The sequence below is a fragment of the Flavobacterium sp. GSP27 genome, from assembly GCF_003970395.1.
GTDB lineage: Bacteria > Bacteroidota > Bacteroidia > Flavobacteriales > Flavobacteriaceae > Flavobacterium.
The window spans coordinates 387296-444966 of the sequence record NZ_RYDP01000001.1 but is presented as its reverse complement, the minus strand read 5'-3'; the positions used below and the strand labels follow the sequence as shown (position 1 = coordinate 444966).

39 protein-coding genes, 1 tRNA gene and 2 pseudogenes are annotated in these 57671 nt (G+C 36.4%); 27 read left to right on the top strand and 15 right to left on the bottom strand.

From position 1 onward, the window contains the following. The first annotated feature begins 98 nt into the window (after positions 1 to 98). Complete coding sequence (locus EKM05_RS01990) at positions 99 to 488, top strand: SPOR domain-containing protein (RefSeq protein ID WP_126458404.1); 390 nt, start codon at positions 99 to 101, stop codon at positions 486 to 488. A gap of 547 nt (positions 489 to 1035) precedes the next feature. On the opposite strand, the gene infB is transcribed toward EKM05_RS01990, so the two are convergent. The 3 genes from infB to rimP form a co-directional block, all read right to left on the bottom strand. Then, positions 1036 to 3933: a translation initiation factor IF-2 gene (gene infB, locus EKM05_RS01985; RefSeq protein WP_126553148.1), complete on the bottom strand. Its 2898-nt coding sequence runs from the start codon at positions 3931 to 3933 to the stop codon at positions 1036 to 1038. 112 nt (positions 3934 to 4045) lie between these two features. Then, positions 4046 to 5299, bottom strand: coding sequence for a transcription termination factor NusA (gene nusA, locus EKM05_RS01980; RefSeq protein ID WP_126453830.1), 1254 nt, complete (start codon positions 5297 to 5299; stop codon positions 4046 to 4048). Positions 5300 to 5312: 13 nt separating this feature from the next. After that, positions 5313 to 5777 (bottom strand): ribosome assembly cofactor RimP, encoded by a 465-nt coding sequence (rimP, locus tag EKM05_RS01975; protein WP_126459084.1) that lies wholly within the window; start codon positions 5775 to 5777, stop codon positions 5313 to 5315. Between the two features lie 176 nt (positions 5778 to 5953). Between rimP and EKM05_RS01970 the strand changes: the two genes are divergently transcribed. Further along, positions 5954 to 6778 carry a universal stress protein gene (locus EKM05_RS01970; protein WP_126553146.1) on the top strand — a complete coding sequence of 275 codons (825 nt, stop codon included), beginning with the start codon at positions 5954 to 5956 and terminating at the stop codon, positions 6776 to 6778. Positions 6779 to 6898: 120 nt separating this feature from the next. Here EKM05_RS01970 and EKM05_RS01965 read toward each other — a convergent pair. Further along, a tRNA-Gln gene (locus EKM05_RS01965) sits at positions 6899 to 6969 on the bottom strand. A gap of 237 nt (positions 6970 to 7206) precedes the next feature. Here EKM05_RS01965 and EKM05_RS01960 point away from each other — a divergent pair. Together EKM05_RS01960 and EKM05_RS01955 are read left to right on the top strand one after the other, a co-directional pair. Next, a complete protein-coding gene (locus EKM05_RS01960; RefSeq protein ID WP_126553144.1) occupies positions 7207 to 10488 on the top strand; it encodes a DUF2723 domain-containing protein in 3282 nt (1093 codons plus the stop codon). Positions 10489 to 10560: 72 nt separating this feature from the next. Further along, the gene (locus EKM05_RS01955) at positions 10561 to 11196 is read left to right on the top strand and encodes a polysaccharide deacetylase family protein (RefSeq protein WP_126459077.1); all 636 of its coding nucleotides are present in this window, start codon (positions 10561 to 10563) and stop codon (positions 11194 to 11196) included. Between the two features lie 5 nt (positions 11197 to 11201). Here EKM05_RS01955 and EKM05_RS01950 read toward each other — a convergent pair whose 3' ends face one another. Further along, a complete protein-coding gene (locus EKM05_RS01950; RefSeq protein WP_126458398.1) occupies positions 11202 to 11498 on the bottom strand; it encodes a co-chaperone YbbN in 297 nt (98 codons plus the stop codon). Between the two features lie 64 nt (positions 11499 to 11562). Next, positions 11563 to 12807 (bottom strand): metallophosphoesterase, encoded by a 1245-nt coding sequence (locus tag EKM05_RS01945; RefSeq protein ID WP_126458395.1) that lies wholly within the window; start codon positions 12805 to 12807, stop codon positions 11563 to 11565. Between the two features lie 328 nt (positions 12808 to 13135). Here EKM05_RS01945 and polA point away from each other — a divergent pair, with 328 nt between their 5' ends. The 3 genes from polA to EKM05_RS01930 all read left to right on the top strand — a co-directional run bounded on the left by polA (position 13136) and on the right by EKM05_RS01930 (position 17636). Further along, complete coding sequence (gene polA / locus EKM05_RS01940; RefSeq protein ID WP_126553142.1) at positions 13136 to 15976, top strand: DNA polymerase I; 2841 nt, start codon at positions 13136 to 13138, stop codon at positions 15974 to 15976. Between the two features lie 305 nt (positions 15977 to 16281). Beyond that, entirely contained in the window at positions 16282 to 17190 is a 909-nt protein-coding gene (locus EKM05_RS01935) for a pseudouridine synthase (RefSeq protein ID WP_126458390.1), read from the top strand. A 65-nt stretch (positions 17191 to 17255) separates the two neighbouring features. Further along, the gene (locus EKM05_RS01930) at positions 17256 to 17636 is read left to right on the top strand and encodes a nuclear transport factor 2 family protein (protein WP_231507426.1); all 381 of its coding nucleotides are present in this window, start codon (positions 17256 to 17258) and stop codon (positions 17634 to 17636) included. A 78-nt stretch (positions 17637 to 17714) separates the two neighbouring features. Here EKM05_RS01930 and EKM05_RS01925 read toward each other — a convergent pair whose 3' ends face one another. Further along, entirely contained in the window at positions 17715 to 19862 is a 2148-nt protein-coding gene (locus EKM05_RS01925) for a M3 family metallopeptidase (protein ID WP_126553140.1), read from the bottom strand. Positions 19863 to 20041: 179 nt separating this feature from the next. Between EKM05_RS01925 and EKM05_RS01920 the strand changes: the two genes are divergently transcribed. Then, a complete protein-coding gene (locus EKM05_RS01920; protein WP_126553138.1) occupies positions 20042 to 21808 on the top strand; it encodes a DUF885 family protein in 1767 nt (588 codons plus the stop codon). 1 nt (position 21809) lies between these two features. Next, complete coding sequence (locus EKM05_RS01915; RefSeq protein WP_126458382.1) at positions 21810 to 22499, top strand: hypothetical protein; 690 nt, start codon at positions 21810 to 21812, stop codon at positions 22497 to 22499. A 175-nt stretch (positions 22500 to 22674) separates the two neighbouring features. Here the strand turns inward: EKM05_RS01915 and EKM05_RS14550 are convergent, their stop codons facing one another. The 4 genes from EKM05_RS14550 to cobA all read right to left on the bottom strand — a co-directional run bounded on the left by EKM05_RS14550 (position 22675) and on the right by cobA (position 25187). Then, a complete protein-coding gene (locus tag EKM05_RS14550) occupies positions 22675 to 23028 on the bottom strand; it encodes a hypothetical protein (protein WP_233590862.1) in 354 nt (117 codons plus the stop codon). Then, complete coding sequence (locus EKM05_RS14545) at positions 23009 to 23269, bottom strand: hypothetical protein (RefSeq protein ID WP_233579254.1); 261 nt, start codon at positions 23267 to 23269, stop codon at positions 23009 to 23011. Before EKM05_RS14545 ends, EKM05_RS14550 begins: the two co-directional genes overlap by 20 nt. Beyond that, positions 23256 to 24170: a bifunctional molybdenum cofactor biosynthesis protein MoaC/MoaB gene (moaCB, locus tag EKM05_RS01905; RefSeq protein WP_126458380.1), complete on the bottom strand. Its 915-nt coding sequence runs from the start codon at positions 24168 to 24170 to the stop codon at positions 23256 to 23258. Before moaCB ends, EKM05_RS14545 begins: the two co-directional genes overlap by 14 nt. 189 nt (positions 24171 to 24359) lie before the next feature. Further along, positions 24360 to 25187: a uroporphyrinogen-III C-methyltransferase gene (gene cobA / locus EKM05_RS01900; RefSeq protein ID WP_126553136.1), complete on the bottom strand. Its 828-nt coding sequence runs from the start codon at positions 25185 to 25187 to the stop codon at positions 24360 to 24362. 1013 nt (positions 25188 to 26200) lie between these two features. Here cobA and EKM05_RS01895 point away from each other — a divergent pair. From EKM05_RS01895 to acs, 12 genes and pseudogenes are all read left to right on the top strand, one after another. Then, complete coding sequence (locus EKM05_RS01895; RefSeq protein ID WP_126553134.1) at positions 26201 to 27439, top strand: hypothetical protein; 1239 nt, start codon at positions 26201 to 26203, stop codon at positions 27437 to 27439. Between the two features lie 23 nt (positions 27440 to 27462). Next, positions 27463 to 27639, top strand: a pseudogene (locus EKM05_RS01890) (DUF4212 domain-containing protein); the annotation flags it as partial. Then, complete coding sequence (locus EKM05_RS14475; RefSeq protein ID WP_199749573.1) at positions 27623 to 27817, top strand: hypothetical protein; 195 nt, start codon at positions 27623 to 27625, stop codon at positions 27815 to 27817. The pseudogene EKM05_RS01890 and the gene EKM05_RS14475, both read left to right, overlap by 17 nt. Beyond that, a pseudogene (locus EKM05_RS14470) lies at positions 27775 to 27978 on the top strand (hypothetical protein); the annotation flags it as partial. The gene EKM05_RS14475 and the pseudogene EKM05_RS14470, both read left to right, overlap by 43 nt. 255 nt (positions 27979 to 28233) lie before the next feature. Continuing rightward, complete coding sequence (locus tag EKM05_RS01880; protein WP_126453860.1) at positions 28234 to 28653, top strand: helix-turn-helix domain-containing protein; 420 nt, start codon at positions 28234 to 28236, stop codon at positions 28651 to 28653. Between the two features lie 102 nt (positions 28654 to 28755). Next, positions 28756 to 30135 (top strand): porin, encoded by a 1380-nt coding sequence (locus EKM05_RS01875; RefSeq protein ID WP_126553132.1) that lies wholly within the window; start codon positions 28756 to 28758, stop codon positions 30133 to 30135. 22 nt (positions 30136 to 30157) lie between these two features. After that, positions 30158 to 31693, top strand: coding sequence for an MFS transporter (locus EKM05_RS01870; RefSeq protein WP_126458370.1), 1536 nt, complete (start codon positions 30158 to 30160; stop codon positions 31691 to 31693). An 11-nt stretch (positions 31694 to 31704) separates the two neighbouring features. Continuing rightward, the gene (locus EKM05_RS01865; protein WP_126453866.1) at positions 31705 to 31932 is read left to right on the top strand and encodes a DUF6814 family protein; all 228 of its coding nucleotides are present in this window, start codon (positions 31705 to 31707) and stop codon (positions 31930 to 31932) included. 249 nt (positions 31933 to 32181) lie between these two features. Beyond that, a complete protein-coding gene (locus EKM05_RS01855; RefSeq protein WP_126553130.1) occupies positions 32182 to 34887 on the top strand; it encodes an ATP-binding protein in 2706 nt (901 codons plus the stop codon). A gap of 2 nt (positions 34888 to 34889) precedes the next feature. After that, the gene (locus tag EKM05_RS01850; RefSeq protein ID WP_126453872.1) at positions 34890 to 35252 is read left to right on the top strand and encodes a response regulator transcription factor; all 363 of its coding nucleotides are present in this window, start codon (positions 34890 to 34892) and stop codon (positions 35250 to 35252) included. Between the two features lie 17 nt (positions 35253 to 35269). Next, complete coding sequence (locus EKM05_RS01845; RefSeq protein ID WP_126553128.1) at positions 35270 to 37168, top strand: AMP-binding protein; 1899 nt, start codon at positions 35270 to 35272, stop codon at positions 37166 to 37168. A gap of 15 nt (positions 37169 to 37183) precedes the next feature. Next, a complete protein-coding gene (gene acs, locus EKM05_RS01840) occupies positions 37184 to 39091 on the top strand; it encodes an acetate--CoA ligase (RefSeq protein ID WP_126458363.1) in 1908 nt (635 codons plus the stop codon). 106 nt (positions 39092 to 39197) lie between these two features. On the opposite strand, the gene EKM05_RS01835 is transcribed toward acs, so the two are convergent. From EKM05_RS01835 to EKM05_RS01820, 4 genes are all read right to left on the bottom strand, one after another. Then, entirely contained in the window at positions 39198 to 42059 is a 2862-nt protein-coding gene (locus EKM05_RS01835) for an alpha-amylase family glycosyl hydrolase (RefSeq protein ID WP_126553126.1), read from the bottom strand. A gap of 75 nt (positions 42060 to 42134) precedes the next feature. After that, positions 42135 to 43247, bottom strand: coding sequence for a SusE domain-containing protein (locus tag EKM05_RS01830; protein ID WP_126458358.1), 1113 nt, complete (start codon positions 43245 to 43247; stop codon positions 42135 to 42137). A gap of 24 nt (positions 43248 to 43271) precedes the next feature. Further along, complete coding sequence (locus tag EKM05_RS01825; RefSeq protein ID WP_126458356.1) at positions 43272 to 44870, bottom strand: RagB/SusD family nutrient uptake outer membrane protein; 1599 nt, start codon at positions 44868 to 44870, stop codon at positions 43272 to 43274. A 17-nt stretch (positions 44871 to 44887) separates the two neighbouring features. Further along, positions 44888 to 47827, bottom strand: a complete 2940-nt coding sequence (locus EKM05_RS01820) for a TonB-dependent receptor (protein ID WP_126553124.1) — start codon at positions 47825 to 47827, stop codon at positions 44888 to 44890. Between the two features lie 233 nt (positions 47828 to 48060). Between EKM05_RS01820 and EKM05_RS01815 the strand changes: the two genes are divergently transcribed. The 6 genes from EKM05_RS01815 to EKM05_RS01790 all read left to right on the top strand — a co-directional run bounded on the left by EKM05_RS01815 (position 48061) and on the right by EKM05_RS01790 (position 57641). Further along, positions 48061 to 49083, top strand: coding sequence for a LacI family DNA-binding transcriptional regulator (locus tag EKM05_RS01815; protein ID WP_126515124.1), 1023 nt, complete (start codon positions 48061 to 48063; stop codon positions 49081 to 49083). Between the two features lie 246 nt (positions 49084 to 49329). Then, positions 49330 to 50691 (top strand): MFS transporter, encoded by a 1362-nt coding sequence (locus tag EKM05_RS01810; protein ID WP_126515125.1) that lies wholly within the window; start codon positions 49330 to 49332, stop codon positions 50689 to 50691. A gap of 3 nt (positions 50692 to 50694) precedes the next feature. After that, complete coding sequence (gene pgmB, locus EKM05_RS01805; protein ID WP_126458345.1) at positions 50695 to 51351, top strand: beta-phosphoglucomutase; 657 nt, start codon at positions 50695 to 50697, stop codon at positions 51349 to 51351. A gap of 93 nt (positions 51352 to 51444) precedes the next feature. Continuing rightward, positions 51445 to 53751 carry a glycoside hydrolase family 65 protein gene (locus EKM05_RS01800; RefSeq protein WP_126553122.1) on the top strand — a complete coding sequence of 769 codons (2307 nt, stop codon included), beginning with the start codon at positions 51445 to 51447 and terminating at the stop codon, positions 53749 to 53751. A 212-nt stretch (positions 53752 to 53963) separates the two neighbouring features. Continuing rightward, positions 53964 to 55841, top strand: a complete 1878-nt coding sequence (locus tag EKM05_RS01795; protein ID WP_126553120.1) for a glycoside hydrolase family 13 protein — start codon at positions 53964 to 53966, stop codon at positions 55839 to 55841. A 114-nt stretch (positions 55842 to 55955) separates the two neighbouring features. Beyond that, positions 55956 to 57641, top strand: coding sequence for an alpha-amylase family glycosyl hydrolase (locus EKM05_RS01790; RefSeq protein WP_126458338.1), 1686 nt, complete (start codon positions 55956 to 55958; stop codon positions 57639 to 57641). The last annotated feature ends 30 nt before the right edge of the window (positions 57642 to 57671 follow it).

Below are 57671 nucleotides of genomic sequence, written 5' to 3'. Positions count from 1 at the left end.
TTAAAATAGTCTTAATTTCAATTTATATCTATTCTAAATAATATTCTGAGTTTAGTATGATTTATTAAATAGTACTTTTACACAAAAACAATCACATTATGAGAATTTTAGCCTCCAAAAAAGCTTTTTTTATCACTATTGCATTTTGTATATCTTATATACATGCAATTGCACAAGACAAAAACTTAACCGTTAATCAAGACCCTAAATTTGAACAATTACTAAATGAAAAGAGAAAAACAAATATTTCTAATGCTATAAATGACCAATATAAAATTCAAATATTTAGTGGCGAAAGTGAAAAAGCAAGAAACACTCTTAATCAATTTAGACAACAATTTCGAGATATTGACGGCACCATTATTTTTTTTACTCCAAACTACAAAGTTTGGGTTGGGAATTTCAAAACACGAATTGAAGCAGAACGAAATCTAATAGAGATCAAAAAAAGCTATTCCAATGTACATTTGATAAAGCCTAACAAATAAAACAGCATCAGTAATCATGCATCTCCTATTTTAAAAAAACCACTTCAAAAGTGGTTTTTTTGTTTTTATAATTGGATTAAAAAAAACCAAAGACAATTGAAAAATAGCAAAATTATCCTCTAATAAACTTAAAAAATATTCAAATTATATAAAATCAAGCTCTCTATTATTTGAAATAAGCAAAAAACTTTAAATCAGGATGACATAAACGAATAAGCTCAGTTCAACAAAAAACACTCTAATTAAGCTTCGTAGAGAAGGATGGCATTTAAAAAACCCAAACCACTATTTTGCACAGTTATAAAAAATTGTTCCTAAAAAAAGCGCTGAAAGCCTAAATCACAAACTACTCATTGTACAACACAAACTCCTATCCCACTCTCGATTAAATAAAAAAAAGTTGTCACTTTTCCTTAACAAATAAAAATCAGTGTTAAAACAAAAAACTTTTATTCAGCCATTAAAAAAGCTTTTCAAGACTAAACCTGTCTTTGTTTAAAACAAAAAAATCCCGACTAGTCGGGATTTTAATTAAAACAATATAATTCTATTTCAATTTCTTCTTAATTGCTACCTCATGGTAAGATTCAATAACATCTCTTTCTTCAATGTCATTATATCCCTTGATCTGAATTCCACAATCATAGCCTTTAGCAACCTCTTTAACATCATCTTTGAAACGTTTCAATGCTATCAGTTCACCTGTATGCACCACCACACCATCTCTAATGATTCTCATTTTAGCGCTTCTGGAAATTTTACCGTCCATTACCATACAACCCGCAATAGAACCTACTTTAGAGATTTTGAATATCTCTCTAATCTCCGCTGTACCCAGAATTTCTTCTTTCATTTCTGGAGCTAACATCCCTTCCATGGCATCTTTCAAGTCATCAATTGCAGCATAAATAATAGAATAGTAACGGATATCAATTTCTTCTTTATCTGCTAATTGTCTTGCGTTTCCAGCAGGACGAACATTAAATCCGATGATGATTGCATCCGATGCCGAAGCCAACATTACGTCAGTTTCTGTAATTGCACCAACCCCTTTATGAATAATATTAATTTGAATTTCTTCGGTAGATAATTTAGAGAACGAATCAGACAATGCTTCAACAGAACCATCCACATCTCCCTTAAGGATAATATTTAATTCTTTAAATTGACCCAATGCTATTCTACGTCCAATTTCATCCAATGTAATGTGTCGTTGTGTACGTACAGACTGCTCACGCATCAATTGAGAACGTTTTGAAGCAATTTGTTTGGCTTCTTTTTCATCTTCAAAAATATTGAACTTATCCCCTGCAGTGGCTGCTCCATCAAGACCCAGAACAGAAACCGGAGTTGAAGGTCCCGCAACTGTAACTATATTCCCTCTTTCATCATGCATGGCTTTTATCTTACCATGATGCTTCCCTGCTAACATATAATCACCAACTCGTAACGTTCCATGCTGTACTAATATGGTAGAAACATATCCTTTTCCTTTATCAAGAAATGCCTCAACCACTGTACCTTGAGCCGCTTTATTTGGATTTGATTTTAAATCTAAAAGTTCCGCTTCTAACAATACCTTCTCTAATAATTCTTTGACACCTGTACCAACTTTTGCAGAGATATCATGAGATTGAATTTTCCCACCCCAATCTTCTACTAGTAAATTCATACCCGCTAATCTTTCTTTTACTTTTTCAGGATTGGCATTAGGCTTGTCAATTTTATTAATGGCAAATATAATAGGAACGCCTGCTGCTTGAGCATGACTGATCGCTTCTTTCGTTTGTGGCATGATGTCATCATCCGCAGCAATCACAATAATTGCAATATCCGTAACTTGAGCACCACGCGCACGCATCGCTGTAAAAGCTTCGTGACCCGGTGTATCTAAGAATGCAATTTTTTGTCCGTTATCCAAAGTTACTCCGTAGGCACCAATATGTTGTGTAATTCCTCCAGACTCCCCTGCGATTACGTTTTCTTTACGAACGTAATCCAGTAACGATGTTTTACCGTGATCTACGTGACCCATTACCGTAACAATAGGCGCTCTGAATACTAAATCTTCTTCTCTATCTGCAACAACCTGAATTGCTTCTTCAATATCTACCGTGATAAATTCAACTTCATAACCAAACTCATCCGCAACGATTGTCAATGTTTCCGCATCAAGACGCTGATTCATGGTAACCATGATTCCAAGCGACATACAAGTTCCAATAACTTTTGTAATTGGCACATCCATCATGATGGCAATTTCACCAACGGTAACAAACTCAGTAACCTTAATCGTTTTGCTTCCTTCGTCTATGGCTCTTTGCTCGTCATCTGATTTTTGACGGTGCGTATCTCTTTTATCTCTTCTATATTTAGCTGCTTTAGATTTACCTCCTTTTCCTTGAAGTTTTTCTAAAGTCTCTCTAATTTGGTTTTTTACCTCTTCTTCCGTAGGCTCTACTTTAGCAACAATAGCAGGTCTGTTTCCTCTTACGAAACCAGGTCTTGCACTTCTGTTAGCATTAAATCCGCCACCACCAACATTTGGCGTAATCTTGTTAGGATTTGGCGCTCCCGGAACTCCTGGAACTGCAGGCGGCCTAGGAACTCCTGGTTTAGGAGCAATCCTTTTACGCTTGTTTTTATTTGCATTAGCCGCAGCCGATCCTGGAGCACCCGGTTTATTAGGAGTGATTTTAGGTTCTTCTTTTTTCTTTTTTGGTTTGTTGAATTGTGACAAATCAATGATCTGCCCTGTCAAAGTAGTTCCTGATAATTTTTGATATTGCGTTGTGATGGTTTCATCAACAGGCACGTCATCAGTTTTAGCAATTTCCGTTTTCACTACCTCTTTTGGTTCAGCAGGGACTGCTTTTACAGTCTCTTTTTTTACCTCTTTAATTCCAACAACCGGTTTTATCTCTTTTTTATCTGAAACAGGTTTTTCTTCTAAAGGTTTTTCTGGCGACAGTTTTTCTGTTGAAGCTTCTTTTTGAATTGCTTTCACCTCAGCTACTTTAGCAACTGGAGTCTCCACTTTTTCAACCGCTTTCACAGGAGTGACGACGGAAGGTTTTTTAGGATTAAGATCAATCTTACCTACCTGAACAGGACCCGCTATAACTGCTCTCGCTTTTATAACTTCTTGCTGTTTCAGACGCTCTTCCTCAATCTTACGTTTGTCTTCGATTTCTTTCTCTCGTTCTAAACGCAAAGCCTCTTTTTCTTTTCTTTTTTCTTCCCCAACTTCTTTCGAAGCTTCTTTATTCCCTTTGTCACCTGCAAACTGACCGCACAAGACATTGTATACATCATCAGAAATTTTTGTGTTTGGGTTTGCTTCAATAGCTATCCCTTTATCTTTTAGATAATCCACAGCTCTTTCCAAAGAAATATTCAATTCCCTTAAAACTTTGTTTATTCTAATAATTCTCTCTTCAGACATAAAACCTTTTTATTATTACCTTTTTTGTTATTCCTCACTTTACTCCCGACTCGATACCTACCGAGCAAGAATTAATTGTAAAATGGCATGTTTATCGTTGAAGACTCAATGACTAACTGTCAAATTCTTCTTTCAATATTCTCATTACATCCAGAATCGTTTCCTCTTCCAGGTCTGTTCTTCGTACTAAATCTTCTACATCTTGTTTTAAGATACTTTTTGCAGTATCCAATCCAATTTTTGCAAATTCTTCAATAACCCAGTCTTCAATTTCATCTGAAAACTCTGTTAATTCAACATCATCATCATCAGCGGTAGCACCAGCAACATCACCTTCACGAATAACGTCTAATTCATAGCCCGTTAATAAGCCCGCTAATTTGATATTGTGTCCCCCACGACCAATCGCTTTTGAAACTTCTTCAAGCTTCAAGAAAACCTCTGCTCTTTTAGTCTCTTCATTGATCTTGATCGAAGATACTTTTGCAGGGCTTAATGCTCTTGTGATAAACAATTGAATGTTGCTTGTATAATTGATAACATCTATATTCTCATTACCTAATTCACGCACGATTCCATGAATACGAGACCCTTTCATACCTACACAAGCCCCCACAGGATCTATTCTGTCGTCATAAGAATCAACAGCTACTTTTGCTTTTTCGCCGGGTATCCTAACCACTTTCTTTACCATGATTAAACCATCAAATACTTCCGGAATTTCTTGCTCAAACAATTTTTCCAAGAACTTCTCCGAAGTTCTAGACATAATAATTTGAGGTTTATTTCCCTTCAACTCAACGCTTTCAATTATCCCTCTGACATTATCTCCCTTGCGGAAAAAATCAGAAGGTATTTGTTTTTCTTTTGGCAAAATAATTTCATTGCCTTCATCATCAACTAAAATCACAACTCTTGGACGCACATGGTGCACTTCAGCGGTGTAAATATCTCCTATTAAATCTTTAAACTGCTTGTAAAGATTGGTGTTATCGTGTTCATGAATTTTAGAAATCAAATTCTGACGCAAAGCTAAAATTGCTCTTCTTCCTAAATCAATTAATTTAACTTCTTCAGAAACCTCTTCTCCAATTTCAAAATCAGGCTCTATTTTTCTAGCTTCAGTCAATGTAATTTCAAGGTGATCAAAATCCAAGTCTTCATCCGCAACAATTACTCTTCTTTGCCAAATCTCCATATCTCCTTTATCAGGATTTATAATGATATCGAAATTATCATCTGAACCGTATTTTTTTTTCAATGCATTTCTAAATACATCTTCTAAAATTGCCATAAGCGTTACACGATCAATAAGTTTATCATCTTTAAACTCTGAGAATGAATCGATCAATGCTAAATTTTCCATGCGAATTCTTTAATTAAAATGTTACTGTAACAATTGCTTCTTTAATGTCTCCATAAGGTAGTTTAAGTTCTTTTTGAACGGTCTCCTTCCCTTTACCAATCTTTTTTGGCTCTCTTGCTTCCCATGACAAAATTACAAAATCATCATTAGCTTCCACTAATTCCGCTTCAATTATTTCTGCTCCAGTCTTCACAATCAATGTACGCCCTATATTTTTCTTGTATTGTCTGATCAATTTCAATGGAGATCCTACTCCTACCGAAGCCACTTCTAAAGAAAAATCCTGCTCCTCACGGTCCAGGTTATTGTCTAGTGAACGGCTCACATCAATACAATCCTGAAGCGCTACTCCATTATCTCCATCCAAGGTCACAATAACCTTAAAAGCATCCGTGATAATCAGGTCTATCAAAAAAATTGACGGCTTCTCTAACAGGCCTTCTGCCAATAACGTGTTTACTTTCTCTTTAAATGTCATATGCTTATAAAAAGAGGGGACATTTAGTCCCCTCATTATCTAGATTTTAATAAATAACGGTGCAAATATAGTGTTTTTTTTTATAAACCAAAATAATCGATTGCTCTAAAATAATTTCTTATCTTTAATGAACAATTCAAAACAACAGTTTTACCATAATTTAACACGCTGTAATTATGAAACGTATTTTAGTCCCAACCGATTTTTCTGATCATGCCGGAAACGCTCTAAAAGTGGCTGCTGTAATTGCAAGAAAAAACAAGTGTGAAATATTCCTATTGCATTTGTTAGAACTCCCAAACCACATGAATGACTCTGTTACTGGAGCAGACATTACTCCGGCGCTTATGTTGTTCATCAAAAAAGTTAACGAAAACCTTCAAAAAATAAAAGAACAGCCCTATTTGAAAGGAATTCCGGTACATGTCTCTGTACAATTTGAAAAAGCTTTTAGCGGTATTTTATCCTTTAACAAAAAGAATAAAATTGATTTAATCGTTATGGGCTCTCATGGCACTTCAGGCATTGAAGAAATCATTATTGGCTCTAATACTGAAAAAGTGGTCCGACTCTCCGAAATTCCAGTTTTAGTTATAAAAAAAGATGTAGGTAAATTAAAATTTAAAAATTTCGTCTTTGCCTCTGATTTTTCAAAAGAAGCTAAAAAGCCTTTTAAAAAAATGATGGAGTTCGCGAAGATCTTTGATGCCAATTTGTTTTTAGTCATGATTTGCACTCCCAATAGTTTTAAGACCACTCTTGCTGCCGAAAAGGTGATGGGTGCTTTTATGGCTGATTTTGACCTTCCAAATTACTCCTCACACCTCTTCAATGATGCGAACATTGAAAGTGGAATAATCAATTTTTCAAAAACAATAGATGCTGATTTAATTGGACTTTGCACCCATGGCAGAACTGGGCTAGCACATTTCTTTAACGGAAGCATCAGTGAAGACTTAGTAAATCATACCACCAGACCTGTTATCACTTTTAGAATTTAACTCCTTTTGGCTTTGCAAATAACAACTGACCAACTTCATTCTCATATCCCGGAAACCCCAACAAACTCTACTCAGAATTTAGTATATAAAAAAACCTCTCAGAAATTGAGAGGTTTTTTGTTGGTCTACAAGGACTCGAACCTTGAACGACTGCACCAAAAACAGTTGTGTTACCATTACACCATAGACCAGCATTGCTGCTAAGCGAGTGCAAATTTAAAATAAAATTTAGTTTGCACAAATTTTTTTTGCCTTTTTATTAAAAAAAAATAACAAAAAATAAAATCAGCTGCAAAATATCTCAAAAGAGCTTTACAATCAATTGATTATTGAATTTCATTACTTTTCCAGAAAATAGTGTTAATGCTACTAGGGTTAAATAAAAAAACATTTTCTTTGTAACTTACATTTAAACTAAATTTTAGTACATGGACAAAGGAACATTCAACTTCAATAAATGGAACACAATTATTGGTTGGTTAACATTTGGAATCGCATTATTAACTTACACTTTAACTGTTGAGCCTACCATGAGTTTTTGGGATTGTGGCGAATACATTTCCACCGCAGCAAAACTTCAAGTTGGCCACCCTCCGGGAGCTCCTTTATACCAGATGATTGGCGCTTTTTTCGCCATGTTTGCATCAGATGATCAACACATTGCCTTAATGGTAAATATGATGTCCGTATTCTCGAGTGCCTTTACTATTTTATTCCTTTTTTGGTCTTCGTCCATTCTTCTAAAAAAATTGATTTCCCGATTTTCAGAGACTAACAGAAACAATGAAATCGTTATACTAGGAAGTTCATTTGTTGGTGCTTTAGCCTTCACTTTTTCAGATAGCTTTTGGTACAATGCTGTCGAGGCTGAGGTTTACGCCATGGCATCCTTGTTTATTGCCCTATTGTTTTGGCTGGGTTTACGCTGGGAGCAAGACATGAATACTCCAAGAGGAAATAAGTGGTTATTGATTATTTCTCTTGTTGTAGGACTTTCCTTTGGGGTTCACTTTATGGCATTACTAACAATTCCCGCAATAGGTTTTCTTTATTTTTTTAAAAACTATAAGGTAGTAACAGTTAAAAGTTTCCTTATTGCAAATGTTGTAGTAATTGCTATTTTGTTGTTTATTTTCAAATTGCTACTTCCTATGACCATGGGATTCTTTGGTAAAATAGAAGTTTTTATGGTCAATAGTTTAGGACTGCCGTTTGACTCGGGCACTGTGTTTGTTACAATAGCTTTGATTGCTTTCTTTTACTTTGGATTGAAATACACCAAACAAAAAGGCTTTGTGTTCTACAACACCATAATTCTTTGCATCCTTTTTATTTTAATTGGTTTCTCGACATGGATGATGCTACCCATTCGAGCAAATGCAAATACTGTAATCAATGAAAACAAACCGTCTGATGCCCGCGAAGTTTTAGCCTATTACAATAGAGAACAATATGGCGTAAATGCATTGTTCTATGGTCCACAATACACAGAGAATTTTGCCGGATTAGATGCCAATAATCCTTATTTAGACAAAGCACCCAATTATGAAAGAGATTATAAAACAGGGAAATATGTTATTGTCAATAATTATAAAAATGCTTCCCAAAATTCAGATGACAATCACAAAACCATTCTCCCAAGAATGTGGAGCGATGGACATATTGAAAATTACATGAATTTTACCAATCCGCCTCAATTCAAATTAAATCCTAATTATCCTTACGAGGATGATTTAGCAAAATACGGTATTGATGCCAGTCAACTTAGTGAAGAAGATTACAATAAAGCGATTGCACAACTCAAAAATGAAACTCAAAAAATAATTTCTGAATTCAGACAAGCCTACGCGCAAAAACAAATTGACAACGAAGGATATGTCACCTTCCTAAAAAGTTATGGCGACTATTTGATTGTTGAAAAACCAACAACTGCGGACAATCTAGGTTTTATGGTAGAGTATCAATTTGGATACATGTATTGGAGGTACTTGATGTGGAATTTTGTTGGCCGTCAAAATGATGTTCAGGGACGATACGATTATCTGGATGGCAACTGGCTCAGTGGTATAAAATTCATTGATGAATTGCATTTAGGAAGTCAGGACAACTTACCATCGGATGTATTGAACAATAAAGGTCGGAATGTATATTTCTTTTTGCCTTTTATTCTGGGCCTTATTGGACTTATGTATCATGCCAATAAGGATTTAAAAAGCTTTTATGTTTTGCTTGCCTTGTTTCTTTTTACGGGAATAGCCCTGAAAATTTATTTGAACGAAAGGCCTTTTGAACCTCGAGAAAGGGATTATGCATTGGTAGGCTCCTTTTATGTATTTGCCATCTGGATAGGCTTTGGTGTTTACGCCTTGTATGAAAGTGTCAAAAAACATCTCGCTCCAAAAATAGCTGGCCCTCTCCTTATCGCATTAAGTTTAGTAGCGGCACCAGTGCTTATGGCGTCACAAAACTGGGATGACCACGACCGTTCCGGCAAATATACCGCGTTGTCTATGGCAAAAGCATATCTTACTTCGTGTGACCCTAATGCCATCTTATTCACCATTGGAGACAATGACACTTTCCCGCTTTGGTACGCACAGGAAATTGAAAAAATAAGAACCGATGTCAAAATTGTAAACACCAGTTTATTCATGACGGACTGGTATATCGATCAAATGAAAACCAAAACATACGAATCAGACCCGGTACCGGTTTCGTTTACACACGAGGAGTATGTGGGAGACAAATTAGACTATGTGGCTCATATTCCAAAAATTGAAAGTCGCTGGGATATAAAAGATTTTATCGATTTTATTAAAAATCCTAAATCAACGGTAGGAATGCAAAACGGACAAACCATCCATTTTTATCCAACCAATAAGATTCGGATTCCCGTTGACAAAAAAACGATCATACAAAACAAAGTAGTATCCCCTAAATACAATGACTCTATAGTGCCTTATATTGACATAGACATCAAAGGGAGTGCGTTGTACAAAAACAGATTGATGATGCTTGACATTGTTGCTAATAACAACTGGAAAAGACCAATTTATTTTAGCGGTGGTGCTTATGATAGCGAAGACTACATCTGGATGAAAGAATACCTTCAACTCGAAGGTATGGTATACAAACTAGTTCCAATAAAAACCCCAATGTCCAAAGATGGAAGTCTACTTGAAATGGGACAAATAGACACTGACAGAATGTATGCAAAGGTCATGAAATGGGATTGGGGAAATAGTGATAGTCCTTCTATTTATCATGATCCAGAAACCAGAAAAAATAGCATTACCTACCGAAACAATCTGTCAAGATTGATGAATCAGTTAATCCTGGAAGGACAGAAAGAAAAAGCCAAAAAAATCATTGATTTAGCTATGGCAAAAATGCCTTTGGACAGCTTTGGCTATTATTCATTAGTAGAACCTTTTGCGGGGGGCTATTATAAAACTGGCGAAAAAATAAAAGCCGAACAATTATTGGACCGATTAGTCTTTAAGTACCAAGAAAACCTCAACTATTATGGCAATCTTAAATCTTCTGAACAAAGCAGTATTGCAATTCCAATCATAACTGATATTGAGCGCTACAGAAGCCTCTTGCAAGTCATGAAAGAAAATGGCGATCTCGCATTTTACAATAAGAACAAAATTGTCTTCAATACGTACATCAAAATGTTTGAACGTTTTGGACGCGACAAAGAGTAATATTAGAGAGCCATTAAAAAAATAGCGACATTTTTTAATGTCGCTATTTTTTTTAATTTTAAAATGAAAAAAATGAAATTGTACTGGACAAAGACCCATTCGATTATAAAAAAAATATTCTCTAATTATAGTTGGGATGTCTCCAATACAGGAAATACTGTATACCTTACCTTTGATGACGGCCCCATTCCAGAAGTTACAGAATGGGTTTTGGTGGAATTAAAAAAATACGGAATCAAAGCCACTTTTTTCTGTATTGGAAATAATATCGAAAAAAATTCTGAAATATTCAAAAAGGTGATTCGGGAAGGCCACACCATAGGAAACCACACTTTCAACCACTTAAATGGCTGGCAAACAACTACTGAGACGTACATCAAAAACACGAAACAAGCTCAAGAAGCGATTGAAAACCACACCCATCCAGACGCTAAACTTTTTCGCCCTCCGTATGGAAAAATAAAAAAATCGCAATCAAAAAAACTACAAAAACTAGGGTACAAAATAATTATGTGGGATGTCCTGAGTGCTGATTTTGATGCCACAATATCTAAAGAAAAATGCCTGAATAATGTGTTGTCAAATGTAAGACCGGGGAGTATTATTGTTTTTCACGACAGTATAAAAGCGTTCAAGAACCTACAATACGTGTTGCCAAAAACACTAGCTTATTTAAAAGAAAATAATTTTAAGTGCAACCCTTTATAAAAATATTACAATTGTTCCTGAACGAGACTAATTATCGTATTGGCGTCAAGTTCTCCGGACTGTCTCCAGATCATCTGACCTTGTTTATAGATCATCAACGTAGGCAACCCTTTGATCCGCAAAGCATCCGCTAATTCTTGATTTTTATCAACGTCAATCTTAATGACTTTCGCTTTATCGCCAAGAGCCGCCGCTACATCTCTGATCACAGGATGCATTAAAACGGAGGATTCATTCCACTCCGTATAAAAGTCAATTAATACCGGAATTTTAGTATTTATAAGTTCTCCAAATTTTGACATAAAACCAAAAATTTAATTTTTAAAATTCACTAAACAGAGATGTTAATTTTACAAATGTAGCATTTTAAACGAATTCTGCTACATTAGTGCCTTTTTTTAGTTCGATGACCGTTATTTCCGGCATGATTCCTACTCTGCCAGGAAAGGCATGAAAACCAAATCCCCTATTGACATAAACGTATCTTCCCAGGTTTTCATATAAGCCGGCCCATTGTTTGTATACGTATTGCGCCAAACTCCATTTGAAATAACCGGGAATTTCGATTCCAAATTGCATTCCGTGTGTGTGCCCGGAAAGCGTAAGGTGGTAGTGTTTATCATCGTGCTGCACCACGTGCTCCCAATGGGAAGGGTCATGGCTCATCAAAATCTTGAAATCTTCTTTCTTTAACTGCCCCGAAGCCTTATTCAAATCTCCGGCCTGCTTGAAATTATGTCCCCAGTTTTCGACACCTACTAATGCTATTTTGGCATCTCCTTTCTCGATAAACGTATGCTCATTCAGCAATAAATCAAACCCAATTTCTCCGTATAAATTTTTTATTGCCTTAAAATTATCTGCTTTTGCGGCTTCACTTGGCCAGGTTACATATTCTCCGTAATCATGATTCCCCAAAACGGAATATTTGCCATATTCATGTTTCTTAATTCGGTTGAATGTTTCTATCCAAGGATGCATCTCTTTGGCGTGCGTATTGACAATATCTCCAGTAAACAGAATCATATCTGAATTTTGCTCATTTACCAAGTCAATCGCATAATTAATTTTTTCCGGGTCATCAAAGCTTCCACTATGAACATCGGATATTTGAGTAATTTTAAAACCATCAAAAGCATCCGGTAAATCCGGAAAAAAAATACGCTGCCTGATCACTTTGTAATTGTATTTCCCAATCGTGACTCCATATATCAAGGATAAAAACGGAACCGCCGCTAACCCTAATCCTATTTGACTGATAAACTTTCTTCTGGAATTAAGGAAATCAGTACTCTTGTCATAATCCACGAAAAAATTTAAGGCTCCAGCACCTACTCTAAAAATGTCTTCCCCTATTAAAATTAAGGCTAAAATTAATTTTGGAACATAAACAATAAGCAACAATCCCATACTAAACATGAATTGCTGGGTTTGTCCTACGCTACGGTCAAATTGCATTAAAGAATACACGATATATATTAAAACTAATAGGCTTATACCCTGAATTGAAAACAATATTAGTTTTGATTTTATCAAAGTTTTTAAGATCTGAAAAGTATACAGCTCAATAATAAGTAGAATTGAACACAAGAATACGACACGGAAAATCATTTTTAATCAAATTTTACACAAAATAACAAATTAAGAAAATAGTATGCGTTTTTATTAATCTAAATTTAACTAAAATTACATTAAATCAACTTGAAACAGCTTAGCTGAAATAGAAAACTTAATTTTAAATAAAAAGCAAAACCGTTATCGTACAAATTATTCGTACTTTATTTAATAAACAAGTTTAACAAATATAAAATCGCTGCACCTAAGCCCCTGTTTCTCCTATTTTATTTTAAAAAACATAGTGAAATTGATTTGAAGAAATATTTCATGCCTTTATCTGACAAGTTTTGTACTTTTGAAAACTTTACAAAAATCACAATTCATGTCACAACAAAAACGCCTGTTTCTTCTTGATGCCTATGCCCTAATCTTCAGAGGCTATTATGCTTTTATAAAAAATCCACGGATCAATTCTAAAGGAATGGATACATCCGCCATTATGGGTTTTATGAATTCATTGATGGATGTTATAAAAAGAGAAAAACCAGATCATTTAGCCGTTGCTTTTGACAATGGTGGCAGCCAGTTGAGAAATGACATCTTCCCGGAATACAAAGCCCATCGTGATGCTACTCCGGAAGCCATAAAAATTGCTATTCCTTATATCCAAGATTTACTGAAAGCCATGCATATTCCTATAATAGAAGTCAAAGGCTATGAGGCTGATGACCTAATTGGGACCATTGCCAAACAAGCCGAAAAACAAAATTATAAAGTTTTTATGGTCACCCCGGATAAGGATTTTGCACAACTTGTTTCTGAAAACATATTTATGTACAAACCTGCCCGAATGGGGAATGGAATAGAGATCTGGGGAATTCCTGAGGTTTTGGCAAAATTTGAAATTGAACGTCCGGATCAGGTAATCGATTTCCTTGGAATGATGGGTGATGCAGCGGATAATATTCCAGGACTTCCCGGGGTAGGCGAAGTCACTGCAAAGAAGTTTCTAAAAGAATTTGGAACCATGGAAAATCTTTTAGCTAATACGGATAAGCTGAAAGGAAAAATGAAAGAGAACATTGAGGCGAACAAGGAAAAAGGATTATTATCTAAAACCTTAGCCACAATTTTACTGGATTGTCCCGTTATTTTTGATGAAACGGACTATGAATTATCCACTCCTGATGTCGAAAAAACAGACGCACTGTTCAACGAGTTAGAATTCCGCCGAATGGCAGAGCAGTTTGACGCTATATTCAAAAAAGGAGCGACTGCGACTACCAATAACCCGGTTGATGAAACTAAATTATATAAAAAAACACAACCTAAAACTGAAGAACAATTTGATCTTTTTGGAAGTGCCATTCAGGAAGACTCATCAGAAGAAACACGCCATCAATATTATAGTTCACTAGCAAACACAGAACATTCGTATCAGATAATCCAAGGGGATTTAGGGCTGAAATTGCTGTTGCAAAATTTACAAAAACAAGCTTCAGTATGTTTTGACACCGAAACAACTGGTCTAGATGCTTTGCATGCCGAATTAGTGGGGATTTCGTTTTCTTTCGAAAAAGGAAAAGGATTCTATGTTCCTTTTCCGGAAAATCAAGAGGAAGCACAAGTTTTAATCGAGAAATTTATTCCTTTTTTCGAAAATGAAAACATCGAGAAAATTGGTCAGAATTTAAAATACGATTTAAAGATACTCTCTAATTACAAGGTTACCGTAAAAGGAAAACTATTCGATACCATGATTGCACATTATCTAATCAATCCGGATATGCGTCATAATATGGATATTTTGGCAGAAACATATTTAAAATATTCCCCGCAATCTATTGAAACTTTAATTGGGAAAAAAGGAAAAAACCAGAAATCAATGCGCGACGTTGAACTGGAAGAAATCAAAGAATATGCGGTTGAAGACGCTGATGTAACTTTGCAACTCAAGGAAATATTCACTTTAGAATTAGACAAAACCGGCACCAAAAAACTTTTTGAGGAAATCGAAATTCCATTGGTACCTGTTTTGGCCGCTATGGAAAAAGAAGGAATCCGCGTAGATGTCGATTTCTTGAAATCCCTGTCGAAAACCTTGGATGATGATATAAAGATATTGGAAGCAAATATTTATGAAACTGCCGGTGAAAAATTCAATCTCGCTTCCCCAAAACAACTGGGCGATGTATTATTTGACAAATTGAAAATTGGAGGAGCCAAACAAAAGAAAACCAAAACCGGTCAATACGCAACCGGAGAGGAAATCTTAAGCTATTTAGCCGCTGAAAACCCAATTGTAAAAGACATTCTGGATTGGCGACAATTGATAAAGCTACAAAACACGTATGTTGATGCTTTACCCAACCAAGTTGACAAAATCACGAACCGCATACACACCGATTATATGCAAACCGTTGCGGCAACAGGACGATTGAGTTCGAATAATCCCAACTTACAAAACATCCCGATTCGAACCGAACGTGGCCGACAAATCCGGAAAGCATTTGTGGCACGAGATGAAAATTACACATTGGTTTCTGCAGATTATTCCCAAATAGAATTGCGGGTAATTGCTGCATTAAGCGGTGAAGAAAACATGATCAAAGCCTTTCAGAATCACGAAGACATTCACAAATCTACTGCTTCAAAAGTCTTTAATGTTCCGCTGGAAGAAGTGACTCGCGAGCAACGAAGTCATGCCAAAACGGTCAATTTCGGAATTATATATGGTGTTTCGGCTTTTGGATTGAGCAATCAAACTAACTTATCTCGTAAAGAGAGTGCTGATTTGATTGAAGCGTATTACCAAACCTATCCAAGATTAAAGTCTTATATTCAGGAACAAATAGATTTTGCAAGAGAGAACGGCTATGTGCAAACCATCCTGGGCCGTCGTCGTTATTTGAAAGATATCAATTCACAAAACGCCATTGTTCGTGGTGGAGCAGAACGAAATGCGGTAAACGCACCAATTCAAGGCAGTGCTGCTGATATCATCAAAATTGCAATGATTAATATTCACGGAAAACTAACCTCTGAAAATTGGAAAAGTAAAATGTTGCTACAGGTTCATGATGAGCTTGTGTTTGATGTGCATAATGATGAACTCGAAAAAATCAAACCGATGATAAAATATGAAATGGAACATGCGTTTAAACTTGATGTACCTTTGGATGTAGATTTAGGAATGGGGAAAGATTGGCTGGAAGCGCATTAATAACTGCTTGAAATATCCCAGAAAGATTGCATCTAAATAGTACAATTAGCGCTTTATTGCGGCAGTATTTCACTATTTCATTCCTGATAAAACGAACAAAAACAACTTATGAAAATAGCAAGATGACTAGATTTTTTTTGTTTTAAAAAGAAAAGGGGGAACAGTAGAAATCGAGAGCCAGCTCTAAAAAGCGAATTTAATTTTTTTTTAATTCGCTTATTAACAAGCCAGTTACCTTTTTTATAATTGCCATCTATTGATTCTCAATTATATAAATACTATCTTTGCGCAAATTAAGGAATATTATGAATAATAAGCAAGGCAACAATAAAGGAAGTGGTGCTAGAACAAATAGTTCAAGACCAAGTTCTAACAAGCCAAAACCTGCGATGCAAAAACGGGCACAAGGGCCAAAAAAAGTTAAAATAAATACTAAAGTTGTAGCTGTCGATACGGATAAAGTAGAAAAAAAACCAAATCAAGCTCCTAAAAGACCAAAGGTAAAAGACGAAATCCGTTTGAATAAATACATCGCCAATTCTGGGGCATGCTCGCGTCGTGATGCGGATATTTACATTCAATCCGGAACTGTAAAAGTAAATGGAATTCCCGTTATCGAAATGGGATATATGGTAAAACCGGGAGACGTAGTAAATTTTGACGGTGCCACTTTGACACCGGAGAAAAAAGTATACATCTTATTGAACAAACCAAAAAACTTTACTACTGCGATGGACGAAGGTCAGGAATATCGTAATGTACTGGAACTGGTAAAAGGCTCTACAACAGCAAAAATTGGCGCTATTGGGAGAATGGACAAGAATACAACTGGTTTACTATTGTTTACGAATGATACGGATATGATTCGTAAATTTACGTTACCAAGTCAAAAATCATCTAAAATTTACCAAGTTTCATTAGATAAAAACTTGAAATTTGAGGATTTAGAAAAAATAAACAAAGGACTGACTCTTGACGGACACCGTGTTTTTGTGGAAGATGTAAGCTACATTGACGGAGAAGCGAAAAGTGAAATTGGATTACAGTTGAGATCCGCTAACGTGAAAGTGGTTCGTAATATTTTTGAACATTTCAGTTATGATGTGTTGCGTATTGACAGAGTTGCTTTTGCTGGTTTGACTAAAAAGAATTTACCAAGAGGAAACTGGAGATTGCTTACTGAACAAGAAATTATCAATTTGAAGAACGTTTAATATTTCTTTGGAATTATAAAATTAAATCCCTTTTGCGTAGCAAAACGGGATTTTTTTAATTAAAAATGCAAATTAAAATTAGTATGATGCCAGAAAAATTACAATCTATAGCTTTTAAATGGTTTGAAACTTTCAACAATAAAGAATTAGAAAAACTATTGTCTTTGTATGATGACGATGCTGTGCATTTTAGTCCAAAACTAAAAATATTCAAACCCGAAAGCAACGGTTTTGTCACCGGCAAAGAAGCCTTGCGAGAATGGTGGAAAGATACTTTTGAACGTTTGCCGAGTTTGAATTACAATGTAAAATCGCTTACCGCAAATGGTGACCGCGTTTTTATGGAATACATACGAACGGTAGCCGGTGAAGAAGATTTACTGGTAGCAGAAGTATTAGATATCAGAGAAGGTAAAATAATTGCTTCCAGAGTGTATCACGGATAAGCCTTTTTTGAAGGACAATAAAAAACCCTACAACACATTATTTGTATTGTAGGGTTTTTGCTTTAGAACAAAATTATTTTATCCTTTTATCTTTTTAAATACTTCTTCTTTTTTGTCCAAACCACGTTTTCTCAACAGCGGTTCAATACTTGGCTCCGCACCGCGGAAACGTTTGTACAAAACCATCGGATCTTCTGTCCCTCCTTTTTCCAAAACATTCTCACGGAATAATTTGGCTTTTTCAGGATTGAACAAAGTAGTTGTTTTGAACGCTTCAAAAGCATCCGTATCTAAAACTCCTGACCATATATAACTGTAATATCCAGAAGAATATCCTCCAGAGAATATATGACTGAAATACGTACTTCGGTATCTTGGAATAATAGATGCAATCAAACCAATTTTTGTCATTGCTGCTTTTTCGAAAGCGTTTGCATCAACGGTAATGTCTTTGGTTTGAGAATGGTATTCTAAATCCAATAAAGAAGCTGCTAGATATTCTGTTGTAGTAAAACCTTGGTCAAAAGTCCCTGCTTTTTTTAATTTATTCACCAATGTTTCTGGAATCACTTCCCCAGTTTTATAATGCTTTGCATACATTTTTAAAACCTCTGGTTCAGCTGCCCAATTCTCCATAATTTGAGAAGGAAGTTCTACAAAATCTCTTGGAACACTTGTTCCTGCTAAACTTTTATAGGTCACATTAGACAGCATTCCGTGTAAAGAATGTCCAAACTCGTGAAAGAAAGTCGTAACCTCATCAAATGTCAAAAGTGCTGGGGCATTCGCTGATGGTTTAGTAAAATTACAAACAATAGAAACTACTGGAGCCACGCGTTTTCCGTCAACCGTTTTTTGAGTTCTGTACGAGGTCATCCATGCACCGCCTCGTTTGGATTCACGCGGATGAAAGTCCATGTATAAAACACCCAAATGGGTTCCGTCTTTCTCAGTCACTTCCCAAACGGTAACATCTTCATGGTATTTTGGAACATCCGTCAATACTTTAAACTGAAGCCCGTATAGCTTTTCGGTTACTTGAAAAACGCCTTTTCTAACATTTTCTAAACTGAAATACGGCTTTAATTCTTCTTCGTCTAAATCAAAACGTTCTTTTCTGATTTTCTCCGTGTAATACCTCCAGTCATACGGCTGTACGGCACCTTTAATTCCTTCTTTAGCCATCATTTTCTGAATATCGGCAGCTTCCGTTTTAGCAATTTCCAAAGCTGGTTTCCACAAATCATTCAATAGCTTATTCACATTTTCGGGAGTTTTAGCCATTGATTCTTCCAAGACATAATTGGAATGTGATTTATACCCTAATAATCGTGCTTTTTGCCCACGAAGATTTGCTAATGCTATTGCATTCTTTTTATTGTCAAATTCATTATCTTGATTACCTCTAGTCTGGTAGGCATTCCAAATTTGCTTGCGCAATTCTCGATTAGAATTGTATTGCAGAAATGGCATCACACTGGAATTAGAAAGGGTAAAAACCCATTTTCCTTCTTTGCCTTTTGCTTTGGCATCAACAGCTGCAGCATCAATTAATCCTTGTGGCAATCCGGACAAATCTTTTTTGGCATCAACAACCAACTCGTATGAATTAGTCTCCGCCAAAATATTCTGTCCATACTTTAAGCTGGTCAGCGAAAGATCTCCGTTTATTTTACGCAATATTTCCTTGTCAGCATTTGATAAATTGGCTCCACTACGAACGAAATCTTTGTACGCATTATCCAAAATTTTAGCCTGTTCTAAATTCAGTCCCAAAGTTTCTTTTTTGTCCCAAAGCGTTTTTACTTTTGCGAATAATTTCTCGTTCAGGTAAATATTATCTCTGTGCGCGGAAAGATTTGGTGCCATTTCTTTGGCAATATTCTGAATCTCTTTATTGGTATTCGCCGAATTCAGATTAGAAAAAACCGTATTCACATTCGATAATAATTCCCCTGCATTTTCCATGGCAAGAATAGTATTCTCAAAAGTAGCGGGTTGCGTATTATTTGCAACAGCATTAACCTCCGCTTGATGGGTACTAATTCCCTCTAAAATCGCGGGCTTAAAATGTTCGTTTTTAATTTTATCGAAAGGCGGCACATTAAACGGCGTGTCGTAAGCCTGAAAAAATGGATTCATACTAGTGTTCTCTTGTTTTTCTTGTGCTTCAATTGTTAGCATATTTCCGATAACTAACAAAATAAAAAAGGATTTTTTTCTCATTTAGGTGTGATTAATTAAAAAAGTAAATTTAGCAGAAATCTACTAAAAACAAACTGTACGATGGCGCGTTAACTAAATTTTATGACAAATAAAGATATTTTTACAAACGAAAAACTATTCTTACATTTGAATTTGAAAAAAAAACAATAAATTAGCTCAATCTATTACCAAATATAATTATGAAAAAAATAACCACTCTTTTACTTTCCGTAACCACTTCATTATTGCTACTTAATTGTAAATCGGAAGAAAAAAAACAAGACTTTAGCAGTCTGACAGAAAATTATTTTGACGACAAAAATGCTATGAATCCTCTGGATGCGACCCAAAGTGGTCAAAACCAATACAACGACCAACTGCAGTTTGAAATGACGGACAGTTTTAGAAAATCACAAGAAGCTTTCTTTGACAAATACCAAACTGCCTTAAAAGGATTTGCTATTGAAGACTTATCCGAAGAGGAAAAAAACAGTTACGAAATCATCAAATGGGAAGTTGAAATCGGGAAAGATTTATTAAAACAACCGACAAATTTGTTGCCGGTACATCAATTTTGGGGAACACATCTAACCATGGGACAATTTGCGGGAGGAACCGGTGCACAACCATTTAAGACAGAACAAGATTACACCAATTTCCTAAAAAGAATGGACAAATATGCTGTCTGGATCGATTCAGCAATGGTCTATATGAAAAAAGGAATGGCAAAAGGGGTTGTTTTACCAAAATCATTAACGGTAAAACTGATTCCACAATTTGCAGAAATGGCTACACCTAAAATCGAAGACAATTTGTTTTATTCTTCTATAATACTCCTGCCTACTACTTTTCCTGACAGAATCAAAAACGAGTTAACCGCAAAATATACCGCAACCATCAACAACAAATTGATTCCGCAATACAAGAAAATGGCCGATTTCCTGAATAAAGAATATCTTCCTGCTTCCAGAGCTACCAGCGGAATAGGAAGTTTGCCTTTTGGAAAAGAGCTATATGCCACGTATGTAAAACAATGGACCACTACTGATATGACTCCGGAACAAATTCACGAACTGGGATTAAAAGAAGTTGCACGATTAAACGCCGAAATGGAAAAGGTAAAAACGCAAGTAGGTTTCAAAGGCACTTTATTAGAATTCTTTGAAGTGGTTAGAAACAAAAAAGAATTAAAACCATTTACAAAACCAGAAGAGGTTATAGCCAATTTTCAAAGCATTTATACCCGTATCAAACCGAATGTAGATAAATTATTCGCACTCCAACCCAAGACGAAGTTTGAAATCAGAAGAACAGAAGCCTTTAGAGAAAAAACGGCCAGCGCCGAGTACAATCAAGGAACTGCTGATGGTTCGCGCCCAGGCATTTTCTATGTTCCGATACCTGATGTAGCGAATTATAATATGTACGGCGATGAAGATTTGTTTTTGCATGAAGCCGTTCCTGGACACCATTTCCAAATATCCTTGCAGCAGGAAAACGAAAATCTTCCTGACTTCAGAAAATTCAATTGGTTTGGCGCTTATGGTGAGGGTTGGGCTTTATACACGGAAAGCCTAGGAAAAGAACTGGGATTGTATCAAGATCCGTATCAATATTTTGGGATGCTGGGCAATGAAATGCACCGCGCAGTGCGATTAGTAGTTGACACTGGACTGCACTCCAAAGGCTGGACTAGAGCGCAAGCCATCCAATATTCATTAGCAAATGAGGCCGAAAGTGAAGCTAGTATTATTCCAGAAATAGAGCGGTATATGGCCATCCCTGGACAGGCTTTATCCTATAAAATTGGTCAGTTGAAGATTCTAGAATTACGTAAAAAAGCCGAAACAAAAATGGGTGCTAAATTCGATATTAAAAAATTCCATGAAAAAGTATTGGAATCCGGTGTAATGCCTTTAGCGATATTAGAAAATAAAATTAATGCTTGGATACCTAAATCTAACTAAAATGAAAAAAATAACCGTTAACGTCTTATTCCTGTTCTGCATTGTTTTAAATAGCTATTCTCAAGGATATCTTGATAAAATTGACCCATACTCAACTGGTGTATTATATCGAAGCACTGATTTAAACAATCCTGTTTTAGCAAAAACAGAAGGCACGCAGTACCTCAATAAAGACTTTCAATTAGCGGAAGTTTCTGATGTTCCAAAAAAATTAATGGTGCGATACAATGCCGTCACAGACACTCTAGAGATTCAAAGTGAGGGTGACCAATTCTTTTCGCTCACAAAAAAAGCTCCATATAATACCATCACTATGGTTTCTAACCAAAATAAATTAAAACTTTTAAATTACACAAATAAAGAAGGCGACGTTTATGGGTACCTATCTGAATTACATGGTACAAGCTATCTCGCCTTGTACCGAAGAGATAAAATTATACTCCAAAAAGCAACAGAGGCCAGAACAAGCTATCAGCAAGCTAAACCCGCAAAATTTGTTAAAACAAATGCAGAGTATTATCTAAGTTTAGAAAATAAAATAGCAAGACCAATGCCAAAGAACAAGAAAGAGCTTCAAGACTTGTTCCCAATGAAAAAAGAGAAAATTGCAGTTTACTTAAAAAAGAATACCTTTTCTTTGAAAGAGGAAAAGAGTATTATTGAAATTGCAAAATTTCTTTCTGCTTTATAGAAACTTCACTAAAAAACATAGAAATCCGGAGATATACCTGATGACTCGGATATGTGAGCGCAACGATAATGGACTTGCTAACTTTCCTCTCTAACCCCGGGGTAAAGCCTCGAGGAATTCAACTGATTGAAGAATTTGATTATGGGCACGAGCGGGACGCTCGCGCTCAATGTCATTAAGTTAAGGGGTTATTGTTTTTAATGGCAAAAGCAATCAAGTTTTCTATCGCTTCGCCATTTCTGAAAGGCGTCAGTAAATCTGTTTCGGAGTTAGAGAACAGACAGTATTTTAGTTGCCCATTGGCCGTAAGGCGAATTCTGTTGCAACTGTAACAAAAAGGATTGGCTATCGAACTGATAATTCCAAAACTTCCCAAATAGTTTCGTGTTTTGAATTCTCTGGCAGTGAAGTTTTTATCGTCTTCTAATTTCTCTACATCGGATTGCCGGAAATGATGTAACACCTGATCCAGAATGTCCTTTTGAGCAACCATTTTGCTCTTGTCCCACTCATTTCCTCCAAAAGGCATGAATTCTATAAACCGAATCGAAATCGGTCAATCTTATTTTGTCAACACCATTATTGACGAATATTTGGGCGATTGCTTGAATTTCGTCAGTCGTCATCAGGCTCGCTTTTGGAGGTACTACAATTCCATCGACCGGCATGCAATAGGTGCAACGCAAATTGTATTTCTCAATTAGAGAAATACGTAAATAGTGGTGTTTACATCCAAAATCATTCGATAAAACAGCCTTATTTGATATCATGATTATTGCCTTTCAAAATATGAAAAACATGCAGCACATGAGGAAATATCGCATCCATAGATTCCTTTGCGCCATTGGTTGAACCTGGCAAAGCCAATACCAACGAATTCCCTAAAGTTCCCGCGACTGTTCTGGAAAGCATGGAATACGGCATGCGTTGTTGCCCATAACTGCGTATGGCTTCCTCGATTCCCGGAATTCGGGTTTCTAATAAAGGTTCCAGTGCTTGCGGGGTAACATCTCTTGGCGAAAGCCCGGTTCCTCCTGTAAAAATGATTAATTGATTTTCTTTGGCAAAAGCTTTAGTCCGCTCCTGAATCACATCAATTTCATCCGGTATGATTTCGTAATGCGTCGTTTCTACGCCACTAATTTCCAATTTTTCAACGATTATTTTTCCGGAACGATCTTGTTTATCTCCCGCAAAAATAGAATCGGAACAAACGAAAACCGCCGCTTTAATTGCGGATGGAAATCTATTTTTGAAAGACGATTTTCCGCCTTCCTTACTAATTAATTTAATGGTTGAAATCTCGATATTTTTGTCAATTGGTTTCAGCATGTCATACATCGTAAGCGCCACAATCGAAGCGCCGTGCATCGCCTCTACCTCAACTCCGGTTTTGTAAACCGTTTTCACGTTGAAAATAATATCAATGCGTAATTCGTTAATTTCATATTCCACCGATGTAAATTCAATTGGAATCGGGTGGCAATCCGGAATGGATAAATGCGTGTTTTTCACGGCAAATAAACCAGCCGTTTTAGCCATTTCCAGTACGTTTCCTTTGGGAACCAGATTATTTATAACGGCGTCAATTGTGGCTTGAAGACTCACAATTACTGTGGCCTTTGCGGTTGCTGTACGAAGCGTACTTATTTTATGTGTGATATCAACCATTTTTTTTTTAATGTTTAAAGTTTCAGGTTAAATCTGATAACGACTAATTATAGAAACTACGAACTACTTTTTAATTATTTTTGTACTTTAAAATGTTTAAGACAATCATTAAAGACAATCGCTATCGACAACGGACTTTATGACTTTCGCCTTTAAGACCTTCGACTCGGTTACTTTATGATATTTATACTACAACCTATTTTTATTCCCCGTAAAAGTACTGTTTTCAACTATTTCTTTATCAGAAACAGGCATATCTTCTACTTTCTTCTCTTGAAAATAAGCCGTTAGTTTTGAAGCATTTCGCACTACTTCTCCAATGACAATAATTGCAGGTGACGAAAGTTGGTGTTCTTGAACCAATTTTACAATAGAATTGATGGTTCCCACCACTTTTTTCTCCGTGTCTTTTGTTCCGTTCTGAATGATGGCAACCGGTAAATCATCGGTTCTGTTGTTTTGATAAATCGAAATAATTTCGTCTAATTTATTCATTCCCATCAAAATAACCACCGTTGCCGCGGATTGCGATGCCAAAGCCACATCTTTAGATAATTTATGATTCGAAGTAGTTCCGGTGATTACCCAAAAACTTTCGGCAATTTTACGCTGTGTCAAACTGATTCCGTTAGACGCCGGGACACCTAAAGCCGATGAAATTCCGGGAACAATTGCGGTTTCCAAATCAAATTTTTCAGCATATTCAATCTCTTCGCTTCCTCTTCCAAAAACAAATGGATCGCCGCCTTTCAACCGGACGACATGACCAAAACGTTTTGCCATCGATACAATCAATTCATTAATTTGATCTTGACTGTAGGCGTGACAACCAAAACGTTTCCCCACAAAAATAATTTCTGCCTGCGTCGCATATTGTAACAATTCCTCATTTACAAGGGAGTCATACAAAACAACAGCTGCACTTTTTAATGCTTTGATCGCTTTCAAAGTAATTAACTCTACATCTCCGGGACCTGCCCCTACGATTGTCAATTTTGGTGTATTGGAATTTTTCATTTTAACTGGGATAAATTGGTATTCAATTCGTTCAACTCGGCAACAGTATTTATATTTTTAAACACCTGTCTTTTTTCATTCGGAATCGGAATCAATTGGCGTTGTACAGTTGCAATAAAGCGCATCATTTTTAACTCATTTTCATCAATTGCCTTTTATAAAACTGGCAGTATTCGTTTCGAATAGATTCCTATCAAAGGATGCATCCGATTTGCCTCTTCAAAAGCAGTTTTTTATTTATGATAAATAAATTAGATTTATACAAAAAGACAAAAATTATATTAAAATCCTAGTCGTTTTATCGTTTTAGTTAAAAAATAAAAATAATTCAAGACACAGTCAATATGTGATTATTAAGCAAAAAACCTATTGTATCGTCGTTTATTAAGATAATTAACTGAATATAAAACAGACTAATATAAAAATATATGTTATTTTTTACATAATTCGTTTTTTGGATAATTGCAAATTTACTATAGTTATGCAAAATTTATATACACACGAACCTTTTCTTCTTTAAAAAAAATAGTTACACATAGCTTAAGCCCTGTAAGCAATACAAAAAACAGAAAGATACTAATAAATTTTATTTGAGAACTATTTATAAAACAACCACTGCATTTCCCTTATTACTCTTTTTTAATACAACAAAAGCATTCCTAATTTAAGAAATCGTATTGATTTTAAAACAAGGCAAGAATCGTGTTGTTCCCGCTGAACCAATAGCGGTTAAATTCCTGAAAAAAATATAATTACAAATAAAAATAATTTAAAACATTGATTTTTAGAATTTTGATTGAATACGCTTCGTCAAAAACCAATCCATTTTTGTTCTTGTCAGGCATGTATCAACCACAAACATACTTATCTATTCCGGTGCATTCAGGCTTTAATTTAAATAAAAACTATAGTATTTAACTTATATATATACCATATATTTTTATACTAAATATAAAATTGGACTTTAGCATTGTTGCAAGAATATTTTTTAACGCCTTAAATTCTAATTTATTATGAAAAAAACGTATTTGATAGCTTTCGTATTGCTCTTCTCTTTAAAAGGTTTTTCACAAGGTTCTCCAGATTATGGGGCTGGGATGAAATTCGATTTAAATGACGAAGGAACAAAATATCTAAGGGTGATTTCTTGGGCTCAAATTTGGTCCCAATACAATTCGGATCGCCCTTTAGATGCCAATGGAAACCAACAAGGCGATCTCGATTTTAGCGTTAGGAGATCCAGAGTATTATTGTTAGCACAAATTAATAAAGACTTTCTGATAGTCACCCATGTTGGATTGAATAGTTTAAATGCTAATTCAATGACGCCAACCGGACTTGGTGATGGCCCACAATTTTTTCTTCATGATGCATGGGCACAGTACAGTGTGGGCGCAAATAATGCCGTGGGAGCAGGGCTGCATTATTGGAACGGAATCTCCAGAATGAACAACCAAGGAACTTTGAACTTAATGACCTTAGACAATACGCGTCAAGGCTGGGCTACGCTGGGTTTATCGGATCAATTTGCCAGACATATTGGGGTTTATGCAAAAGGAACCGTTGGAAAGTTACAGTATCGCGTTTCTGTGAATGAAGCCTCAAATAATAATTTAGAACAATTAGTTGTGCCTACTAATGATGGAGCCGCCACCTATACCGGCAGAAGGTTATTGGGTTCAAAAGCTGCCGGAAAAACCTTTGCCGGTTATTTTGAATACAGCCTTTTTGATACCGAAAGTAATGTTTTGCCCTATAAAGTAGGATCCTATTTAGGAACACAAAAAGTATTTAATATTGGAGCCGGTTTTTTTTCCCATCCTAATGGTGCAGTCGTAGCGGATGCTTCGGGAAATATAAGTGGTGAAAATGTAAACATTTTTGCTCTGGATGCTTTTTACGATGTCCCAGTTGGCACTAAAGGAGGTGCCATAACCGCTTATGGTATGTTTCAAAAAACAGATTATGGCGAAAATTTTAGATTAGGAACTACATACGAAACCGGCTCTCTAGTTCACGGTCATGTAGGGTATGTTATTCCGGGAGAATCTAAAACCCGTATCCAGCCGTATGTATCTTATGACAATCGTCAAATTGATGTTTTAGACGATTCTGCAAATCAATTTGGAATTGGCGCCAATGCTTATTTCAGCGGCCATAATTCAAAATTAACGTTAGAATTTCAATCTCTGAAATATGCTACGTTCAACACCATCAATACCATTACATTGCAAGCCATGATCTATTTATAAATTAATCTAATAAAAAAAACAGTATGACAACACCAGAAAACGCAAGCGCCTATTGGAAGGAAAATATACGATACCTTTTTATTTTACTAGCGATCTGGTTTATCGCTTCTTTTGGAGCAGGAATACTATTTGCAGAATAATTAAACACCATAAAACTGGGCGGATTTCCACTGGGATTTTGGTTTGCACAGCAAGGATCCGGCTTTTATAGCCACTGCTGAAGCAAAAGGATTAAAGGGAAGTGAACTAAAAAATGACAATGACATTATGGTATTGGCAAATCCGGAAATTGCCAATTTACCGGATTGGGTTATTGCTTTGGTAGCTGCGGGCGCTTTGGCATTTCTCCAGAAGGTTTTGGTACAATCGCTATGCTAGCCAATTTCATTGTTGCTTTTATTATCAATAGTTTTACACCGGAACCACCGCAGGAAGTTCAGGAAATTGTAGAAAACATCCGAATTCCTTCTGGTGTTGGTGAAGACTCCTCCTTTAGAACCAATTTCAATACCAATAAAAAGCGCTATTCTTCAGATTGAATAGCGCTTTTTATTTACTACCAAAGATATTTTTGTCTAAAAAAAATTGCTACAAAGAGGCAAACCCTATTTAATTTTTAACACCCAATAAACTTCTACTTTCTAAAAACTGCTTTACATAAAACTGCAATTATCTACTTATAATTAAAGCATTCACCAATAAAAATAAATAGTGTGTAAAATAAATCTATTTTTTTAACACAATTCATTTTTAAATTGTTGCTAAATTACTATATTTATGCAAAATTTATATATATGGAGATTTTAAGCTGTCCTAAATGCCAAAACAATCAGATAATAAAAAGTGGCATAATCAACAGTAAACAAAGGTACTTATGCAAAAAATGCAAGTATTTTTTTACGGTAAATAAAATAGGGAAAAAGATTGATGATTACTATGTTACCAAGGCTTTACAGCTGTATCTGGAAGGACTCAGTTTTCGAGAAATAGAGCGTATTCTGGGCGTTTCACATGTTACGATCAGCAATTGGGTAAAGTCCTTTAACATCAAAAAACCTTCGCATGCAAATTACCACCCTACTTATAAGATTTTTAGTCACTTAGAACTGGTGGAATATCTCAAAAATAAACAATTGTTATCCGGAGCAGGCATGATCATTACAGAACTAGGAGACAAATTTATGCTCATAAAATGGGAACGATTCAAGGACTAACTATATCTCTTTACATAAAAATATATCAAAATTTTTTTCTAGAATTAAATAACTCAATTTGGCACTTTATTAACCAACCATTTAATAACCAAAATTTTATTTATGAAAAAAATATTTTTTATAGCGGTACTATTATTATTGTCGCTAAAAAGTTTTTCACAAGGCTCTACTGACTATGGCGCTGGATTGAAATTTAACCTGAACGAAGACGGTTCCAAATTCATGCGTGTAATTGCATGGAACCAGATCTGGATGCGTTCCTCTCAGATGAATCCAGGAACAATGATTGGTGGCGAAGCAACTTCAACTACAACCGACATTGGTAATCGACGTTTGCGTTTTCTAGCTTATGCACAAGTATCCAAAAGATACATGATCTTAACCCATTTTGGAATCAACAACCAAACTTTTATTAACGGTGGTGCAGCAGGATCCTCAGGTACTGGTGGCTACGGTGCCGGAAAAAAACCGGGTTTATTCTTTCATGACGCATGGAATGAATATGCAGTTGTATTGCCAGAAAAAGATAAGAAATTTAGTTTCACCCTCGGTGCTGGATTGCACTACTACATGGGATTGTCTAGACTTACGATGGCTTCAACACTAAACTTCTTAACCATAGACGCCCCTGTTTTTAACTGGCCTTTAATAGAGAACTCCGATCAGTTTGCCAGACAAGTAGGTTTATTCGCTAAAGGAAAATACGGTAAGTTAGAATACAGAATGAGTTATAATAAACCGTATGCTACGAATTTAACACCTACAAATACCTCGAATGCATCGAATGCCGTAGCTGTAGATAACAGTGGAAATACAAAATGGTCTAAAGCGGGTTATTTTGAGTATCAATTTTTAGATCAAGAAGCTAATGTATTGCCTTTTAAAGTAGGTAGCTATTTAGGAACTAAAAAAGTATTCAACATTGGCGCTGGTTTTTACACTGCGCCTGATGCCACAAAAACTTCTGTAAACAGCACTATCAACAAACATGACATCAAACTTTTCTCTGCCGATGTTTTTCTTGATATGCCTATTGGAAAAAAAGAAAACAAAATGGCCGTTACAGCTTACAGTGTACTATATGATTATGATTTTGGTCCTAATTATTTGCGTAATGTTGGGATTATGAATATTGGCTCAGTAGATCCAAATTTCACAGGGAGTAGAGCTATAGCGGGAGCTGGAAATGCACAGCCAACGATGGGATCTGGAAATATTTGGTACACACAAGCTGGTGTTTTATTGCCATGTAAAGAAGCGAAACCTAAAATTCGTATCCAGCCTTTTGGTGCTGTTACCTATAAAAACTTTGATGCTTTGGAACAATCAAGCACACAGTTTGATGTAGGATCTAACTTTTTCCTAGATGGACACCATGCCAAAATAACGGCACAATATTCAACTAGACCCGTATACACCTCTCTTACAAACCGCTCAGGATCATTAGGAGACTTCATAGTACAACTTCAAATTTATCTATAATCAATTTTAAAAATAACAATACATGAAAGAAAAATCAACAAAAGGAATTTGGAAAGTTATTTCCGCATCCTCAATGGGCACCATGATCGAATGGTATGACTTTTACATCTTTGGAAGTTTAGCAGTTGTAATTTCAACTAAATTTTTCCCTTCGGATAATCCAACAGCTGCTTTCTTATCTACTTTGGCAACATTTGCAGCAGGGTTTGTAGTTAGACCATTTGGAGCCCTTTTCTTTGGAAGATTAGGCGATTTAATTGGCCGAAAATACACCTTCATGGTCACCTTACTTTTGATGGGTGGAGCCACGTTCCTGATTGGTTGTATTCCGAGTTATGAAACCATTGGTTTTATGGCTCCTTTATTAGTATTAATTCTACGTTTGCTTCAAGGTCTTGCTTTGGGTGGTGAATATGGCGGAGCCGCAACATACGTAGCGGAGCATGCCCCTGTAGGACAAAGAGGCTACTGGACTTCGTGGATTCAAACTACTGCAACGGTGGGTTTATTCATCTCTTTGATGGTGATTTTAGCCACTAGGAATATCCTTACGCCAGAGCAATTTGACGAATGGGGATGGAGAGTTCCGTTCTGGGTATCTATCATCATGGTTGGCGTTTCCTATTTAATTAGAAAAAATATGGATGAATCTCCTGTTTTTGCTAAAGCAAAAGCGGAAGGAAAAACCAGTACCAATCCATTGAAAGAGAGTTTTGGAAATCGTTACAATTTGAAATTTGTCTTATTAGCTTTATTTGGAGCTACTATGGGTCAAGGGGTCGTTTGGTACACCGGTCAATTCTATGCCATGAATTTCATGAAAACAGTAATGGCTATTGATTCATCACAAGTTGACACTTTACTGGGAATTGCATTAATGCTTGGTACTCCGTTTTTCATCCTTTTTGGTTGGTTAAGTGATAAAGTAGGCCGAAAATACATCATGATGGGCGGGATGTTGCTAGCCATCATATTATACCGACCTATTTATAAAAGTATGTACGAAACTACCTCGATAGCCAATAAAACGGAAATGGTAGAAAAAACAACGCTAATCGCGGAGCTGAAAGAGAACAAGAAGCAAACCATGGACTCTATTTACACCACCAATAAAGAGTATGCGGATGGAACTACTTTTCAAGAAATAAAAACCGTACATTTAGAAAACGGAACGGCAGTAATTGTAGATGGCAAAGCAAAAGTAGACACCAAAACAACTATTAAGATCTCCACTGCTGACGAATGGTCGTTAATATTTCTAGTCTTCGTTCAGGTCATATTTGTTACAATGGTATATGGTCCAATTGCGGCTTTCCTTGTAGAGATGTTCCCTGTAAAAATTAGATATACGTCTATGTCGTTACCATACCACGTAGGAAATGGAATTTTTGGAGGACTGCTTCCTGCCATTTCAACCTATTTTGTTATAAATGCAAAAGAAGGCGGGAATCCGGAATTTTACCTCGAAGGACTTTGGTATCCAATTGTTATTGCTGCTATCAGCTTTGTAATTGGAATGGTTTACATTAAAAATAAAGACAAAAACGCTCACATTTAAAAAACACAGCTATGAATCAAATAAAAAGAATTTTAGGATTAGTTTGGATTGCATTAGCAGCTGCTGCAGCCTATTTTTGCATCTTCACTTTCGGATTGCCCAAATTTATGTCCGGTAAACAAGAGGATTTAGTATTCGGGATTATCATCCTATTCATACTCACCCCACTAATTGTTTTAGGATTGGGAGCCTTTGGGTACTTCTCCTTAATGGGAGATTACGATGAAAAAAACGATTAATTAAATGCATTCCTTAAAAACAATCTCTGCATTTTTTTGCAGAGATTGTTTATTTTTTTACAATGAAAAAAAGACATGAACAAAAGCTGGTTATACTCTCAGTGTTAATCTTATTAGCATTGAATATTCCGCTTTTGCTATTATTTGACAGTTCTAAACCTATTTTTGGTTTACCCCTAATTTACCTCTACATTTTTTCGGCATGGCTATTTTCAATCGCTATAACCTACTTAATCATAAAAAGATATTATGAATAGCGTAGGGGTTTTACTGATTTTAGCGCTTTATGTCTCCATTTTATTTTACATAGCGCATTGGTCTGAAAAAAGAAGACATTCTAAATGGACTAACAATCCGTATATCTATTCTTTTTCATTGGCAGTATATTGTACTGCTTGGACCTATTATGGCAGTATAGGAGTCGCAGCAGAAACAGGACTAGCCTATTTACCTATTTATTTAGGCCCTATTATTATTATACCAACGTGGATGATCATCCTAAAGAGAATTATCCGAATTTCGAGAGTAAATAAAATCTCCAGTATAGCAGATTTTATTTCTTTACGATACGGAAACAGTAGATTTCTTGGAGCATTAGTCACCATGGTTTGTGTTATTGGGATACTTCCTTATATTTCACTACAACTAAAATCAATTTCAGATACCTTTCATATTGTCAGCAAAACACAATCAAGCGACAACATCTTTACGGATACAACTACATATGTGTGTCTTGCTTTGGCATTATTTGCCTCTTATTATGGAACACGCTACGTGGATGCTTCCGAAAAAAGACGTGGTATTGTAACTGCCGTAGCCATGGAATCAATCCTAAAATTAGTTTTCTTTTTAATGATTGGCATTTACGTAACCTTCTTTGTTTTTGATGGGTTTGATGATATTTATCAAAAAGCGAGTGTCCTTGAAAATTTTGACAAAAAAAATACCATTGGCGGGATTACAAACGGAATCAACTGGTTTTTCCTTTGTGTGTTGTCTATGTTTGCCATTTTTCTATTGCCAAGACAGTTTCATACTGCCATCGTAGAAAACAATAAAGAAAGCCACATTCGAACAGCCATTTGGCTTTTCCCACTCTATCTGTTGCTTTTTAATCTTTTTGTTTTCCCAATTGCTTGGGGAGGAAACATCTTATTTGAGGGGCAAGGACTCAATTCCGATACCTATTCATTGTTAATCCCACAATATTTCAACAACAACACCGTAATGGTTTTAGTCTTTCTGGGCGGATTTTCGGCAGCGATCTCAATGATAATCGTTTCCTCAATTGCGCTCGCCACTATGCTTAGTAACAACCTATTAATCCCTTATGGCTTTATAGGTTCACTCGAGAATGATTCCCAGAAAAAAAACAACAAACGCATCTTGATCAGTCGGAAAATAGGCATTTTTTCCCTCATTATCCTGGCGTATGCTATCTATCGAATTTTTATTCTGGACTACTCTTTGGTTTCCATAGGACTTGTCGCCTTTGTAGTAATCGCGCAATTGGCTCCTTCTTTTTTTGGTGCCATATTCTGGAAAAGAGGATCAAAAAATGGTGCTATAACAGGGATTTTATTTGGATTTATAACCTGTTTTTATACCCTTCTAGTTCCTTACGCCATTGGGATAACCGAATCAACAAGCTTATTCATTCAAGAAGGCCCTTGGGGAATTGAACTTCTAAAACCATTTCAGCTTTTCGGACTGGATTATTTAGAACCTATACCACATGCCGTTTTTTGGAGTTTATTAATCAATTTGATGAGTTATCTGGCCATTTCCGTTAGTTTTAAAGGGAATTACAGGGAACGCAATTATGCCGAAATGTTTGTAGACATCGACAAATACATTACCAATCATGAAAATGCTTTTATTTGGAAAGGAACGGCCTATATCTCCGACATTCAAAAAGTATTGCAGCGATTTCTAGGGGAAGAAAGAACAAAACGTGCACTGACCATTTTCAATTTGAAATACAACATAGACAAAGACATCACCACCGCCGATGCCCGATTTATAAAATTTGCTGAGAATTTATTGACGGGACACATTGGTACGGCTTCCGCCAAAATATTAATATCAAGCGTGGTCAAAGAAGACAAAATCAGTCTGCCAGAAGTGTTGCGAATTTTAGAAGAATCCAAAGAAAACATCATCATCAACAAAAAGCTGACAGACACCTCAAATGAATTAAAAAAAATATCCGAACAACTCAAAAATGCCAATTTGGAATTAATAAACAAAGACATTCAAAAAGATGAATTTCTTGACACTGTTACCCACGAATTGAGAACGCCAATAACCGCAATTCGTGCGGCAAGCGAAATCCTTCATGATGATGATGACATTCCGGAGGAGTTGAGAAAACAGTTTTTGCAAAATATCATATCGGAGTCCGATCGTTTGAATCGTTTAATTGATAAAATTCTGGATTTAGAAAAATTTGAAACCGGAAAACAAAAAATTTACCTCTCTAAAAACAACATTTCAAAAACAATCAAAAAAACATTGAATTCCCTCCAGCAACTCCTAAAAAACAAAAACATAAATGTTGAATTTCAGGAGGAATCAAGAGAGATCAAAGCCTTTTATGACGAGGAACGAATCATTCAGGTGATTCACAATTTAGTATCCAATGCGATAAAATTCTGCGCTGAGACAAACGGGAAAATAGTGATTTCCATTCATGAAAACAAAGACAATATTGAAGTCAAAATACACAACAACGGCAAGGCAATTAAGAAAGAAGATTTTCAAGCTATTTTTGATAAATTTTATCAATCTCGAAACCAAAACGTAAAAAAACCAATAGGAAGCGGCTTGGGTTTAGCTATTTGCAAACAAATAATAGAACATCACAAAGGCAAAATTTGGGCCGAAGACGATACCGCTGAAGGCGCCACATTCGTATTTACATTACCCAATTATAATACAACAGAAAATAATTAAAAATGAAAAAAATTTTAATTGTAGATGACGAACCAAATATTGTAATGTCATTAGAGTACACTTTCAAAAAGAACAATTTTGAAGTTTTCATTGCGCGCGACGGTCAGGAAGCATTGGATATTTTAAAAAATAAACTTCCGGATGTCATTATTCTTGATGTCATGATGCCTATGGTGGACGGGTATGCAACATTAGAGCAAATAAAAAAAGACGAACGGTTGCAGCATTGCAAAGTCATTTTCCTTTCGGCAAAAAACAAGGAAAAGGACATTGAAAAAGGCCTTTCATTAGGCGCTAATTTATATGTAGTCAAGCCTTTTTCAATCAAAAAATTAGTCGACCAAGTTCATGAATTAATTCAATAAGAAACAAATTCAACACAATGACATACAAGGAAATTTATGAGGAAAGCATTGAGCAGCCAGAAAAATTCTGGGCTGAACAAGCTGATGCAATTGAGTGGTACAACAAACCGGAGACAATTTTGTCAAAAGACGAAAATGGCTATCCGCTTTGGTACAAAGATGGCGAATTGAACATTTGTTACCTGGCGTTAGACAAACACATTCAGGATGGCTGTGGGGACCAGGTCGCTTTTATTTATGACTCTCCGGTAACACAAACCGTAAAAAAATACACTTTTTCGGAAGTAAAAACCGAAGTTGCAAAACTCGCAGGAGGCATGCAATCACTGGGATTAAAAAAAGGCGACACCGCAATAATTTACATGCCCATGATTCCACAAACAGCTTTTGCCATGTTGGCTTGTGCAAGAATTGGCGTAATCCATTCCGTTGTTTTTGGAGGTTTTGCAACACATGAATTGGCCATCAGAATCGATGATTGCAAACCCCGGGCCATTATTACCGCTTCTTCGGGAATTGAAGTGGATCGTTTGATTGCGTACAAACCTTTGGTCGATCAAGCTATTGAACTCGCTTCACACCGACCAAAAAAAGTAATCGTTTTCAACAGAAAATTAGGCGCCCGAATTCCGTTTAAGAAATATGATGTAGATTATGATGCCTTGGTTTATGGCTCAGAAGAAACTCCTTGTGTTCCTGTAAATTCAAATCATCCGCTTTATATTTTGTATACTTCGGGAACGACGGGAAAGCCAAAAGGAATTGTAAGAGATACTGGTGGATATGCTGTGGCATTGAAATTTTCTATGAAATACATCTATAATGTCAAAGAAGGCGAGACTTTTTGGGCCGCATCAGATATGGGTTGGGCAGTAGGTCATAGCTACATCCTTTACGCTCCGTTATTAAATCGAAATACTACCATAATTTTTGAAGGCAAACCGATTAAAACTCCCGATGCGAGTACGTTCTGGAGAATAATTTCAGAGCATAAAGTGGGCACTATGTTTACGGCTCCTACCGCCATTAGAGCTATCAAAAAAGAAGATCCTGATGGAACATTCATCAAACAATATGATTTAAGTTGTCTCAAAAATCAATTTTTGGCGGGCGAACGTTGTGATAATGCCACTTTAGAATGGTATCAACAACACATTCCTATTCCTGTAATTGACCATTGGTGGCAAACAGAATCAGGCTGGCCAATGATTGCCAATTCTCTCGGCATTGAAAAAATGCCGGTGAAATTCGGTTCTGCCACAAAAGCAGTTTGCGGATATGATATTCGGATTTTCAATGAAAACGGTGACGAATTAAGCGCCAATGAAGAAGGCTTGGTTGTCATAAAACTACCTTTGCCTCCGGGAAATATGTTGGGTATCTGGGAAAACGAAGCCCGTTTTAAAGCCAGTTATTTCAGCAAATTTGATGGCTATTATCTATCTGGTGATGGTGGTTATAAAGATGAGGACGGTTATATTTTCATCACCGGAAGAACGGATGATGTTATCAATGTAGCAGGACACCGCTTATCTACAGCTGAAATGGAAGAAGTTGTTGCTTCCCACCGATTCGTTGCAGAGTGTGCGGTCATTGGAATTCAAGATGATTTGAAAGGACAAATTCCGTTGGCATTGGTCGTAACGAAATTAGATATTGCAATAGAGCATTATCAATTGGAGCAAGAAATTATTAAATTGATTCGCCAGCAAATTGGAGCGGTCACTTCTTTACGAAATGTAGTTATTGTAACGCGCTTACCAAAAACGCGCTCGGGAAAAACCCTTCGGAAACTACTGCGCAACATTGCAGATGGTGCCGAATTCCAAATTCCGTCGACCATTGACGACGAATCGATTGTGGAAGAAATTATCACCGCATTAAAAAAGTATAAAATAGGAATTAACAACATATAAAATTTATCAATAATCATGAGTTACTATAAAATTAATAATCTAGAAGAGTACTTTAAACATTACAAAAAATCAATTCGTGAACCGGGAAAATTCTGGGACAAAGTGGCCTCAGAGAATTTTACTTGGTACCAGCAATGGGATAAAGTAGTTGATTTCAATATGGCTGACGCCGAAATAAAATGGTTTACCAATGCCAAAGTAAACATTGTAAAAAACTGTATCGACAGGCATCTTGCTAAAAAAGGAGATAAAACAGCTATCATTTTTGAACCGAATGACCCAAATGAAGAGGCATTGCATATTTCATATAATGAGTTATACGAGCGTGTTTGCAAAATGGCGAATGTCTTAAAGGAGCAAGGCATACAAAAAGGAGATCGGGTTTGTATTTATTTACCCATGATTCCTGAATTAGCGATTACCACTCTGGCCTGCGCCAGAATTGGAGCAATCCATTCGGTTGTTTTTGCAGGATTTTCCGCCTCGGCAGTTGCCGCAAGAATCAATGACAGCGAATGTAAAATGGTCATCACTTCAGATGGTGGGTATCGCGGGAATAAAACCATCGATTTAAAAAGTATCGTTGACGAAGCCTTATTGAATTGCCCTTGTGTAGAGAACGTTTTAGTAGCTAAAAGAATCAACTCCACTATCCACATGAAAGAAGGTCGTGACCAATGGCTGCAACCACTTTTAGACCAAGCTTCGAATAACAATGTGGCTGAAATCATGGATGCCGAAGATCCTTTGTTCATCCTTTATACTTCCGGTTCAACAGGAAAACCAAAAGGAATGGTTCACACTACAGCCGGTTATATGGTGTATTCTGCATATACGTTCAAGAACGTTTTTAATTATGAAGACAATGATATTTTCTGGTGTACCGCTGATATTGGCTGGATTACCGGACATTCCTATATTCTTTACGGCCCGTTATTGAACGGAGCTACGACCGTAATTTTCGAAGGCGTTCCCTCTTATCCTGATTTCAGTCGCTTTTGGCAAACCATCGAAAAACACAAAGTTACCCAGTTTTACACGGCGCCAACAGCGATTAGAGCTTTGGCAAAAGAAAGCATCGAATACGTGCAACGCTACCAGTTGACCTCTTTGAAAGTAATTGGATCTGTAGGAGAACCCATCAATGAGGAAGCATGGCACTGGTACAACAACCACGTAGGCGATAAAAAATGTCCTGTGGTAGATACGTGGTGGCAAACGGAAACCGGAGGAATTATGATCTCACCAATTGCCTTTGTAACCCCGACAAAACCTACTTATGCTTCATTACCTTTACCGGGAATCCAACCCGTTTTGATGGATGAAAAACGAAATGAAATAGAAGGGAATCAGGTTACCGGAAGTTTGTGTATTAAATTTCCTTGGCCAGGAATTGCAAGAACAATTTGGGGCGATCATCAACGGTATAAAGAAACCTATTTTTCTACCTTTCCAGGTAAATATTTCACTGGCGACGGCGCTTTGCGTGACGAGGTTGGGTATTACAGAATCACTGGACGTGTAGATGATGTAGTAATTGTTTCCGGACACAATCTGGGGACTGCCCCTATTGAAGATGCCATCAATGAACATCCTGCTGTTGCGGAATCAGCCATTGTAGGTTTCCCGCATGATATCAAAGGAAATGCGTTGTATGGTTTTGTAATTCTAAAAGAAACCGGAGAATATCGCGACAGAGAAAACCTGAGTAAAGAGATCAACCAACACATATCCGATCACATAGGACCCATTGCCAAATTAGACAAAATCCAGTTTGTTTCCGGTTTGCCAAAAACCCGTTCCGGAAAAATCATGCGCAGAATTTTGCGTAAGATTGCCGAAGGGGATTATTCTAATTTTGGCGATACCTCAACCTTGTTAAATCCTGAAATTGTGGAGGAAATCAAAGACGGTAAAATTTAATATTTAGTTGTAATTGTAGTTAAAAACTGCTTCATTTATGGAGCAGTTTTTTTATACAAAAAAGGCTGCCTTTTTATGGACAGCCTTTTCAATCTTCAAGGTATTCTTAATTTTTCAACAGTTTCAATACTTTCATTTCATTATTTTCATCAAATGTTTTTACGATGTAAAGTCCTTGATTCAAATCACTAACCGAAAATTGAGATCCTGCCGTTTTATTGGTATCAAAACTTTTTAGCAATTGTCCCGTGATAGAAAACACCTGCACCTTAGCCGTTGTTTCATTCAATGTAAAATAATCAGATGCCGGATTTGGATACAACACAATCGTTGGTGATTTTTCGTAATCCGCTATTGCCAATGATGCTGTTTTATTCCCATAGATTTTAAATTCTCCCGGTTTCAAAGTAATTGCAACTGAGGTACTGATTACATTAATAGATGTATTGTCCATCAAATTGTACCATGTTCCGGTGTATGGAAACCCGGAAGGAGCATTTTTTGGCGTCACATCAAAATTAGCTACAATCAATACATCTTTCAGTTGTGTTGATGCTAGTGCACTGTTGGTAATTTTGATATTCGGTAATAACGAACTGCTATTATTGATTGTTACAGTTCCTAAAAACACAGGTTCTTCGGTCTTCATCGTAATCATTTTTGCCCAGTCGTCGTAAATTATGCTTCTGCTGGTATCTCCAAGCCAATTACCCGTCCATTGTGGCTGTGGCTTAGTGTCTAATTTACAATCCCCGGATGTACCATCAGAAGGAGAGTTCACAGTTCCATTATTGCAGGTAAAAATAGAAGAATTCCATCCTAATTCTCCAAATTGCCAAATCATTTTTGGCCCTGGAACCAATAAAGAAACAGCTCCTAATGCAGACATTCTGGATAAAGCTACAGTAAGCGTTCGTACATTATGGTCCGCAGTGGTATTGTTTCCTGCTTGCACATTATTGTACATTAAGCGCTCCTCATCATGACTCTCTGCATAGCCCATCAATCGGTGTGCAGTAAATCCTCGACTTGATGAACTCATTCTTGAAATATTACCTGCATACCCTTTTGTAAGATTGTTATAGTCAAAAGTCATTATTCCCCACATCATCACGCCTTTACTTAACGTTTCATTCAACCTGTAATTAGCCCATTGTTGTTCTTCCTCATTACCACCCAAATGTTCGAAAATAACGTAGTGATTTGGATCTAAATTCCAAGAATAATCGGCATATTTTTTCAATACATCTATTCTATCTTGTTGTAAACTGCCGGTACAATTTTCTTGCCCGCCAGCTACGTTCGCTGGACAATTTTGTGTAAAACCTTTGGTTAAATCCCAACGGAAACCGTCAATTTTATATTCTTCAACCCATTGTTTAATGACCCGTTGTACATAATTTTGTGTTCTGGGCAGTTGATGATTAAAATCTTCCCCCACACTATAACTGTGCATCGCTGTTGTATTAAAATAAGGATTTTCAGTGGAAGGCGAGCCCCAACCATTGCCGTCAGGATCATTCATCCACATGCGAAGCATTGGGTTTCTACCAAAAGCGTGATTTAGCGCCACATCAAGAATAACAGCAATTCCGTTTTGATGGCATAAATCAATAAACTCTTTCAATTTATCCGAAGTGCCATAGAATTTATCCAAAGCCATGTGAAAAGAGGTATTGTAACCCCAACTTTCATTGCCTTCAAATTCCATCACTGGCATTAATTCAATCGCATTTATCTTCAAATTTTTGAAATAATCGATTTTATTAATCAAGTCCTGATAGCTTTTATTGGCATCAAAATCACGCACTAACAATTCATAAACTACTAATTTTTCTTTAGCTGGTTTAACAAAGTTTGTAGTGGCGCTACTCCAAGCGTAAGCAGCTTTCCCGGTTTGCAAAACGGTTACTTCACGTTCCTGACCAACGGGATATACCGGAAGATTTGGATAATTTACAGATGAAATCCCTGGATCATCAAAAGGAGACAAAACAAGTGTAGAATATGGATCCGCAGTTTTTACTAAACCAGGCGAACCGGCCAAGGGAGTTGCGTCCCCCACCCAATATTGATACATGTAATTTGTCCCCGAGACCAATCCGGTTAATTCTAACCAAAATTTACCGCTGGTTGGGTCTTTTTTCATAGAGTGCGCTGATGTTGGCTGCCAGTTATTAAAACTCCCTGCTACATAAATAAAATCTTTTAAAGGTGCATCCAACACTAAAGTTGCTTTTGTCGCATCACCAGTATTGTAATTAATTCCGTCTAACAAACCATTAGCCATCGCGGCACTTATCGTTCCCGTATTTACAATCACACTGAATTTTTTAGTAATAACAGTAGTTCCTTGAGTAACTTCCAACTCATAGATTTGATTTCCGGTGATATTTGTGTGATTAAAAGTATAACTGGAAGCCGCTGTATTTATGTTTAAAGTTGTTCCGTTTGCCTTCAAAACATAACTGGCATTTCCGCCTGTATTAGAAGCTGAAATATTCAAACTGCCACCAGATGCAATAATTGCCGAACTGTTTTCTGCTGGAGAAGTTAAAGTTGCCTGAAAAGCTCCAACATTAAAAAAAGTATCAGCAGTCTGCATATTTCCGGCATCATTTCTTAAGACTACACAAATTTCTGTAATAGAGCTCGTATTTGGAATCCCAAAATAAGCATACAAATCCGGAGTAAGATCCAATTTATAAGTAGTTCCTGAAACCAATGTTAATGCGGGTTGTGTGGAATTATTACCCCAACTCCCTTTCTCGTTTTGCCATCTTGTGCCATTAACAGTTAAACCAATATGCGCATATATTGTACCTGTATAACTGGCGAGTGGCGTTCCTGTTTTGTTAAAATTAAGAGTAACTGCACTACTTGCAATTGCAGGTGATGGCGTAGTTGTAAATTGGGAATAACTTATAGAGGTTATAAGTAAAATTAATAAAAGTAGATTTTTTTTCATGGCTAAGTATTAATTAAATTAAAAACTAAAAAAAAGGGCTACCCATAGATAGCCCTTAAAAATTTTTGAAATAAATTATCCTTGATTAGGAATCATTAAATAACTACCATCTAAATCATTAAAATAGATTTTGTATTTAGATTTTGCAACCGGTAGGTCACCTCCACTTGTTCCGTTATTTGGGAATCCTGAAAAAGCAGTGTTTCCACCCCAACTTACGTCCCATGCATTATTTGCTCTAAATTTAGCTTTACCATCATTTAATGGCAACAAATTTAATGACCAAACATGAGAATTGAACGTAGATTGGGTTAATGCTGTTGAAGCATCCCATTTTAATGGTGTGCTATCTCCAATGATACCTACGGTAGTGAAAGTTTTAGCAGCAGCTGCATTATACGTCACTAAAGTGTATTTTAATGTTTCAGTATTCATTGTAAAAGTATAATAGCCTTCCGTTGCAATAGTAAAAGATGCTGGATCTGGATCAGCTTCTGTAGGTCTAGCCACAATAGCACCATTATCTCCTTTACCATACATTGGAGCCCATTGTCCAAGTGTAGAAATTAATTTGAATGCACCCGCTTTGAAAAATCCAGTAAATTGATACAAACTTGGGTTTGTTCCGCTTCTGAATAAAGGTTGGTTTTTATTATTATTGTTCCATCCTGAAGCAGTTGCGTCGCCTACAAAATACCAGTCTTTAAATGCGTAAGGAATTAATCCAGTGTACGCATTAACTAAAATAGTCAGTGGAGTTTTAGACATCATTTTTTCAATTCCTGCTAAACTAGAAACTACTTTGACATCATAAGAACCCAGTTGATCAGGTGTGCCACCCAATTGAATTACTGCTTGATTCAATGTTTTTACAGTTACTTCAATTTGAGTTGCTCCAGAAGTTCCTCCTAATTCAATTGCTTTTGTAAAATTTCCTCCTTTAACATCCATCAAAAGTTTGTACCCAATCTCTACATTACCAGCATAAGTTGCTTTGGTCCACACAAAACGTTCTATAACATCTTCCGCATTTTCTTCTAGTAAAACGTATGATTTATCATTTTCAGGCGCCACTAATTCAGGAGTATCCACTCCTTGAATTACTGGTCTGTCTTCTACATCCTCTACGCTACAAGACAAGGTAAGAACTGCGAATAAGGCAATTACTGATTTAGTTATATTTTTCATTTTTTATTTATTATTTAAATTTTATTAATACCCAGGGTTTTGTTTCAATTTATTGTTTGATGCTAATGCTGTAGCAGGAATAGGAAATAAATTTTTAAATGCTTGCGTTGGCGCACCACCCGCTACATTTCCTTTCCAAGGCCACACATAACTACCGCCTGTAAATTTACCAAAACGAATTAAATCCGTTCTTCGGTGTCCTTCCCAGTGCAGTTCTTTTGCTCGCTCGTCTAGAATCAGGTTAGCACCTGCAGCATCCGCAGTAAGAGCGCTTATCGTTGAAGCATTCGCTCTGGTTCTTAAAGCATTTACATATCCTCTGGCAGTTCCTAGATCTCCTACTTTACCAACTACCGCACATTCAGCATACATTAAATACGCATCGGCTAAACGGAACATTGGAAAATCAGAGTCAGAAAAGTCTCCTGATTTATCTGAGCCCTGAACTCCGTTTACGGTCACATTTCTAAATTTCTGAATTGCGTATCCATCAGTAAATGTACCAATATCAGCAATTTCTTTAGTTTGTCCATCGGTATAAAATTGACCTCTTGCGTCTGTAGTATTTTCACTAAACTTATTTACAAATGCTGATGTTGTTCTGATACCAGCCCAACCACCATTGATTCCAAATTCAGAAGCCTTCATAGTACCACCAACTGGTGCATGCGTCAAGAAAGTAGTCCCACCATACGTTTGCGTTCTTAGTCCATCAAAAGCAATTGCAAAAATGAATTCGTTTTGAGCTCCGTTTCTATCATTATCCGCAAAAAATAATTGGTTATAATTGTTGTGTAAAGTATACCCTGATCCTATTACTTTAGTAATCAAAGGCAATGCTCCTGCATAATTATCAGTACCAATATATACTTTAGCATTCATGTATAACTTAGCTTGTAACATCCAGGCAGCAGCTTGATCCACACGATACGCCTCATTTGATTTTGGCGCTTTCAATTCTGGAATAATTGCTGTTAATTCGGCATCCACAAATTTGTATAATTCTGCTCTTGACGCATATTCCGGGTAGTAAAAACTCGTTGGGGAATCTTCAGTAACCAAAGAACCTCCGCCAAACATATCAATCAAGTGCCAATAGGTGAATGCTCTAATAAAACGCGCTTCTGCTCTGTAGGTTTTAATCTTTGCTATCAAAGCGGCATCAAGACCTCTGGAGGCTAATTTAGCATCCGTAGTTTGTCTTAAAAACTCATTACAGTTTACAATTTGAAAAGAAAATCGGGCAAATGTAGCCGTGATAAAACGGTCTAAAGAAGTCCATGTTTGTGAATGAAGGTCTTTTATTGTTCCGTCATTCCAGGCAATAACCGCTTCATCTGTTGTTAATTCCTGCATCAACCAGATCCCTCTGATGTATTGACTTTCCCCTTCATCAATTCCGGAGATATCTGGAGAACCAGCTGCAGTTTGCCCTGAAGTAGCAAATCCTGCGTATAACTTGGCTAGATTTTGTTTGTACGATTCCGGTGTGCTAAAAAACTGTTCTCCCGGAACTGCAACACTACTTGCCGGGGCTTGGCTCAAATCATCTGTACACGATGAGAATACCATCACGCACAGTAACAAAGAAATGCCCAATAATTTTATTTGTATCTTTTTCATTTTTCTTACTATTTGTATTAAAAATTAACGTTTAAACCTAACGTGAAAGTAATTGGTCGTGGGTATAAATTTCCATCTATACCTCCAGAAATTTCTGGATCTAATCCTTCATAATTAGTAATGATCAAAACATTTTGTGCTGACAATGTCAATTTAACTAATGAAGACGTATTCTCTTTTTGATTGAAAGTATATCCAACACTTACGTTGTCTAATCTTACAAAAGACGCGTCTTGAATGTAATAATCAGATTCGAAACGTTTGGTATCATTAGATCTGAAACCTGTTTCCAAAACATTTTCAACTCCGTTAGACAAATCTGTGTTTCTGATCAAAATATTATTGAAAGATCCTTTACTGGAATCCACATTGTTGTAATTGTAATTACCCCATGATCCTCTCCAGTTCATTCCCATGTCAAAATTTTTGTAGGTCACACTAGTGTTAAACCCGTAAAAAACATCTGCTGCCGGTTTATGAAAACGGTATTTATCCAACTCTGATATTATTCCATCTTGATTTCTGTCAACATACACCCCATCTAAAGGTTTTCCGTTTACACCATACGCTTGCTCATACACGTAAAAAGAACTTGGTGCATAACCCACTTGGTGATTTTGAATAAAATTTCCGGTAGCACCTTCATAGCCTCCAACATTAATTCCTGGCGTATTAGGAAGTGTAGTAGTCAGCTTAGTGATTTTAGACTCTTGAAAGGTTACGTTTCCGCCAATTCTCCATTCAAAATCATCAGAACGAAATGGGATTACTTCTGCAGCAATCTCAATCCCCCTATTTTCAATTGTTCCTACGTTATAATTGTCAAAATTTGAAAACCCGAAGAATGATGGGTTTTGTGTGTACAATAATAAATCTTGTGTAGTTCTTTTGTACAAATCAACACTACCATTGATTCTATTGTTCAAAAATCCAAAATCCAACCCTGCATTCACAGTAGTGGTTTGTTCCCATTTCAAATTACTATTGTACGGCTGTGGTCTGTAAGTAGTGTAAAACTGACTTCCAAACGGGTATTGAGCAGCAGTATTAGAGGCTAAATACAACGGAATAGAAGGATAACTTATTCCAATATCCTGTTGTCCGGTAATACCCCAACCCCCACGAATTTTTAAGGTAGAAATACTACTTACGTCTTTCAAGAAGTTTTCTTCGTTCAGTTTCCAAGCCAAAGCAACGGCAGGGAAATTAGCCCAACGATTCGATTCTGTAAATCTTGAAGTACCATCACGTCTATAGGACAAAGTCACTAAATACTTATCGGCGATATTAATATTAGTTCTTGCAAAGAAAGACTGCAAGTTGATACGAGACGGGAAATTAGGATCTACCGTAGTGTTATTACTCTGAAAATTAAAATTGGAAGAGTAAAAAGTCTCTCTGAAATCTTGGTAGGAATACCCACCGGTAACATCAAAAACGGTATTGATCGATTCTACTTTTTTGTTGTAATTTAAGTACAAATCCATCAATTTATTGAACCGTGATTGGGTTTTTTCATACGTATTCTTGAAACCGGAACCGGAAAGACCATTCAAAAAATTAGCTTCTGTATTACCAAATGAACGTCCTGTTAATTGATCGTAACCAAAATTAGCTACTGCTTTTAATTCTGGTAAAAAATGCATTTTATATTCGGTTTGAATATTTCCAATGCTTCTGTACGCTGTTCCAAAACTGTTTTGTTGTTCGATTTGAGACAATGGGTTTCTGCCTGCCAATTGGTTGATTTCAGTTGGAGACGTATACCATTGAAAAAAGGTTCCGTCAGGATTTCTTACCGCCTGTGTTGGATCAAAACGAATGGCTGAACCAATGGCACCACGATTACTATAATTACTATTAATCAGAGACGTATTATTATTCAATTCTATCTTTAAATGATCGTCAAAGAAGTTTCCGGTTATACCAGCAGACATTGTAGTACGCTCCATGTTATCTCTTTTTAAGATACCATTCAAATTAGCATATCCCACAGAGGCTCTGTACACTATATTATCAGAACCACCGCTTAGGGCAATATTATGATCTGTACCAATAGCTGTTCTGAATATTTCATCCTGCCAATCTGTATCAGCAGCACCCATCAACGCAATTTGAGCAGCATTTCCGTTAGCCGTTACAAAATCTCTGAATTGTGTACTTGATAAAGCATCTACTTTATTCGTGATTTCAGAAACCTGGAAGTTTGCATTATAATTAATTTGCATTTCCCCTGCTTTACCTTTTTTGGTAGTAATTATAATTACCCCATTCGAAGCACGAGATCCGTAGATAGCAGTTGCCGAAGCATCTTTCAAAACCGTAATCGATTCAATATTATTTTGATTAATAGTACTCAAAGGATTTCTACTTCCTTCTACGCCACCAGCAGCAACCGGTACACCATCAATAACATACAACGGGTCGTTATTAGCAGATAGTGAAGAGCCACTTCTAATTCTAATAGTTGCACCTTCACCTGGAGAACCTCCTCCATTAATAACCTGCAAACCAGCTACTTTCCCTGTTATCATTTGATCTGCAGAAGTAACAGGTCCTTTATTAAAATCTTTGGAAGTCAGCACGGTTACCGCTCCTGTAGCATCTTTTTTCTTAACAGTCCCGTAACCCACTTGGATCACCACTTCTTTTAATTGATTGGCATCTTCTTCTAAAGACACGTTTAATGAATTTTGAGCAACATAAGTCACGACCGTATTGGTGTAACCAATATAAGAGAACACAATTTTATCCCCTCTTTTTACATTAGACAACTGATATTTACCATCAAAATCAGTAGAAACACCATTATTTGTACCCTGTACATTTATGTTTACCCCTGGAATTGGCTGTCCTGACACTTTATCAAGAACGGTTCCGCCAACAATATTCTGAGCCAGAACACTAAAAGGGAGCAGCAGTACTAAAATCAACAACTTTTTATAAATTGTTTTCATACATTTTCTTTAATTTAATTGAATTTTCCTTGAATTTTCAAGCGTAACTATTACTTCGAATGTTAAATTTATGTAAATTTTTGCACGCCCGACAAGAGCCCTTTTTAATTGGGTTACGAAAACGTAATAGTGTTGAAAACTTTCTGTTTTATTTAAATTTTAACCCGTTTAATTACCATTTGTAAAATTAAATTTTATCTTTATTACGAAATAAAATTTTACTCCCTCTCCACATGAAAAGGAAAATAACGCTTAAACAAATTGCCAAAGAATTAGACGTTTCTATTTCTACCGTTTCTAAGTCATTACGGAACAGTCCAGAAATAGGCGAGGAAACCAGACTTAAAGTACAAGCTTTCGCCAAATTTTACAATTACAAACCCAATAATATTGCGCTGAGCCTAAAAAACAGAAAAACAAAAACCATTGGAATTATCATCCCGGAAATTGTGCATCATTTCTTCTCCACGGTCATCAATGGAATTGAACAAGTGGCCAATGAAAACGGGTATAGCGTACTCATTTGCCTCTCAGACGATTCCTTTGATAAAGAAGTCCTGAATATGGAAATGCTCGCTAACGGCAGTATTGACGGATTCATTATGTCACTGTCTAAAGAAACCCAATTCAAAGGCGATTTTCACCACATTACAGAAGTCATCAATCAGGGAATGCCTGTAGTCATGTTTGACAGAGTTACGAACGATATCCTTTGCGACAAAGTCATTATAGACGATCAATCTGCAGCCTATGAAGCCGTTCAGAGCTTGATTGATAAAGGACGGAAAAAAATCGCCTTAGTTACCACTGTTGATTATGTGAGTGTGGGTAAACTTCGCACAGATGGTTATATCAAAGCATTACTGGACAATGACATCCCCTTCAATGAAAATCTTATTATCAAAATTGAAGATGTTGATACCTGCGAAATCACCATTGGAAAACTATTAGAAGACAAAGCCATTGATGCCGTCTTTGCAGTAAACGAACTTTTTGCAGTAACGATAATTAAAACTGCCAATAAAATAGGATTAAATGTTCCTAAAGACTTAGCCGTTATTGCCTTTACAGATGGTATCATTTCTAAATATTCTACACCTACTATTACTACTGTAAGTCAGAATGGTATCAAAATGGGAAATAAAGCGGCAAAAATGCTGATTGAAAGACTCGAATCTGAGGAAGATGAAGAAGATGAAAATTACAAAACTGAAGTAATTGAAACGCATCTGATAGAAAGAGAATCTACACATTAGATATTATACGTTTTCAGTTGCCTTCATAAAACTGCGACTGAAAACTGTGACTAATTTTTAAAACAGCTGTATTATATTCAGTACTACAACCTTGTAGTGAAAAATGTTTCTTTTTATTTGTATCTGAAAAACAAAAGTTTAAAATATATTTTTATATTTACCCCATCAAAGCCTCACTTTTACTTCGAAAATAAGACAAGTTTTGATAAGCATATCGCTTATCGTATTAATTTATAAATTACGATAATGGAAAAGCGTAGATTAAGTTTCTGGCAAATTTGGAACATGAGTTTCGGATTTCTGGGAATACAGATGGGTTTTGCACTGCAAAATGCTAATGCCAGCAGAATTCTTCAGATTTTTGGTGCTGATGTGCACGAACTATCCTGGTTTTGGATCATTGCCCCGTTGATGGGACTTATTGTACAGCCCATCATAGGCCATTACAGTGATAAAACGTGGGGAAAATTTGGAAGACGAAAACCCTTCTTTTTAGTGGGTGCTTTGTTGGCCTCCATTGGTTTAATATTAATGCCGCAAGCCGAAATTTTCATTGCTCTTTTGCCTGCCTTATGGGTAGGTGCCGGAATGTTGATGATTATGGATGCCTCTTTCAATATTGCTATGGAACCTTTCAGGGCTTTAGTAGGCGACAATTTAAGAACGGATCAAAGAACACTTGGATTTAGCGTACAAACCGCCTTAATTGGTTTCGGTGCCGTGATTGGTTCTTGGCTGCCTTATGTTTTGACGAATTGGTTTGGCGTTTCCAATAGAGATAAGGATGGCGGTGTTCCCATGCATTTGATTTTATCTTTTGTAATTGGAGCTGTTATACTTATAGGTTCTATCCTGGTTTCCATTTTTTCTACCAAAGAATATTCTCCGGAAGAGCTAGCCCAATTTGAAGACGAAATGGCGCATCAGAAAACCAAAGTGGCTGATGCCAATGCTAAAGAATCCAGCGTACTGGACATTTTTGATGATTTCAGAAAAATGCCTACCACGATGCGGCAATTGAGCTGGGTACAATTTTTCTCTTGGTTTGGTTTGTTTGGAATGTGGGTTTTTACCACTCCGGCCATAGCCCATCATATTTATGGTTTACCTATTTCGGACAGCAAAAGTGAGGCGTATCAAAATGCAGGAGACTGGGTTGGCGTGTTGTTTGGTATTTACAATTTGGTTTCTGCTTTCTATGCTTTTGCGTTGCCTTATATCGCAAAAAAGATCGGAAGAAAATTAACCCATTCCCTATCCCTTATTATTGGTGGCCTTGGATTAATTTCGATCTATTTTGTCCCTAACGAAAACTGGCTTATTCTTTCTATGGTTGCAGTGGGTATCGCTTGGGCTAGTATTCTATCTATGCCGTATGCCATATTAGCCGGATCAATCTCCCCAATGAAAATGGGAGTTTACATGGGTATTTTCAACTTCTTTGTCGTTATTCCCCAAATTATCAATGCCTTAATTGGCGGACCATTAGTTAAATATGTATACCATGACAATGCCATATTTGCATTAGTCACTAGTGGTGTCAGCTTTTTGATTGCTGCTATTTTAGTAGTTAAAGTACAAGATGTTGATGACCTAATAAAACAATAATCAATGAATACAAAAGCATTTATATTCGACCTAGACGGAGTGATTGTAGACACGGCTAAATACCATTATTTAGCGTGGCAAAAAATTGCAAATGAATTAAATATCGAATTTACACTGGAACACAACGAATTACTAAAAGGAGTCAGCCGGGTGCGCTCTTTGGATATTATATTAGACCTAGGAAAAGTAACCGCCTCACAAGAAGACAAAGACCAATGGTTAGTCCAAAAAAACGAGGAATACTTATCTTATTTAGTGGATATGAATGAAAGTGAGATTCTTCCGGGAGTTTTTGAAATTTTAAAATTTTTAAAACAAAACGACCAACCCATCGCATTGGGTTCAGCCAGTAAAAACGCCAGACCCATTCTGGAAAAAACAGGACTACTCTCTTATTTTGACGCTGTTGTAGACGGAAATGATGTGACCAATGCGAAACCCGATCCGGAAGTATTCTTAATGGCCGCAAAATTATTAAAAATAAAACCAGAAGATTCAATTGTTTTTGAAGATTCAGTCGCAGGAGTTCAAGCGGCGAATATTGGTAATATGACCAGCATAGGAATTGGGGAAGCAACTACTTTGCACGAAGCAAAATATATCTTCAACGATTTTACAGCTATCGATACCCAATTCATAGAAGAATTAATTAACAAATAACGAAACAAATTCAAAAAAGTAAAAAGGATAATGTTATTTGTGTATCACAATAATTTTTGAATTTTTAATCTTTGAATTTTTAAATTATAAAAAATGAATCAAGATTATATAAAACCAGACAATTGGTCTATCATAGAAGAAGGATTTGATGCCGAGTGTGTAAAATCATCTGAAAGTCTGTTCAGCATTGGCAACGGTGCTATGGGACAACGGGCTAATTTTGAAGAAAATTATACTGGTGAAACATTTCAGGGAAGTTATATTGCGGGAATTTATTATCCGGATAAAACCAAAGTGGGCTGGTGGAAAAACGGGTATCCGGAATACTTTGCTAAAGTTTTGAATGCACCAAACTGGATTGGAATTGATATTGAAATCAATGGAGAAAAATTAGATTTGAATACCTGTGCTGAAGTCAAAAACTTTCGTCGGGAGCTGAACATGAAAGAAGGTTGGTACCACCGCTCTTTTGAAGCCACTTTAAAAAACGGAACCGAAATCGCAGTTAGTATTCGTCGTTTTCTTTCAATCGTGTTGGATGAAGTTGGTGTTATCAATTATGAAATTACCCCTTTGAACAAAGATTCAAAAATCGTTTACAAACCTTACATTGATGCTGGTGTAACCAATGAAGATGCGAACTGGGAAGAAAAATTCTGGGAACCGCTTGATGTAAAAAAATCAGGAAATGAAGCTTTTGTAACAGCACAAACCTTCAAAACACATTTCAAAGTAACCACTTTCATGCAAAATAGCATTTTTACTAGTGGTGAAAAAACGGGAATTTCTCCTTCTAATATTGATGCAACTGCTGATAAAATTCAGTTTAGTTATGATGTAATTGTGGGACAGGGTCAAAAATCATCGATCCAAAAAATTGGCGGGTATACGGTTTCCTTAAACCATGAAAATACCATTACTGCTGCCGAAAAAGTGATTCAATCCGCTTTAGCAGTAGGCTATGACCAAATGTTGCAGGACCAGATTGATGCTTGGGCAAAAATTTGGGAAATGTCAGACATTACAATTGATGGCGATGTCAAAGCACAACAAGGAATTCGTTTCAATATTTTCCAATTAAACCAAACCTATTTAGGCAAAGATTCCCGATTGAATATTGGTCCAAAAGGTTTCACCGGAGAGAAATACGGAGGTTCTACCTATTGGGATACGGAAGCGTACTGCATTCCGTTTTACATGGCGACCAAAGATCAGGAAGTGGCTCGGAATTTATTGACGTACCGTTACAATCAATTGGATAAAGCCATTGAAAACGCTACTAAATTAGGATTTACTAACGGAGCAGCTTTGTATCCAATGGTGACGATGAACGGCGAGGAATGTCATAACGAATGGGAAATTACTTTTGAAGAAATTCATAGAAACGGAGCTATCGCTTTTGCCATTTATAACTTTTACAGATACACTGGCGATTACAGTTATATTCCTGAAAAAGGACTGGAAGTATTAATAGGAATTGCTCGTTTCTGGCATCAAAGAGCGACTTTTTCGACTAATTTAAACCAATATGTAATTCTTGGCGTTACGGGTCCAAACGAATATGAGAACAACGTAAACAATAATTTTTACACCAATTATATTGCAAAATGGTGTCTGGAATATACCTACGAACAAATTCAGAAAGTATCGCTGGAATATCCTTCGGATCACAAAAGAATTACCGAAAAGGTAAAAATCTCCGATTCCGAATTACAGTCTTGGAAAAAAATTTCGGACAATATGTACTTCCCTTTTTCGGAAGAACATAATGTGTACTTGCAACAAGACGGTTTCTTGGACAAAGAATTGGTTCGTGTAGTTGATTTGGATAAAAGCCAAAGACCCATCAATCAGAAATGGTCTTGGGATAGAATTTTGCGTTCGCCATACATCAAACAAGCCGATGTTTTACAGTGTTTTTATTTCTTTGAAGATCATTTTTCGAAAGAAGAACTGAAAAACAATTTTGAATTTTATGAATCCTTTACGGTTCATGAGAGCTCCCTTTCGCCCTGCGTACACTCGATTCAAGCCGCTTTATTAGACAAAATGGACATGGCGTACTCGTTCTATTTGAGAACGTCACGTCTGGATCTTGATGATTACAATAAAGAGGTCGAAGAAGGGTGCCATATAACCTCAATGGCCGGAACCTGGATGAGTATCGTAGAAGGTTTTGGCGGAATGAGAGTTAAAGATGATACGCTTCATTTTTCTCCAAAAATTCCAAAACAATGGAAAGGCTATTCGTTTAAAATCAACTTTAGAAATCAAATTCTGAAAGTAGCGATCGATCATAAAGAGACTTCATTTACAATTCTTGGAGATAAAGAATTGGAAATTGTGGTAAATGGCAAGACTCTTGTGGTCACTACTGAAAATTTAGTCTCCGTAAACTAACATTTGCTAGAACTTGTAGTTAATTCTATCATTTGAACCCAAGCCTTGCTAGGCTTACTGACAATCCCAATATCTATTGGGATTGTTCGATTGAAAACTACTCTTAAATAAAAAAAGAATGGCCTCTAAAATGCTGAAATAGTTCTTTTCAAACATGAATCCGTTTTATTTGAAGCCAACACAACATTAAATAGCACTAAAAAATACATACAATGAAGAAAACAGATCAATTTCCGTTCTTAAACAGAAGCTTTCTAAAAAAAATAACTTTATTCCTTTTTTTTATGTCAATAACTGTACATGCGCAAATCGACAAAGTGGAACCCCCTTTTTGGTATGCAGGAATGCAGAATCCAGAGCTGCAAATTCTTTTTTATGGCAAAGGCATTGCTCAAAACCAAGTAACGGTTTCTAATGGCATAAAAATAACCGACGTAAAAAGAACGGAAAATCCCAACTACCTATTTGTTACCATTGACACTAAAAAAGTGGTGGCATCAGATCTGATTTTTACCTTTAAAAACAAAAGTAAAGAAACCTTTACACAAAAATACAGCCTTAAGAAAAGAAGAGAAAACTCAGCGCAACGCAAAAGCTTTGACGCTTCGGATATGATGTATTTGTTGATGCCAGATCGCTTTGCCAACGGAAACAGAAACAACGATAGTGAAAATTCAACCCAAGAAAAATACAATAGAGAATTACCCGGAGGAAGACACGGTGGCGATATTGAAGGGATTATAAAAAATCTGGATTACATAGCAGAACTAGGTGCAACAACAATTTGGAGTACACCACTGTGCGAGGATAATGACGCTGCTTTTTCGTATCACACCTACGGACAATCTGATGTGTATAAAATAGATCCCCGTTACGGAACCAATGAAGATTATGTTCGATTGGCTGCTGAAATGCACAAAAAAGACCTGAAACTGGTGATGGATTACGTGACGAATCACTGGGGAATTGAACATTGGATGATCAAGGATTTACCCACAAAAGAATGGATCAATCAATTTGACACCTACACCCAAACAAATCATAAAAGAACAGTTATTCACGACACCAATGCCTCTGAAATTGATAAAAAAATCACGCTGGACGGTTGGTTTGTCCCATCGATGCCCGATTTAAATTTGAAGAATCCGTTGACTTTAAAATACTTGATTCAAAATGCCATTTGGTGGATAGAATATGCTGATTTAGATGGCTTCAGAGTCGACACCTACAATTATTCTGATCCAAAAGGAATTGCAAAATGGACCAAATCCATAACCGATGAATACCCCAATTTTAATATTGTAGGCGAAGTCTGGATGCAAAGTCAAGCGCAAATGGCGTATTGGCAAAAAGACAGTAAAATTGCAGCAATACAAAATTACAATTCATATCTGCCAAGTGTAATGGATTTTACATTATATGAAGCAGTCACTAAAGTTTTCAATGAAGATGACGGCTCTTGGGACAAAGGAATGGTAAAACTCTATGACAATTTCACCAATGATTTTCTGTATCCTAATGTCAATAATATGTTACTATTTGCAGAAAATCATGATACCAATCGCATCAATCAAACCTACGGGAACGATATCAGAAAATACAAAATGGCAATGACTTTGATGGCTACCGTTCGCGGGATTCCACAATTGTATTACGGAAGCGAAATAGGCATGGCCGGTGATAAAAACAAAGGTGATGCAGCTATTCGTCTTGATTTTCCAGGCGGTTGGGAAGGCGATAAAAACAATGCTTTTACGAAGGAAGGACGAACTCCGGAGCAAAACCACTATTTTGATTTTACCGCCAAATTGTTCCAATGGAGAAAAACAAAAGCAGTGGTTCATTTTGGAAAAACAACCCATTATATTCCGGAAAATAATATCTATGCTTATTTTAGATACAATGCAAATGAAACGGTAATGGTTTTAATGAACAACAGCAACGAAACCAAGACGGTAAACACACATCGTTTCGAAGAAAATATCAAAGACTTTAAAACTGGAAAAGATGTCATTTCTGAACTCACCTTTGACGTGACGAACGAAATTATAATCGAACCTAAATCTGTTTTGATTTTAGAACTGAAGTAATTCACACTCTAAAATACAAGAATCCGGAGAACTACTGAAAAAAATACCAGATACTGACTGCTGCTCCTTGAAAAAAAAGCTCCAGCAAAAAAATAATTATTCAATTTAAAAAAAATGAAAAAAAAATCTTTACTATTAATTCTATCCGTGCTCGCTTTTTGCGTGAGTTGTTCCGGTACCAAACCTGTTACGGAAAACAACACTCCAATAAAAAAGACAAAAAAAACCCCTTTTGTCTGGGAAGGTGCTAATGTCTATTTCCTTATGACAGATCGCTTTAATAATGGTGATCGTTCCAATGACATTACTTTAAACAGAACTAAAACTACAGGAAAACTTCGTGGTTTTGAAGGAGGAGATATCAAAGGAATTACTAAAAAAATTGAAGAAGGTTATTTTGACAAACTAGGGATAAATGCCATTTGGTTTACTCCTGTAGTGGAACAAATTCATGACGCTGTAGATGAGGGCACTGGATTGAGTTATGGCTATCATGGCTATTGGGCCAAAGATTGGACGGCATTAGATCCCAATTTTGGAACTAAAAAAGAGTTAGCTGAATTAGTAAAAAAAGCGCATGCACGAGGAATCAGAATCATTCTTGACGGCGTCATTAATCACACCGGTCCTGTGACTGAAATAGATACTGTTTGGCCAAATTACTGGGTTCGTACCAATCCGGTTTGTGATTATAAAAATTATCAAAATACAACAACCTGCACTTTGGTGGCCAATCTTCCAGACATCAGAACTGAAAGTACCCAGAATGTAGACTTACCTCCTTTTCTTGTCGAAAAATGGAAAAAAGAAGGTAGATACGAACAGGAAATGAATGAGTTAGATGCTTTTTTTTCTCGGACAGGCTATCCTAAAACTCCAAAATATTACATCATAAAATGGCTGACAGACTACGTTGCTGATTATGGGATAGACGGCTACAGAGGAGATACCGTAAAACATACAGACGAAACCGTCTGGGCAGATTTCAAAACGCAATGTGACTATTCATTTGAGACTTGGAAGAAAAAAAACCCTACAAAAGTACTGGATAACAACTCCTTTTACACCATTGCCGAAGTCTATAATTATGGTATCAGCGGCGGACAAGATTTTGATTTTGGAGATAAAAAAATAAACTATTTTAAAAATGGTTTCAACAATATGATCAATTTTGAGTTCAAATGGGACGCCCAAAAAGACTATGAATTCATATTCTCAAAATACTCGGACAAGCTCAACACCGATTTAAAAGGATACAGTGTTTTAAACTATTTATCCTCACATGATGACGGCGCTCCATTTGATGCAAAACGCACCAAAAGCATCGAAGCCGGTACAAAATTATTGTTGAGTCCGGGACTTTCTCAAGTATATTATGGTGATGAGAGTGCACGTCCCTTAGTAATTGAAGGTACAAACGGCGATGCTACCTTACGCTCCTTTATGAACTGGAAAGACATAAAATCCAATCCTGAAACTAAAAAAATACTGACACACTGGAGAAAATTAGGAAAGTTCAGAAAGAACCATCCTGCTGTGGGAGCTGGAATTCACACCATGATTTCGGACACGCCCTACACATTTTCAAGAACATACACTAAAGGAACTTTCACAGACAAAATAGTGGTTGGTCTGGATCTCTCTACTGGCAAAAAAGAAATTATTGTAGCCCCTATTTTTGAAGATGGATCTAGAGTAAGAGATGCCTATTCCGGAAAAGAAGCCAAAGTTTCAAAAGGAAAAGTGACTATTCGAACCGACTTTGATATTGTTTTATTAGAAATGCGAATCAAGGGTTAAGAAGATAGATGTTCTTTTGGAGATAAAATT

What these genes read in the sequence shown, in the direction of transcription:
- EKM05_RS01925 (WP_126553140.1), bottom strand. Translation starts at nt 19,862, where the DNA reads ATGAGAAAAAAATCCTTTTTTATTTTGTTAGTTATCGGAAATATGCTA.
- EKM05_RS01825 (WP_126458356.1), bottom strand. Translation starts at nt 44,870, where the DNA reads ATGAAAAAGATACAAATAAAATTATTGGGCATTTCTTTGTTACTGTGC.
- moaCB (WP_126458380.1), bottom strand. Translation starts at nt 24,170, where the DNA reads ATGGTTGATATCACACATAAAATAAGTACGCTTCGTACAGCAACCGCA.
- EKM05_RS01950 (WP_126458398.1), bottom strand. Translation starts at nt 11,498, where the DNA reads ATGTCAAAATTTGGAGAACTTATAAATACTAAAATTCCGGTATTAATT.
- EKM05_RS01810 (WP_126515125.1), top strand. Translation starts at nt 49,330, where the DNA reads ATGGAAAAGCGTAGATTAAGTTTCTGGCAAATTTGGAACATGAGTTTC.
- EKM05_RS14545 (WP_233579254.1), bottom strand. Translation starts at nt 23,269, where the DNA reads ATGATATCAAATAAGGCTGTTTTATCGAATGATTTTGGATGTAAACAC.
- EKM05_RS01820 (WP_126553124.1), bottom strand. Translation starts at nt 47,827, where the DNA reads ATGAAAACAATTTATAAAAAGTTGTTGATTTTAGTACTGCTGCTCCCT.
- EKM05_RS01970 (WP_126553146.1), top strand. Translation starts at nt 5,954, where the DNA reads ATGAAACGTATTTTAGTCCCAACCGATTTTTCTGATCATGCCGGAAAC.
- EKM05_RS01945 (WP_126458395.1), bottom strand. Translation starts at nt 12,807, where the DNA reads ATGATTTTCCGTGTCGTATTCTTGTGTTCAATTCTACTTATTATTGAG.
- polA (WP_126553142.1), top strand. Translation starts at nt 13,136, where the DNA reads ATGTCACAACAAAAACGCCTGTTTCTTCTTGATGCCTATGCCCTAATC.
- acs (WP_126458363.1), top strand. Translation starts at nt 37,184, where the DNA reads ATGAGTTACTATAAAATTAATAATCTAGAAGAGTACTTTAAACATTAC.
- EKM05_RS01870 (WP_126458370.1), top strand. Translation starts at nt 30,158, where the DNA reads ATGAAAGAAAAATCAACAAAAGGAATTTGGAAAGTTATTTCCGCATCC.
- EKM05_RS01880 (WP_126453860.1), top strand. Translation starts at nt 28,234, where the DNA reads ATGGAGATTTTAAGCTGTCCTAAATGCCAAAACAATCAGATAATAAAA.
- EKM05_RS01935 (WP_126458390.1), top strand. Translation starts at nt 16,282, where the DNA reads ATGAATAATAAGCAAGGCAACAATAAAGGAAGTGGTGCTAGAACAAAT.
- infB (WP_126553148.1), bottom strand. Translation starts at nt 3,933, where the DNA reads ATGTCTGAAGAGAGAATTATTAGAATAAACAAAGTTTTAAGGGAATTG.
- EKM05_RS01895 (WP_126553134.1), top strand. Translation starts at nt 26,201, where the DNA reads ATGAAAAAAACGTATTTGATAGCTTTCGTATTGCTCTTCTCTTTAAAA.
- cobA (WP_126553136.1), bottom strand. Translation starts at nt 25,187, where the DNA reads ATGAAAAATTCCAATACACCAAAATTGACAATCGTAGGGGCAGGTCCC.
- EKM05_RS01865 (WP_126453866.1), top strand. Translation starts at nt 31,705, where the DNA reads ATGAATCAAATAAAAAGAATTTTAGGATTAGTTTGGATTGCATTAGCA.
- EKM05_RS01920 (WP_126553138.1), top strand. Translation starts at nt 20,042, where the DNA reads ATGAAAAAAATAACCACTCTTTTACTTTCCGTAACCACTTCATTATTG.
- EKM05_RS01790 (WP_126458338.1), top strand. Translation starts at nt 55,956, where the DNA reads ATGAAAAAAAAATCTTTACTATTAATTCTATCCGTGCTCGCTTTTTGC.
- EKM05_RS01845 (WP_126553128.1), top strand. Translation starts at nt 35,270, where the DNA reads ATGACATACAAGGAAATTTATGAGGAAAGCATTGAGCAGCCAGAAAAA.
- pgmB (WP_126458345.1), top strand. Translation starts at nt 50,695, where the DNA reads ATGAATACAAAAGCATTTATATTCGACCTAGACGGAGTGATTGTAGAC.
- nusA (WP_126453830.1), bottom strand. Translation starts at nt 5,299, where the DNA reads ATGGAAAATTTAGCATTGATCGATTCATTCTCAGAGTTTAAAGATGAT.
- EKM05_RS01795 (WP_126553120.1), top strand. Translation starts at nt 53,964, where the DNA reads ATGAAGAAAACAGATCAATTTCCGTTCTTAAACAGAAGCTTTCTAAAA.
- EKM05_RS01955 (WP_126459077.1), top strand. Translation starts at nt 10,561, where the DNA reads ATGAAATTGTACTGGACAAAGACCCATTCGATTATAAAAAAAATATTC.
- EKM05_RS01930 (WP_231507426.1), top strand. Translation starts at nt 17,256, where the DNA reads ATGCAAATTAAAATTAGTATGATGCCAGAAAAATTACAATCTATAGCT.
- EKM05_RS14550 (WP_233590862.1), bottom strand. Translation starts at nt 23,028, where the DNA reads ATGCCTTTTGGAGGAAATGAGTGGGACAAGAGCAAAATGGTTGCTCAA.
- EKM05_RS01850 (WP_126453872.1), top strand. Translation starts at nt 34,890, where the DNA reads ATGAAAAAAATTTTAATTGTAGATGACGAACCAAATATTGTAATGTCA.
- EKM05_RS01835 (WP_126553126.1), bottom strand. Translation starts at nt 42,059, where the DNA reads ATGAAAAAAAATCTACTTTTATTAATTTTACTTATAACCTCTATAAGT.
- EKM05_RS01800 (WP_126553122.1), top strand. Translation starts at nt 51,445, where the DNA reads ATGAATCAAGATTATATAAAACCAGACAATTGGTCTATCATAGAAGAA.
- EKM05_RS01830 (WP_126458358.1), bottom strand. Translation starts at nt 43,247, where the DNA reads ATGAAAAATATAACTAAATCAGTAATTGCCTTATTCGCAGTTCTTACC.
- EKM05_RS01815 (WP_126515124.1), top strand. Translation starts at nt 48,061, where the DNA reads ATGAAAAGGAAAATAACGCTTAAACAAATTGCCAAAGAATTAGACGTT.
- EKM05_RS01855 (WP_126553130.1), top strand. Translation starts at nt 32,182, where the DNA reads ATGAATAGCGTAGGGGTTTTACTGATTTTAGCGCTTTATGTCTCCATT.
- EKM05_RS01875 (WP_126553132.1), top strand. Translation starts at nt 28,756, where the DNA reads ATGAAAAAAATATTTTTTATAGCGGTACTATTATTATTGTCGCTAAAA.
- rimP (WP_126459084.1), bottom strand. Translation starts at nt 5,777, where the DNA reads ATGACATTTAAAGAGAAAGTAAACACGTTATTGGCAGAAGGCCTGTTA.
- EKM05_RS01990 (WP_126458404.1), top strand. Translation starts at nt 99, where the DNA reads ATGAGAATTTTAGCCTCCAAAAAAGCTTTTTTTATCACTATTGCATTT.
- EKM05_RS01915 (WP_126458382.1), top strand. Translation starts at nt 21,810, where the DNA reads ATGAAAAAAATAACCGTTAACGTCTTATTCCTGTTCTGCATTGTTTTA.
- EKM05_RS01960 (WP_126553144.1), top strand. Translation starts at nt 7,207, where the DNA reads ATGGACAAAGGAACATTCAACTTCAATAAATGGAACACAATTATTGGT.